Source organism: Mycobacterium sp. NGS16, from assembly GCF_059813225.1.
On record NZ_JCALEE010000012.1, the window covers coordinates 57,464 to 113,889 of the forward strand.

A 56,426-nucleotide genomic window follows, 5' to 3' on the forward strand; every position below is an offset into this window, starting at 1 on the left:
TCGCCGGAGACGCGGCCGTCGCCGCGACCGCAACACCCACCGCCAGCATCCGCCCAATGCGCCCGCGCACCGTCGACTCCGATCGTTGAGGGCCGGTTCCAGTCCGGCCGGGATTCGACCGCCGTGATCACCGGCGCAGCGCGACGGCCCGGCCCCGTGTGGGTTCCGGGCCGCCGCGTCGGCCGTCAGCGGCGATCAGGGGATCGTCAACTCCTGACCGGGGTGGATCAGGTCCGGGTTGGCGATACCGCTGGCCTCCGCGATCTGCGGGTACTTGTTGCCGTCACCGTAGAACCGCTCGGCGATGGCCCACAGGGTGTCACCGGAGACAACGGTGTACTTGCGTGCGGCCGGCGCTGCGGGAGCCGCAGGCGCCTCGGGTGCCTCGGGGGCCTGCGGGGCCTCGGCAGCTGCTTGCGCCGTGGGCTCCTCGGGAGGCGGCGGAGCGTCGGTCTCGGTCTTGGTGGACCACGCAGCACCGTCGGCGGCGTACAGCACCAGGTTGCGGTCGTCCTGGAGCACCAGCTTGACGTCCTTTTTGCCCTTGGTGTCGGTGTGCCAGACCGGCTTGTCCGCGGTGTAGAGCACGAAGTTGCCGTCGGACTGCACCTCGGCGCGCACCACGTCCTTGCCGTTGGTGCCGGAAGCCCAGATCGCCTTACCGCGTGAGGCCAGCACCAGGTTGCCGTCATCCTGCAAGGTCAGGGTGTAGGCCCCGTTCTTGGAGGTCAGCGACTCGCCTTTGACGAGCTTCTTTCCTGCGGTGAGCGTGTCTCCCAAGCTCTGTGCCACATTGTTCCCTTCTGATCGGGTCGCCGCGGCCGGACGCGCCGGGGCGTTCGTCGCCGTGATACGACGTCGCAAGCCTATGCGAACAGCACTCGGTGCGCTCCCCAATGCGTCATTGCCGCAGCGCCGCGGACGCGTCTGCGGCTCCCGACGGCATCGGCTGCCAGCCGGGCGGGCCGAACACATATCCGAGCCGGTCGCGCCAGCGGGTCGCGCCGCGCACATCGGCGACGATCGAGGCGTACTCGTGGATCTGCAGCGTCACGATGTTGAAGGTGTCGACCTGTTTGGTCAGCCCGTAGTGCGGACGAAACCGCTCGGGCGCAAAGGTGCCGAACATCCGGTCCCAGATGATGAGGATGCCGCCGTAGTTCTTGTCGAGATACTCCCGGTCCATCCCATGGTGCACCCGGTGGTGCGACGGAGTGTTGAAGACGAACTCGATGATCCGCGGCAGCTTGTCGATCCGTTCGGTGTGCACCCAGAACTGGTAGATCAGGTTGACCGAGAATGCAGCGAACACCATCCAAGGCGGAATTCCCATCAGCGGCAACGGAATCCATACCAGAATCTCGCCGCTGTTGTTCCACTTCTGCCGTAGCGCAGTGGCCAGGTTGTAGTACTGACTGGAATGGTGGGCCTGGTGGGTGGCCCAGATCAGCCGCACCCGGTGCGCGATCCGGTGGTAGGTGTAATACAGCAGATCCACGCCGAGGATCGCGATCACCCAGGTGTACCAGTCCTTCGGCGACAGGTGCCACGGCGCCAGATAGGTGTAGATGGCCGCATAGCCGAACAGCGCGAGCAACTTCCAGCCGGCGGTGGTGGCCACCGACACCAGTCCCATCGAGATACTCGTCCAGGCGTCCCTGGCGCGGTAGGACCCGCGTTCGAGATCTTCGAGCTTGCGCGCCGCAGTCCATTCCAGGGTCAGCAGCAGCAGGAAGAACGGAATGGCGAACAGCACCGGGTCGCGCATCGGCGCAGGCAACACCGACCACACCCCCGCGATCCAATCCATGATGCTCACCTCCGCCGACGCCAGCCTAGAGTGCTTCGCCCGTGATTATTCCGGCGACAGCGACGCCTGATCCTCGGAGTGCCAGTGCACCGCGTAGACGCCCGGCTGCAGCGACAATTCGCCGACGAGCCGCTCGAGGCGGTCCGGCGCCCGGCTGTCGGACAGCATGGACGCGGTGAGCGCGATGTTGTCCTCGGCGGCCCGGCCGGTGTGGATCCCGCGTAGCACCAAGTCGTTGCCGGCCGTGTGTTGCACGATCTGAGCGCGCAGGTACTTCTCGGATTTCGGCCGGCAGATCACCTGCACCTGGTAGGGCGACTGCGGTTCGTCCTCCTCGATGTGCTGATCGCGGTCGATCAGCCGGCCCAGCGGCCGCAGCAACAGGTGGGTGCCGACGATCGCGCCGGTACCAATCACCGCGAACAGCAGGTTCCCGGCCGCCGCCAGCACTCCGACGGCGGCCGAGCACCACAGGGTGGCCGCGGTGTTCAGGCCGCGGACGTTGAACCCTTCCCGCAGGATCACCCCGCCGCCGAGGAACCCCACCCCGGATACCACGTAGGACGCGACCCGAGTGGAGCTGGTGTCGCCGGCGGCGACCGCGTACAGCACGAACAGCGTTGCGCCGGCAGCCACCAGCGCGTTGGTGCGCAGCCCCGCCATCCGGGCCCGCCACTGTCGTTCCAGCCCGATCAGTGCACCGCAGCCCAATCCGACGGCCAGTCGCAGCGTGAACTCCGCGACGCTCAGCGTCTGCATGAGCTAACCCTGTCACACGGGCTAACCGGCGACCACCGGCCGACCCATCACCGTGGGCTTGAAGCCGTAGCGCGGGGCGGCGAAGCCGTAGTTGCGGCCCTGGCCGGCTCCGGCCAACGGCACCCCCGGCATCCCGGCCGCGCCCGGCTCGGGGGCGTGCGCGGCCACCGTCCAGCCGGTGGCCGCGACCGAGGTGCCCGGCGCTGCGGTAGCGGGAACCGCGGCTGCCCACGACTGCGGCACCGACAGCGCACCGACCGTGGAGGCTTGACCCATGGCCGCAGACGCCGTGCCGAGGCCGCCCAGCCCGCTGCCCAGGCCGTGCATCCCGTGGCCGAGCCCGCCGAGTCCGCCGAGCATCGGCGTGAACGGGTCGATGGCGCCCAGGCCCAGGGGGTCACCCGCGGCGATGGCCGCACCACGCACCACCGCCATGTCGGCGGCGAAATTGGAGATCCCGGCCGCTCCCATCGGGGAGAACGAGCTGCTCATCAGGTTGGTCATGGCGTTGGTCAGATCACCGGTACTGATCCCATCGCCTCCGGTGACCGGCGGCGTCGGCGGCTGCACCGGCGACGACAGGCTCTGCAGCGTCTGCGGGGTGTTGGTAAGCGCTTGGGACAGCGTGGATTGCGCGTTCGACGAGGCCGCGTTGCCGGCAGCCTGGGCGACTGCGGCCTGCTGGGCGCCCTGCGCCGACGGGTCGGCGACCTCGCGCGGTGGGGTGAACGGCGTCACCTTGGTGGCCGCTGCCGAAGCGGCCGCGTAGCCGTACATCGCGGCGGCGTCCTGAGCCCACATCTGGCCGTAGTGCGCCTCGGTGGCCGCAATCGCCGCGGCGTTCTGGCCCAGAATGTTGGTGGCCACCAACATCGCGAGCTGAGTGCGGTTGGCCACGATCAGTGGCGGCGGCACCGTCATCGCGTACGCCGCGTCAAACGCCGCGGCGGCCGCCTTCGCCTGTGCCGCAGCCTGCTCCACCTGAGCGGCGGTGGTGCCCATCCACGCGACGTAGGGCGCCGCCGCGGCGGCCATCGCGTTGGACGCCGGTCCCATCCAGCCTTCGCTGACGAGTCCGTTGATGACCGACTGGTAGGCGGCCTCGGCGGCGGCGAGCTCGGCGGCCATCTTGTCCCAGGCCCCGGCGGCGGCCATCATTGGTCCCGAGCCGGGTCCGGTGTAGATACGAGCGGAGTTGATCTCCGGCGGGAATGCTCCGAAGTCCATGGCATTGCTCCTTTTTGTTCGGTGGTTTTGATCGCTGGGCGGTCTTGGCGGTGTGCAGGCACGGTCGATGTCCCGATGCGTGTGCGGCCGTGTTTCAGACGGCAAGAAGGGTCGGGCGGCCGGTCATGGCGACATGCCGGAGCTGGGCATGTCGGAGAATCGCTGCGCGGCGAAAAGTCAAAGCTGGCAAGCGAATTCAAGACATGCCGAATCTGGCGCATTCCGCGAGCGGAAGGCACGCCAGTCGACGAGTTCAGCGCCGGTGAGAATCAGTTGGTGAAAGCGGTACCGAGATTGAAGGAGACGACCATCGATCTCGGATAGGAACTATCACTCGGACTCAATGTCGCTCTCACCTCCTCTCGGCCGGGGCACGCGCGGGTGCCTGCACGTCTGCACAAAGAGGTGAATCCGCCCGGCGGCACAGCCGGACTCCGCACCCCTCTCGTCAGAGCTTCGGCACTGCACGGCGTGTCCTGACCTGCGCAAACAATGCAGGTCCGGAAGCCACTTGGGCTCAACCCTTAATCCGGGAGGAGCTGTCCTGACCCGGGGCGTCTTTCGACGTTCGGGGTCAGTGGCCTGTATCCGTGCAGACGCCTCACCTAACGAGGTGCTTGCCACACCATAGTGCACCAGGTGGCTGGCAGGGTCAATCGGGCGCGGCGCGTCGCCGCCCACTTCTCGGTCACCGGTGCACGCCGGCCGCGAAAGACCTTGGCGGCGAAGCAGAATTGACGCCGACGTCAGCCCGGCTGCCGATCGGGCCCGGCGGTGTTCTGCCCGTCGCGGTTGACGTGTACGGCGTGCACACCGGGCTGCTCGGCGAGTTCCTCCAGCAGACTGTCCAGCCGGCTGGGATCGACGTGCCAGTGCTGCACGTCGGTGGTGCCGGCCAGCTCGGTGACCAGGCGCTCCAGCCGGGTCTGCGCATGGCCGTTCATCGCCGCGGCGGGTCGACTCCGGGGCGCGGCGCCGGTCAGCGCCCGGCCCGCCAGGCTCGCCATGGCCAAGTCGCCGAACACCCCGGTGGGGATCTGCGCGGCGGCCGGCGCCGCCGCCAGCCCGGCACCCGGCAGCGCAGCGGCAGCCATCTTGGCCACCGGCGCAGCCGCCACCCAGTTCGGCGGAACGCTGAGCCTGCCGATCGTGCCCGCGTTGCCCACACCGGCCGAGATTGGCGCGGCGGCGGCCGGTAGGGACGCTTCAGCGGCCAGCGCTGTTGCGCCGGAACCGAATCCGGCCTCACCACCGGTGGCCGCGGCGATGTCGAGGTCGATGTTGAGATTGCGGGAGTACTGGATCATGCCGTACAGGACGGTCTTGATCGCGTCGTTGAACGGCACAATGCTCTTCGGCAGGATCAGCAGGTAGGAAACCAGCTGCGACAGGGTCGGTGGGGTCGCTTGCGCCGATGCCGTCACCGCTGCCGGAGCAAGCCCATTCAGTGCCTGCGGTATGGCGGAGATCAACGGCGACAGCTGGGCGGGCCCGCTGCCGGCCGCGGCGACGGCCGCCGCCTGCCCGCCCAGCCCCGAGGGGTCGGTGGTGGCCGGCGGTTCGGTGAACGGGGCCAGTGCGGTCGCGGCCGCCGACTGGGCCGCGTAGCCGTACATCGCGACCGCGTCTTGCACCCACAGCTGGGCGTACTCGGCGTCGAGTGCGGCGATCGCGGCGCTGTTCTGCCCGAGTATGTTCGTCGCGACGAGCGTCGCCTGCGCGCTACGGTTCGCGGCGATCACCGGTGGCGGTGCAACGGCCGCGTGGGCCTGATCGAAGGCGCTGGCCGCCGCGATGGCTCGGGCGGCGGTCTGCTCGGCCAGTGCCGCGGTGGCGTGGAGCCACGCGACGTACGGTGTCACGGCGGCAGCCATCGACTCCGAGGCCGGTCCCAGCCACCCCTCGTCGGTCAGGCCCGTCAGCACCGACTGGTACGCCCTGGCGGCCGAACCGGTTTCGGCGGCCAGCCGCGCCCAGGCCGTCGCAGCGGCCAGCAGCGGCCCGGACCCCGGGCCGGCATACAGACGCCCGGAATTGACCTCCGGCGGCAGCGCAGCGAAATCCATGGCGATCACCTCCCGTCCGGCCGCGGTCCGGTGCCCGGCGGTTCAGCCAGACCCGACGGAGGAGAGGCGCAGCCGGGACCGCCGGATGAACCCGGTGGCACCTGTTCGCCGGTGTCGAAGTAGACCTCGTGGACACCGGGTTGCCCGGCCACCTCACTCAGCAGGCTCTTGAGCCCGCCGCGCTCGACATGCCAGTGCCGTACTTGGCTGGCGCCGGTGAGCCGGCCGGCGATCCGCTCGCTGGGCGCCGGCGCCCGACCGCCACGTTGCCGCCGGCCGGTCCGCCCGGCGGCCAGACCTGCTGCCGCCATTCCAGCACCGTGTCCCGCGGGTGCCGCCGCGGCGGCGGGGCCCGGTGCGGTGGGAGCCGCGGTCGCGGTGGTCGCGGTCTCGGGTACCGATTCGGCCCAGGCCGGCGGCACCGCGAGCTTGCCGACCGCGCCGGCGTTCCCGCTGCTGGCGGCCACCAGCGGCTGGGCGCCGGCGGCCGTGGCCGTCGCTGGGAAACCACTGGATATCGTTGCGCCGGAACCGAACCCGGCTCGGCCGCCGGTGGCCTGGGAGATGTCGAGGTCGGTGTTGAGGTTGCGGGCGTACTGGCCCATGCCGTACAGCGTGGAGATGTTGGCGTCGTTGGCGGGCAGGATCGTGCGGGCCAGCGTCTCGAGATAGGAGGCGGCCTGAGACACCGGATCGGTGCTCTGCGCCGAGCCCAGCGCACCGACCGGCGCGGCTTGCGCGCTGCCGGAGCCGGAGAGCCCGCGCAGTGCCTGCGGTATGGCGTTCAGCAGTTGCGAGAGCTGGTTACCGGTGCCGCCGGCAGGGGCCTGGGCGAGCGGGGCGCCGCGTCCGCCCGATCCATCGGTGACCGGGGGCGGCGCGCTGAACGGCGTCACCGCCGTCGCGGCTGCCGAGCGGGCCGCGTAGCCATACATCGCCATCGCGTCCTGTAACCACATCTGGTGGTACTCGGCCTCGGTCGCCGCGATCGCGGCCGTGTTCTGCCCCACCACGTTGGCGGCGACCAGCCCTGCCAACAGGCTGCGGTTGGCGGCGATCGCCGGGGGCGGCACCGTCGCGGCGAGCGCCTGCTCGAAATCGCTTACTGCCAGCATCATTCGGCTCGCGGTGTGCTCCGCGGCCGCCGCGGTGGCGCCGAGCCAGTTCGCGTACGGTGTCGCTGCAGCCGCCATGGCCTGCGACGCCGGGCCTAACCAGCTCTGCCCGGCGAGCTCGTCGATCACCGCCTGGTAGGACGACGCGACCGCGTTGAGTTCGCCGGCCAGTCCGCGCCAGGCGCTGGCCGCGGCCAGCAAGGAGCCGGTGCCGGGGCCGGCGTACATGCGCGCGGAGTTCAGCTCTGGTGGCAGTGCTGCGAAGTCCAGGCCGAACACCGCTCAGTCCTCCGCTGACGGCGGGATCACGATGATGGTTGCCTTGCTGGGCTTGCTGGGTTTGCTCGCCGCCGCCAGGCCGGTGGCCCCGCCGACCCCGCGGTCGGCGGCTCCCCCGGTGACGCTCATCGCGCGTCCGGCCAGGCTGCCCAGCGCCAGCTCGCCGGCCAGCCCGCTTTCGCTCTCCGCGGCAACCGCGGCGACAGCCCCCGGTCCGGCCTCCGGGAAGACCGCAGCGACCGCCTTCGCGGTGGGGGTCTGGGCGATCCAGCCCTGCGGCACCGACATCCGCCCGATCGAAGCGCCGGTGCCCAGCCCCGCCGACACCCCCGGAACGCCGGCCACCCGGTTGCTCGCCAGCGCGCCGGCCGGAAGCGCCTTCGGCGCGTCGAGCCAGGGTTTGGGCCCCATCGCCCGGTTGACCGCCGAGACCACGTTCGCCCCGTTCATCGGCAGCAGCACGCATTGGATCGCCAGCAGATACGGGATGCCGCCGATCCCGAACAGCGAAATCGGCGACAGCGGTCCGGCGAGGAAATCCAGGATCGACGTCGGTTCGGCCTGGGCCGCCCCCGCTACTGCCATGCTCTGCAGCGTCTGCGGCACCATCGAGATCAGCTGGGTCAACGACGATTGCGCCTGGGCGCCGGCGCCGGCCGCCGCCTGGGTGGCTGCCGCGGACTGGGCCTGCAATCCGGCCGGGTTGGTGGTCGCCGGCGGCGTGGCGAACGGGGACAGCGCGGTGGCACTGGCTGATGCACCGGCATAGCCGTACATGGCCCCGGCGTCCTGGGCCCACATCTCGGCGTACTCCAGCTCCGCGGCAGCGATCGCCGCGGTGTTCTGGCCCAAGATGTTGGTGGCGATCAGCGACAGCAGCAGACTGCGGTTCGCTTCGATCACCGGCGGCGGCACCGTCGCCGCGAACGCCGCGTCGTAGGCGGCGGCAGCGGCCCGGGCTTGAGCGGCCGACTGCTGGGCCTGGGTAGCGGTGCTGCCCATCCACCCCGCGTAGGGCTGTGCGGCCGCCGACATGGTGGCCGCGGTCGGACCGGACCACGCCTGGGTGAGGCTGGTGACCACCGAGTTGTACGACGACGCGGTCGCACTCAACTCAGCGGCCAGCGCGTCCCACGCCGCGGCAGCGGCCAGCAACGGCCCCGAACCGGGACCGGAATACATTCGCCCCGAGTTGATCTCCGGTGGCAACGCTCCGAAATCCATGCCCTCCACCTCTGATCGATCGGCCGCCGCGTGGATCTCCGATCAGCCGGTGACGGTGCAATGCCCCGGTGGACGCGGGTCGGTCAGGCCCAGCTGGAGCCGACCGAGGCGTCGGTGTTGGCCATGTTGTTGCCGGCGGTCTGCACCTTCTGACCGTGGGCGTTGGCCTGCTCGTAGATGACCTGGAAGTTGCGGCCGAGCTGGGCCACGAACTCCTGGCAGGCCACCGAACCCGCGCCACCCCAGAAGTCCCCGGCAGCCAGTACATCATGCACGATCGCCTGGTGCTCGGCCTCCAACGAAGCGGCCTGGGCGCGGATCAACGCACCGTGGGCATCCACATCACCGAACTGGTAGTTAATGCTCATCTGTGGGTCTCCTTCTAGCTCGACAGGATCTGCTGGGAAGCAGCTTCCTGCTGCTCGTAGTGGTTCGCGTCGCGAATCAGACCATCGCGCACCCCGTGCAGCATGTTGACGATGTTGCGAAACGCCGTCTGCATCTGACCCATCGTGTCGTAAGACGTCCGCTCGGCCAGACCACCCCAGCCCGCACCGGAGATGTTGGTCGACGACGCCCACATCCGCCGGGCCTCATCCTCGACCGTCTGGGCGTGCACATCAAAACGCCCCGCCATCGCCCGCATCGCATCCGGATCGGTCATAAAACGTGTTGCCATGAAAATTTCTCCTCGGTTCGTACGGCTTGTGAGAACTGGTGTGCCGCAGCTGAATCGGAACTAGCCAGCCGATGCGGCGTTGGCCGCTTCGGTGGCTGCATAGGAATTGGCACTGGTGTTCAGCGTGGCGACGAAGGCTTGGTGGATGGCCTCCGCCTGAGCGCTGATGGACTGATACATGCTGGCGTGCGCCGCGAACTGGGCCGCGGTCAGCGCCGAAACCTCGTCCGCTGCAGCCGGAACCACACCGGTGGTCGGTGCTGCCGCGGCGGCGTTCTGTGCGCTCAGCGCAGAGCCGATGGCGGCCAGGTTGCCCGCAGCGGCGGTCAGCGCCTCGGGTTGGGTGTTCACAAATGTCATGGGCCCCTCCTCCAAAGGTGCCGGCCGATCAACGGCCGACGATCACCGGGCGCGTCGAGCAGGTGGCCGGTTACAACGCCAAGGCGTTCATGCCGGAGCGCGCTCAACACAACGCATTTTAGAAAGCAGAAACGGCGCCGAAGCCGGATCGGAACGAAACACTCACCGATCTCGGGCGATAGGCACAATCACCGGGACACAAGTCTCGTCGTCACCTCCTCGCGCCACCGCGCACCGGTGGGGCTGGAGTGAAGCACCGGCCCCCTACCTGCGCAATGGTGACACCGGTATCAGCGAGCGTCAACCCGGGCACGCGGTGGTGGCACTGTGAATCGGCTGGCGGGAAGCTGTCGGGTCAGGACGGCTTCTTCTCGGCGACCGCCGCGCTGAGTCCTTCGATGAGATCCTCGCGGGTCAATTCCTTGAACTTGTGCAACCATTCGTGGCTGAATTCGGTGACGTCGCCCGCAAGCACCGCGTCGAGTTCGGAGTCGTCGAGCCGGAAGCTGCGGTGGTCGCGCGCCTTCTCCACCACGTTGCGGACGAATCCGGCGTTGCCCAGCACGTCGATACCGCGGATCAGGTCGCCGTCTTCGGAGTAGTTCTCGTCGGCGTAGAACTTGGTGTAGGACGGCAGCAGCGCCTCGACTGCTTCGTCGCTGACCACGTCCTCGTTCTCCGCCCCCATCATCTTGGTCAGCTCCAACAGCTCCGGCGGGGTATAGCTGTAGAACTCGATCACCGTCGAGAACCGCCGCCGCAGGCCTTGGTTCACCTCCAGCATCTTGTCCATGGCGTTGGCGTAGCCGGCACCGAACACCACCAGTTCGTCGCGGTGGTTCTCCATGTAGAGCAGCAACGTGTTGATGATCGCGTTGCCGTACGCGTCGCCCTGGCTGTAGCCGCGCTCATGCAGGGTGTGCATCTCGTCGAAGAACACTGCGCCGCCGAGCGCGCCCTCGAGCAGTTCCTCGGTGTTCTTCTCCGCGTCGGCCATGTAGCGGCCCAGCAGCTTGGACCGGTTGGTCTCCACCACCAGCGGTTTGCGCAGCACCGTCAGGCCGCACAACTGCTTGGTGAAGGCGCGCGCGACCGACGTCTTGCCGGTGCCGGGCGGGCCGAGCAACAGGGTGTGCCGCGAGGTGACCGGAACCGGCAGGCCCATCTTGGCGCGCGCCAGATTGACCTTGGTGGTCGCCTTGATCAGCTTGATCTCACGCTTGGCCTGCTCCATGCCAAGCATGGCGGCCAGCTCCGCGTCGCCTTCGGCCAGGTATCTGGCGGCCTCCTCGGCATGCCGGTGCGCTTCGGCCTGCTCTCGTGTCGGGGCACTGTCCGGGTCCCAGGGATCCGTGCGGGCCTCGATGGTTTCGGGATCGGTCAAAATCAGCCGGTAGTCCGGGTTGTCCAGCGCCTCACGGGCCGGTGCGAACTTCGCGTCGCGCGAATACACCCGGCGCAGCAACTCGACGGCTTCGTCCTCCCGGCCCAGGTGGCGCAGGCACATGCCCTGGGTGTAGAGCGCGACGTTGGTGGCGCCGGGCACCCGGTCGCCCTCGATCGCTTCCTGAGCCCGCCGCGTCGCCTCCTCGAACACCCCGAGCGAGGCCAGTGCCGTGGTGGCCATCGCCGAGGCCGCCGCCTTGAGCTCGGGCTGGCGCCAGGGCGCCGCCGCCGGGAACTGCTTCAGCACATCCGGCCAGCGGCCGGTCCGGAAGTACAGCAGGCCGCGTACGTAGCTGACCAACTCGGTCTCGAAGGGGTTTCGCGGCTCGATACCGTCGAGCAGCTTGGCCGCTTCCTCGTAGCGCTTGGCTTCGGCCAGCGCGGCGGCGTAGGCGGCGGCGAGCGACTCCACACTGGTCACCCGCAGCCGCAAAAACATCCCGTCGGAGACCTCGGGATGGAATTCCAAGTCCGACAAGCCAAGTCGCCGGGTTTCCCAACCGAACGTGCGGATCGTCGCCCACGCGTTGGCCAACACCTCGATGTCGGAGTCACCGGCGAGCACCCGGGCCAGCCAGGCATCACACATGCTCGGGTCGATCGTGGTGGCGGTGGTGAACATCTGCAACGCGACCTGCGGGTTATGGCTGGGTTGCAACCCGTTGACCGAGATCCCGGAGGCCAGCATGCCGGCGACCATCGCGTTGCGCGCGTCGGTCGTGGCGGACTGGGGCCCGGTCACGAGTGTGTCCCGGGCGCGTGGGCCGCGTACTCCGGCACGATGTCGACCGACACCGCCAGGTGCTCACCGTCCTGCAGGTCGCGGCCGGGCACCGCCATGCGCGGGTGCGCGGTAGGCGCCGGGAGGCTGGCGCACACCGCCTCCAGCTGACGCCGGCCCACAAACCGGTTCAGCGCGGCGCGCACGTTTCGCCCCAGCGGGCCGGCGCTGTGGTACCGCACCAGCACCGAGACGCCGGTCGTCCGGCCGCCGCCAGGGGCGAGGCGCACCGTCACCACTGTCGCATCGGTCTCCGGGTACCACAGCTGCTCGAGGTTCTCGGCGGAGATGTCGCCCGGCGATACCCAGAAGTTGGTGACCTGACCTTCCGGGCGGGGACGGAACAGCCGGTGCCGAAGCTGCCCGGCTTCCAGACCCGCCAGCACGGCGTCGTCAACGCCGTCGAACTCGTCGGCGCGCAGCGGCCGCGCGCTGATGTTGCGCCCGTCGATCTCCTCGGCCAGCCGCTCGGTGGCCGCCGCCAGGGTGGCGGCCAGTGAGTCGCGCGCCGCGACCGCATTGACGTTGTGCTGGGGGTCCATCCGCAGCACCAGCCAGGTCTGCCGGTGATCCGGCATCGACGCGGCGTCGTCGAAGTCGACCTCGTCGGCCTCGCGGGGAGCGCTGCGGGTTCCGACCGTGACGACGTCGATACTGTCCAGTCGCACGTCGAACTGGCGCAGTCCGGCGGCGAGGCGCTCCAGCGGCAGGGTCACCGGCTCCGCGCCGCGGCGGTGCCGGCCGCTCGCCTGCACCGCTCGGCCGCCCACGGCAATCACCGTCACCAGTCGGCCCTGGTGTTCGCGCATGCCGATCGGCTCCCGACCGAACCGCCGGTGATGATCAACCGCGGGGGTCCGGCCGCGGCTCAGCGCCGGTTCCGGGTCGGTGACCTGGTCACGCAGCCAGGCCGCCCACATCGTGCTGATCGGCACCCGCCGGTAGGTGACCAGCGCGATGGCCGCGACCAGCACCGCAATGCCGACACCCGACCACCATGCGTAGGTGGCGGCTTTCGCGTCGCCGGGCCACCGGCCGGCGAGGACCAGGATGCCGACGTCGATCAAAAAGACCGTGGTCACCCTCGTCCACGACAGGTTCAGACCTAATGCGTGCTGTGCCTTCATCGGTTCCTACGTGATCGTCGCAATGCTGCCACTCCCAGGGCCACGCCGGCCGCCGCGAGCGCCGTCAGCAGCCCGGCTCCGGCGACCCAGACCGGGGTCATGTCGCGTTCCGGCGGCATCGGCGGCACCTGCAGGGGCGCCGACAGCCGTTCCGGCGGTTGGGCCGGACCGTCGGGAACATCCCAGGTCAGCGCCGCCACCGGATCGACGATGCCGTAGCCGACCACATTGTCGACCCCGCGTGCTGGCGGACGGGCGGTGCGAATCAGCCGGTTGATCACCTGATGCGACGACAGTTCCGGGTATTTGGCCCGCACCAGGGCCGCTACCCCGGAGACGATCGCGGTCGAAAAGCTGGTTCCCGACGGCACCAGCAGCGAGTTCTCCGGTCCGTCCACGGCGTTCATCAGTCCGTCGTCGCGCGGTGAGAGACCTTCGATGTCAGTGCCGGGCGCGGCGATCGACACCCACGGACCGGCCACACTCGTCTTGCCCAGCGGCGCGCCCGCGGAGTCGACCGCACCGACCGTCAACACGTACTCGTCGTACCATGCCGGCGTCACCACGGTGTTGACCCCGTTCCAGTCGCGCGGGTCATCAGGACGCATCGCGTTGTAGGTCGGGTTCTGCTTGCAGTCCCGCCAGCTCGTGTCGCCGGCGGCGGCGACGATCACCACGTTCTTCTCGACCGCGGCGTAGCGCACCGCCGCGCCCAAATCGGCTTGATCGAGCAGGGTCCGCACGTTCATGCAGATGGCTTGGGAGATGTTGATGACCTGCGCACCCATGTTGGCGGCGTGCACGATCGCCCGCGCCATGGTGCGCAGCCCGTCGGTCTTCTCCCGCAACTGCGGATCCTGTCCGTCCCCGAACGGCTCCTTGGGACCGAAGGCCGCGCTGTACTGCCGGATCGAGATCAGCTGGACGTCGGGCGCGATCCCGCTGAAGGCGTCGGGTGCCGCCCCCGGTGGCGGGGGTGCGCTCGGGGCGCGGAAGTCGACCGGCACCACCCGTGCTCCACCGGAGAAACCCGCCGGTCTTGCCAGTGAGGGGGCCCCGTCGGTGGTGTGGGCCGACGCCGCCCCGTGAGCGGCACCGTTGCCGGGACCAGGCGCCGGGCCGGGCGCGGGACCGGGGACGGGCGCCGGGGCAGGGGCCGGCGCGGGGGCCGGCGCCGGTGCGGGCGCCTGCCCGGCACCGGGCGCCGGTTCCTCACCCTCGACGGGTGGCGGAGCCGGCGGCGGTGGGGGCGGCGGCATTACCACGATCGTGGTCTGCGGCGCCGGCGTCGGCGGCGGCGGTTCGTTGGTAGGAACCGACGGGGGCCGGCGGGTCTGGCGTGGCGGCGGCAGCGGGGTCACCCCGTTGTCGGGCATCGCGGCGATCAGCGATGCCACCAGGGTGCCGTGCGCGTCGCAGTCCGACAGCCCATCGCCGCCGCCCATCACGTAGTCGCCGCCGCCGATCAGGTTCGGCAACCGCGGGTGCGGCGTCACGCCGGTGTCGATGACCGCGACGGTCACCCCGCCCCCGCGACTGAATTTCCACGCCTCGGGCAGATTGAGCATGTCCATGTAGGCCGGCTGTACCCGGAAGTCCGTGTTCGGCAGGACGCCGACCTCGGTGCAGTACGAGGTCTGCCGCATCGTCTGCGGCGGTCCCGGCGTGCCGTCGGGCGGCAGCGCGGCCGGATCGATCCGCGGCGGATCGATTGCGCCGGCCACCGGCATCCCGGCCAGCGAGCCACTCGTCATCATGATCATCGCGGCGCCGGCGGCCGCGGTGCGCTGCAGCCGACGCACGCCCCTAGCGGTACCGGATGGCTTCATAGGTATTCATCAACCACAGTGCCAGCGGGAACAGCGGCATCAGGCACAGGTATTCGATCCATTCGACGAACTTGCGGAACAGCGGGCTGTAGATGGTGTTGGGCACGATCACCGCGGACAGCAGCCCGAACATCGGGACCAGCACCAGCAGCGCCGCACCGATCACCAGCGTCGTGGGCGTCCACTGCACCACCACGAAGCGCACCACCACCGCGGCGACGATGACCAGACCGGTCAGGGTCACCGTGACCGCCTGCCAGCGGTCCCGGAAGGAACGGCCGCGCAGCACCAGGAACCCGGCGGTCAGAGCCGCCAGCAGCACCGGCAGCCAGGACCGGTCCGAACGGGGGTCGCTCAAACCGGTGACGGTCACCGCGATCAGCACGCCCAGACCGGACAGCAGACCGGTCAGGAACGAGCGGGCCCGTTCGGCGCGCAGCACCACCTCGCGCACCGACTCCGGACCCTCCAGGGCCGGCGGGGCGCCGGGCGTGGTCACCACCGTGGTGGGCAGGTCGGGACGGGCCTCGAACACCCAGCGGCTGGTCGCCGACGGGAAGACCGGCAGTCGCAGGCCGGCGAGCCACCGCGACAACGACGGAGCGCCTTGGTAGGCCAGCACACAGGCCAGATACACACAGGCCATCAGGGTCACCGCGCCGGTCAGGAACAGCATCCGCAGCACCCCGGCGAACATGACCGCCACACTGATGACGGCGACGGCGGTGTAGGCGGCCAACTGCCGCCCGGTGAGCCGGATGACCGACAGCGCACCGATACCGGCGACACCGAAGCCCAGCGCCGCCTGGGCGGCTCCCACCGGGCCGGGCACCGCCGCGGCGGCAGCCACCACCAGTGGCGCCAGGCCGCTGGCCAGGAGAATGTCACCGACACGCCGGTCAGACGCATTGCGGGCCTGCAGCAGGATCAGCGCGGCAGCGATCAGCACCAGCAGGGCCAGCCCCGCGCTGAACCCGGCCGCCAGCCAGTCGTCGTGCCCGTAGCGCCAGGCGGCGAGCAGTCCGGTCGCCAGCAGCACCCCGATCGCCAGGGTCGATACCCCGACTCGCACGGCGGTTGCGGCATCGACCGGGGCGAACCGCTTGGACAGGTTCACCGCGACCGCGGTGGAGATGTGTTCGATGACCGGCGACCGCCGCTCCCCGTCCTCGATGAACCGCAGCCACAGCCGGTCACCGTCGTAGACGTCCTGCTCGGTCAGCGACTGGTTCGGCCGCAGCGCGGTGCCGTCGACCAGGCACAGCACCCAGCGACCGCGTCCCTGCGCCTGCAGGGTCGGCTCCTCGAGCTCGGCGAGCCGGCTGTTGATCACCTTCAGCAACGGGTCGAGCATCACCGACACCGGCGCGTCGGCGTCCAGCAGCGTCCCGATCTGGACGCCGTCGCCGGCCATGATCCCCACCACCACGGCCCGGGGCGCCGACGGCGCGACTTCACCGCCCGGCTGCGCCGACTCGATAGCCGTGGTCATGGTCGCACCACCTGATCGACGAACACTGACGCCATAGAACCCATGGGTGCCGCCTCGCAATTTGTCATTTCAAAGTCCGTCCAATTCTAAAGCCAATGCATGCAATTCGCACGATTCGCGTTTACCGGCAATTTCCCGGTGCGGCACACGACATTTCGGTGCGCGTCAACCCCCCGGTCGGCCGGCTAGACCCTCCGATGCGTTTTCCAGGCGCCGTAGGGCAGGGTGTCCAGAACCGTCTTTACACCAACCTGCACCAGCTGCGGGGTGGCCGGGCAGATCGCCAGCCACGCTTCGCCCGATCCCGCGGTGCGCGCCTGCTGATACAGCGCGATCCGGCCGCCGGACCCGTCCTTGAGCGACAGCACCGAGGCGCTGGGGCCCTTGGCGTCGTCACGGTATTGCCGCGCGTACACGGCGGCCTCCGCAGCCGGCTCCGACAACGCCTGCCCCAGCGCGGCCACGGTTGCGGCACTGATGCCCATCCGGCGCAGGTCTCCCCCGGTGAAGATGTTGAAGCCGGAGTCCTGCCAGCTCTGCGTCGCCTCCAGCATCTCCTCCATCGGCACGTTGACCGCGGTGATCTGCGCCGGATCGGCGTGGTGGATGGATTCCATGCCGTCGATCACCAGGGCGGCGATCGATGCGGCATCGGTCACGGCGACGTCGTCGACGGTGATGTCGGTGCCGACCCGCACCGCCGACACCCAGTGCTCGCCGCGCCGCGCCAGCAGCACCCGGAACTCGTTGTCGGGGATGTCGCGGGTGCCAGGTGGCTGGTCTTCGTCATCGATCACGCCGTAGCGCAATTTGCCCAGTGACAGCAGCGCGACCACCTCGAGGTCGGGCGCGGCCAGCACCCGCATCCGGGCCGCCACCACCTCGTTGACCTCGTCGTCGACGACGATGCCCTGCTCACGCATCACCGCCATGCCGGGGTGTTCCGACAGCCAGTCGTTCGAATCGGTGGAAACGTAAGGTCGGCAACGCAACTCGGGCGCGACGTGGCGAATATCCAGCAGCGCCTGCAGCATCCAGAAGCCCTCGACGTTGACGGTGATGTCGGTGCGGGTGCTCGGGTCCATCACTACCCTCCTCTACCTTGCCGATGTACTTTGGCTATTGGATCACGCAGCGGTCAGGTCACGCTTGCCACTACCCCACCCATTGCAGCACGCGGCAGCACACCGGTGGATCGGTGTGCTGCCGCGCTGCGAGTTGCGGTCGGTCAGGCCCAGCTGGACCCGACCGAGGCGTCGGTGTTGGCCATGTTGTTGCCGGCGGTCTGCACCTTCTGACCGTGGGCGTTGGCCTGCTCGTAGATGACCTGGAAGTTGCGGCCGAGCTGGGCCACGAACTCCTGGCAGGCCACCGAACCCGCGCCACCCCAGAAGTCCCCGGCAGCCAGCACGTCATGCACGATCGCCTGGTGCTCGGCCTCCAACGAAGCGGCCTGGGCGCGGATCAACGCACCGTGGGCATCCACATCACCGAACTGGTAGTTAATGCTCATCTGTAGTTCTCCTCCTAGCTCGACAGGATCTGCTGGGAAGCAGCTTCCTGCTGCTCGTAGTGGTTCGCGTCGCGAATCAGACCATCGCGCACCCCGTGCAACATGTTCACGATGTTGCGAAACGCCGTCTGCATCTGACCCATCGTGTCGTAAGACGTCCGCTCGGCCAGACCACCCCAGCCCGCACCGGAGATGTTGGTCGACGACGCCCACATCCGCCGGGCCTCATCCTCGACCGTCTGGGCGTGCACATCAAAACGCCCCGCCATCGCCCGCATCGCATCCGGATCGGTCATAAAACGTGTTGCCACTGGTGTCTCTCCTTGTCTTGAAGTTCGTTGGTTGTTGTTTCTGGTAGTTACCTGGTCACCGGATAGAGCCGCTGGTCATGTCCGGCTGTGCACAAAAGAACGGCTCTCCTCCCATCAGCCCGCCGAAGCCGCGTTGGCGGCCTCGGTGGCGGCGTAGGAAGTGGCACTGCTGTTGAGGGTGGCGACGAACATCTCGTGGATCGCCGCGGCCTGGGCGCTCACCTGCTGGTACATCGTCGCGTGGGCGGCGAACTGGGCGGCGGTCAACGCCGAGACCTCATCGGCAGCAGCCGGCACCACGCCGGTGGTCGGGGCGGCAGCAGCGGCGTTCTGCGCGTTCAACGCCGAACCGATTCCGCTCAGGTTTCCGGCAGCCGCGGCCAGCGCCTCCGGCTGCGCGTTGACGAACGACATTCGACTTTCCTCCTCGGATCGCCTTCAGCAATCTTTCTGCCACTGAGCGTAAGGGGTCCTGACGGCCGATACAGCCGATGACGCCCAGTGTTCATCTGGGGACAGCAACTGTTCACTTGGGGTAACAGCGGAGTAACCCGATGGCTGGTTCTGGGCCGTGGAAACCGGGCCAGCCTGCCGAAACACAGTTCTGTTATTCGCCGCTGCGGTGGCGGGCCGAAGTCCCCGCCGAGGCGGTCGCAACGGTGCCTGCGATTAAAATCTGGCCGCGGCGAAAGCTTCCCGCCCGCACCGGATGTGACACCCCCAGCAACCACGGCGCCGCTGTTAGGCGCATCACCGCGGCCGTTGGTGGAACAGGCTCAGCGGACCGGGGTGGCCGCGCGTTCGTTCGCCGGCGCGCGCCGCAGCTCCGTTGCGGCGACTTGCACGAACACGCCGGTGTCCTCGGCCATCAGCAGGCCACGGCCACGGGGCAGCGGACCGCCCTTCATCTTGCCGCGGATGAAGCCCTCGTCGGGGTCGGCGTCCATCACCAGCAGCGGCGCATTGGCCTGGTGCAGGGCCCGCAGCAAGGGATCGCTGCCGGCCGACGACCAGCCGCCGAAGGTCCGGGCGGCGATCACGTGCAAGCCGACGTCCGCCGAGCGGGTCACCCAGGGGGCGGCCTTCTGGAACGGCGAGTCGAAGCCGGGCGGGAACTGCTGGATGTCATCGATGATCAAGAAGATCTCCGGCCCGCTCCACCAGGTGCGCGAGAGCAGCTCCTCGGCCGACAGACCCGGCGGTGGCTCCCGGTTGGCCAGCGTGGCGGCCAACTCGTTGATCAGGGAGACGGCCCCGTCCATGTTGTAGGCGAACTTCTCCACGTAGTCCGAGCCCAACGTGGTCAACAGCTGCCGACGGGGGTCGATCAGCCACACCTGCGCCGACGGTTGCGTAGTCGGCGGCGCGGTGCTGGCACCGGGCGCGTACAGCCGCTCGATCTCGCTCATGATGGTGGCCAGCGTGGTGGTGCGGCCTGCTTCCCGGCGCCCGGTCACCATCAGGTGCCCGTTCTCGGCGAAGTTCAGATAGACCGGCTGCAGGTCGAGTTCGGAGATGGCCCAGGCGATGCCGCCGGCACCCACACCCTCGCGCTGGTCGTTGGCCGCGACCGCCCGCACCTCGTCCAGACCGAACCGCGCCGGCAGCCGCCGCACCGGGCGCACCCGGCCCACCGCGACCTGACTGACCGCGGCAGCGACGCTGTCGGACTCGAAGACCCGCTCGTTGGTGTCGCCCATCGCCGGGCGCGCGATCAGCGTGTGCAGGCCGGACTGCGGATCGCTGTCCAGCCGCACGTAGTTGACCGCGACCATGCCCCGGCCCGGCTTGACCGGGACGTCCTTGGCGAACCGGGACCGCACCAGCTTGGCGTCCTCCACCGCCGCCAGCCGCAACTCGACCCGGGAGCCGAAGCCGCTGCGGACCGGCGGGCGCAACTCCGACTCGCGGTCGGCGGTCACCACCACGTGCACGCCGAACGACGGGCCCTGGTTGATGATCTGGTTCACCTGCTCGACGAGCACCTCGTTGTCTTCCGAGAGCGCGCGGTAGTTGTCGATCACCAGGTAGACGTCGCCGAAGCCGTCGTTGGGGACATTTCCCGGGGCCCCGTCGAACTTGCGCCGCCGGAAGACCTCCATCGAGGCCACATCGTTCTCGAGGAAGCTGCGCTTGCGGGTCCGCACCAGCGCCAGCAGCTCGGCGACCGTGCGGCGCACGCCGTCGGGATCGGTCGGCCCGCAGACGCTGCCCACGTGCGGCAGGCTGGCCACCGTGGTCAGCGCGGTACCGCTGTAGGCCAGGCAGTAGAACTGGACCTGCTCGGGAGTGTGGGTCAACGCCGCCGAGCAGATCAGCGTCTGCAACGCCGTCGTCTTGCCGGCACCACCCGCGCCCAGGATCAGCACGTTAGCGCCCGGCCCGGAGGTGTCCACCGTCCACGGCGGCTGGTCATGCTTGAACGGGCGGTCGATGACCCCGATCGGGAACACCAGATCGCGCCGCGTGCCGTAGTCCTGTTGCCACGGGTGGCCCAGGTAGCGGTTCACCAGCTCGTCGATGGCCACCGGAACGTCCAGCGGCGGTTGCCACAGCCGATAGGGCTCGAAGTCGATCTGGCGCAGCTGGTCGATGATCACCGTGCCGACCTTGGGAATCCGGATCGCGTCCTCTTCCTCGACCGGGGGCTCCTCGGCCGGTGTGGCCGTGATGGCCGGCGTCTCCTCGGCCGCCTCGAGTTCGGTGCCGCTGACGCTTACCTCCAGCGGGGTGAACGCGGTGGTGAACAGCTGCGGCCGGATGTAGTCGATGGAGTGCACCTGCGGCAATTGCTCGTCGTCGAGAATCCCGCCGCGATGGTAGTCGCGCCACAGGAACTCGGCCTGGAAACGGATCACCTCTTCGCCGCTCTTGCGGAAGTAGCCCAAGCCGGCCTTGCCCGGCAGGTTCACCGCATTCGGCACGCCGGCGGCCTGGGCTGCGCCGGCGGTCTGCGCCTTGAGCACCAGCCGGTAGCCCATGTTCTCCATCAGCTTCTCGGCGCGGCTCTCGATGGTCTGCGACGCCATCATCAGGTGCACCCAGTAGGCGCGGCCCTGCCGGCCGATCGAGTCCAGCACTTCCACCGCGGTCGGCATGATCCGGAACCACTCGTAGAACTCGTCGATCACCACGACGAGCATCGGCAGCGGCGGCAGGCTGTGGTCACCGCGGGCGGCCATCCGGGACCGAATCTCGTTGTACTCCTTGGCGCCGTCGACACCGGCGCTGTCGCACATCGATTTGCGGCGGGCGATCTCGCCCCACATCGCCTCCAGGAAGCGTTCCATCAGCGCCTGGTCGTCTTCCAGGTCGGTGATGATTCGCGACACGTGCGGCACCCCGGCGAACGGCTTGACCGCCGATCCACCCTTGAGGTCGGCCAGCACGAACTGCAGTTCCTCGGGCGAGTGCCCCAGCAGCAGCGACTCGATCACCGTGCGCACCAGCGTCGACTTACCCGAACCCGTGGTGCCCGACATGACACCGTGCGGGCCGTCGCCGCCTTCGTCCAGCGACTTCATATCGAGGAACAGCAGCTCACCGTTGTCGGAGCGGTTGCCGAACGGCACCCGCAGCCGGGCCCGGCTGCCCTCCTTCTGCCGGCTCGTCCAGAGACTGTCGAAGTCGATCCGCCCGGCGTCCTCGATGCCGTAGTAGGAGAGGATGTCGCGGGCCCCGATGTGGTGGGTCACCCGCTGACCGATCTCCTCGTAGGCCTCGGCCAGCCGCCAGTGCGCCATCCGCTGCGCGAACTGCTCGGCGTCGGTCCGGCTGACCTGGTCGGCCAGCGCGAAGAACCACTCGTTGTCGTCGATGACCATCCAGGTGTCGCGGTCGCGTGGCAGGGCGTTGATGATGCCCTTGTCGTCGAAGCGCAGCACCCGTTGCGCGACACCGCGCCACTCGGCAGCGCCGGTCAGGTCGAAGAACGTCACCCCGTCGATGCCCTCGGTGGTGTTGACGTACTCCCACTGCGGGTCGATGCCGTCGACGATGATCAGGTGGTGCGGCGTGGGCGTCTCCGCCGAGGAGCTGGCGTGGCGCGGCATGAACGATCCGCGCCCGGAGAACAGATCGGCGTGTTCGGTGGCGAAGTCGCGCACCGAGCCGTACACCATGCGGGCGTTACCCGCGGCGTCCTGGCGGCGCGGGTCGCCGAAGTGCGGCAGCCACTTCACCCAGTCCCACTGCTCCAGATCGGAGGTGACGACCACCATGCGCAGGTGGTCGGGTCCGTGCGAGAACGCGAACTGGCAGATGATCGCGCGCATCAGCCCGAGCACCTGCTCGCGATCGCCGACCAGCGAATACCACGGCTCGACCAGCAGCGAGACCATCTTCGGCAGGTTGTAGACCACGCTCTGATAGCGCCCGAACTCCTGCAGCGCCTTGCCGGTCACCGGTTCGAGTTCGATGTCGGTGGGCATGTTCTGCGGCTCGCCCCAGGTGACTTCCGGGCGCGTCATACCGACCCCGACGCGGGCCAGCCCGAAGTTGAGGTCCTTACCGTTGGGCTGGCGCTCCCACATCCGAGACGATCCCACCGCGGCGGCCAGGGTGGACGGCGCCGGGTGGTACCACCGGTAGTTGGCGTCCATGCTGTCGGCGGACTCCGCGGCCGACTCCCGCAGCCGGTCCAGCATGAGCATGAACTGGGCGCGCATCGCGTCGAGCTTGGGCCGGCTCAGCTGCTGGGCGCCACCGCCGAAGCGGCCGCCGAACATCATCATCGCGATGCCACCGATCATGAAGATCGGGAAGATGGCACCGGCACCCAGGAACATCCGGGAGCCGTTGGCCACGGTCATCGCGACCATGCCGACCAGCAGGCCCACCACCAGCACGCCGACCACCACCAGCCACCACGGCTTGCCCTCCGGCGGAGGGACGCTCAGCGGCGTCGGCAATACGATGTTCTCCGGCTTGACCACCGGGGCGCGTTCCGGCGTCGGCCGGGCGTATCCACGTTTCACTTGGGCACCGCCAATTCTGCAGGGTTCATATCGGTTGGCAGGGTGTCGTGGCGTACCAGCGCATCCTGGCGCGACAGCGTCGGACCGTGCGCCAGCAAGCGCAACGCCACCGACGGCGCCAGCGCGGGCTCAGTGACCAGACCCAGCGCCTTGCGCTCGTCGTCGCCCGGCACGCCGTATCGCACGCCCGAGGCGGACAGCCACCACAACGATTCCCGGGTGGAGGCGTCCGGGTCGTTGCCGGTCACCGCGACGAAGTTGCCGTAGCCCGGTCCGAAGTAGACCCGGTCGGCCTGCGGCATGCTTTTGTCGTTGGTCTTCACCAGTGACACCACTCGGTTGATCTGCTTCTGCGGCACCGGGATCGTGGGACCGGACACCACCTGCACCCGGGCTCGGCTCTCGCCGTTAGAGCGCTCCCACCACCAGCAGGTGGACGGGTTCTCCTTCATGTCGACGACCTTGAGCGGCCCCTCCGGGTAGGCCGACAGGTCCAGCCCGGTGACCACCGGCATCTTCGCCAGCTCCGGCGGCGCCACCACGATCGGAGCACCGCCCGCGGTCGCCCCGGCATTCTGCAGAATACGCGCCACCACCGGCGACACGGTCTGCACGCCGTTCATCAGAACCACCGAATACTGTTGCGGCCCAGCCAATTGCGGTGTGGTGAAGACGGTCCCCACCGGGCCGGGCGCATTGGGGAAGGCCGGCGGACGGCCGGCATCGGGCACAAACGGCACCGCCAACTCCGGCCCGACCGGCACCGCGTCGAACAGTGCCTGACTCATCGGCCGGGCATGCTCGACCTGCTCGGGGGTGAGTCCCAGCGGCAACAGCACCGCCCGGTCGGCGGCGTCGATGCGCGAGCGCCGGCCCTGACGGATGACCCACGATTCGTCGTTGTAGCGCAGCACCACGGCGTCCGGGCCGTCGAGCACCCGGCGGCGCGAGCTGAGGTCCGGGCTGCCGTCGATCACCGTGACCGTCACCGGCGACGGCGCGCCGACACCCTGGACGTTGCCGACGGTGTCGCAGATCAACCACGACGACGACGTGGGCGACGTCGGCTGAATGTCCGACGGCGCCCCCGGGATGCCCACCAGCGGGCCGTGCGGCTGCTCGGCGATCTGCGCGGAGCGCACCTTGTGCGGATTGTCGGGGCGACCGGCAATCAGCCGGGCCGAGGCCAAATTCAGCGCCGGATATAACGTGTCGCCGACCCGGACGTACAGCGCCCCCGAATCGCGGTCGGCGATAATGGGCGATTCGTTCATCTGGCCCGAGGGGCTCAGAAACGACCACAGCAGCGCGCCGAGACAGATCACCGAAGCCGCCGAGACCGAGGCGACCACGGCCAGCGCCTGCCGCCGGCCCGGCTCGACTTCCATCCGCACCTGCCAGCGGGTCAACGCCATCGCGGTTCGACGCGCCAGGAATTGGTACCCGGTCATCTGGGTGCGCGTCGACAACCCCAGGCCGTAACCGGGCCCCCGGTTTTCGTCAGCCACGGTCCGTCCCAACCCCCGCCCGTTGCACTGCCCGGCTACGGGGCCGGTTCGGTGCGTTTTTGGTCGTCATCTACCCCTGCCTGATCGCAAGCTTCTCCACTGCGCATGCTAGCCGTGTTGCGCAGCCCCCGCCTGCCGCGCGGAGTGCAATCCGGCGGCGATGGCGAATTCGGTTCGCCGATTCTGCCTCGAATTATGGACGCATTAGGTAAACGGTCAGTTACGCGCGAGATTCGCCTGGGCGCGACGGGCTGCCCCCGGCTACCAACGGCGGTGTTCGCCCGGAAATAATCGCGTCGAGCCGAACACCTCCCCGGCCCGGCAGGACCCGATAGACCCATTCCGCACTCTCGGATGCATCTGCCGTTTTCATCCGCATCTGCAATACCTGAGCTTCCTGCCAGAACCCTGTGCATTTGGTGTCAGAGCGGCAGAGCGAGAGCCTCCCGGTTGTACTGTCGCGACGTGACAACGATCGACGGACAGGGTGCTGAAGGACAGCTCGACCCCCGGGGTCCTGCCACCTCACCAGCCACGGACGAGACAACCCACCAGGTCAAGTACTCCACCGACGTCGTCGACGTCGAATTGGAGCTGGAACAGGGCTACCGCACCGAGATTCATAAGAATCACGACGACACCGTCGACGTAGAGACCTATGGCGGTGGCTTCGACCTGTCCCGGCGTGCGGTCGCCCCGCACCTGCGCGTCGGGCGGGACAAGTGGTTCAACCTGCTGTGGCTGATCCCGATCGGCTTCGTCGGGCTGGTCGCGACGATCGCGATCGGCAAGGGCGTCCGCAACATCCCCGGCGTCGAGGACTTCATCGCCCAATACCCGGGGAGCAGCCCGTCGTCGGCGGTCGAAGGCGGTCTTCCCGCCTGGGCCGGCTGGACGCACTTCTTCAACCTGTTCATGATGATCTTCATCATCCGGGCCGGCATTCAGATCCTCTGTGACCACCCTCGGCTGTACTTCAGCCGCAACTCCACCCCTGGCAAAGATGAATGGCTGCGGGTCGGGCCGCCGGTTCCCGACGACCCGTACTGGACCGCCAACGCCGACACCGTTGCACTGCCGGCGCAGTTCGGCCTGCCCGGCTTCCGGCACTCGATCGGCCTGGCCCGTTGGTGGCACATGGGCACCGGGGTTCTCTGGCTGCTCAACGGCGCCATCTTCTACGTCCTGCTGTTCACCACCGGGCAGTGGCGGCGCATCGTGCCGACCAGCTGGGACGTCATCCCGCACGCGGCCTCAGTGATGATCCAGTACGCATCGCTGGACTGGCCGGACGACCACACCTGGGTCAATTACAACGCGCTGCAGCTGATCTCGTACTTCGTCACGGTGTTCATCGCCGCCCCGGCAGCGCTCATCACCGCGCTGGGCATGTCGCCGGCGCTGTCGCAGCGGCTCGGGCTGATCAGCAAGCACATGCGGCTGAACCTCCAGGTCGCCCGGTCCCTGCACTTCCTGGTGCTGTGCTACTTCCTGCTGTTCATCCTGGTGCACGTCACGATGGTGTTCGCCACGGATGCCTTCGACAACCTCAACCATATGTTCGCCGCCCGGGGTTGCGCGGAAGGCGCCGGACCCGAATGCCACAGCCCCGTCGGGTTCTATGTGTTCTGCGTGGCGGCGGTGATCTGCCTCGTCGGCTGGCTCGTTGCCACCCCGCTGACGCTCAAGTACCCGCGAGTGGTCCAGAAGGTCGGCTACGCCCTGATCGGGCCGTTCCAGCGGGCGCTGGAGAAGCTCAACCCCGAGCCGGGCACCTTCACCGAGGCGGACATCTCGCCGTTCCACTGGCGCAACGGCCGGCTGCCGGAGACCGTCGAGTACAAGGAGTTGGAGGCTGGCGACTTCAAGGACTGGCGGCTGAAGGTCTACGGGCTGGTCGAGAACCCGATGGAGTTCTCCCTGGAAGACCTCAAGGCGCTGCCCTACCACGACCAGATCACCCAGCACATGTGTGTGCAGGCCTGGTCCGGGGTGGCCAAGTGGGGTGGCGTGCAGATGTCGACGATCATGGACATCGTCAAACCGCTGCCACAGGCGAAGTGGGCCGTCTTCTACTCGATGGGCCTGGGCGCCACCGGCGGCATCTACTACAACGCCCACCCCGTCGACCAGATGTGGCACCACATGTCGATGCTCGCCTACAACATGAACGACCAACCGCTGCCCTACATGCACGGCCGGCCGCTGCGGCTGCGTAATGAGCTGCAGCACGGCTACAAGCTGGTCAAGTGGATCAAGGGCATCGAGTTCGTGGAGAGCTACAAGGAGATCGGCAGCGGCCATGGCGGCTACAGCGAAGACCACAAGTTCTTCGGCCGCCACCAGACCATCTGAGGCTCGTTGGACGCAGTGGGGGCCGGCCCGATAAGGCCGGCCCGCACTGCGTTTCGGCGACGAACCGCTCAGCTACCCAGCACCGCCGGGGCTGTACAACGAATTCGAAGCCGTTGAGCCACTTAACGTTTCCGGGCTGCGCGGCAGTGTGCTTCGGGCACCGACAGACGCCGTAGGCGCCGGCCGACCGGGCCGTCGTAGGGTAGATCCAACCAACCGAGCAACGGGGGAATCCATGCGCAGTCGCGGTATCGGAAAGTCGGTCCTGTCAATGGTGGTGACCGGACTCGCCGTCGGCGCGGTCGCGACGGCCTGCGGTGACTGCGAGGACGATGCCGACGAAGGTGTGGTCGGCGAGGCCACCGTTGCCCCGGCCGTCCCGCTGGCGCCGATTGCCCCCGGTGAAGCCGCCACTGTCCCGGATCTGACCGCCGTGCCGGATGCCCCGCTCACCAGTGCCGCACCGGCCGTCGAGCGCCCCGCTCAGCAAGGCCAGGCGACGTTGGCGCCGGCGCCGGCGGCACCCCGGGTTCCGTCGGCCCCGGCTGTCCCCGCCATTCCGGCGATCCCGGCGATTCCGGCCATTCCGGCCATCCCCGCGATTCCGGCCATCCCCGCGATCCCCTACCCGTAACCGCGATAGCCACCCGGCGGTGTTCATCGGGTGTGCGGTGTCGGGTTTTGGGTGTGCCGACGATCAGGTGCGTCGCCGGATCAGGGTCCGGTCCAGGCCGCGTCCAAGCGGTCGGCCACGTCGATGATCTGGGCCTGCTGAGACTGCGGGCTCTCAATCTCATCGGCGACGTAACTTGCTATGAACCGTCGGATCTCCCCATCCACGCCGGCGAAGATCCGCAGCAGCTCGCCACGAATGGACGTCGACGAGACCTCCACGGTGATGTCGGAGGGCCGCGGCTTGGGCACGTCGATGATCAGCAGCAACGGCGCAGCGGCCCGCGCGGTGGCCCGCAGCGCGATATCACCGGCGACGGTGAACCGCTGTTTGTCCAACCGCAGGTCGATGAGCAGGTCGATGACCAGCGGTATGTGGATGGCAAACGTGAGCAGGTCGCCCAGTCCGCGGGCCACCCGGGGCTGCTGGATCCGCACCCTGGCGCTGACCCGGGCGATGCCCCCGGGCCCCTGACGCATCGGCGGCATCTCGAACTCGTCGCCGGCGATCGCGGCGAACGCAGCTGCCACGCGCTCTTCGGTAACCGCGACCTCGAAGAACTTCCGCCCGAACTCTTCGTAAGTCAGGTAGTTGAGGTTCTGCATAGCTTGATACCGTCTCACGACCCGATCTGTAACGGCCGCTGATCAGCGTGCGCGTCGCCGCTATTTTCTCACTCGGGCCCCGCGGCGGAGCCGAGGCGTTCGGCTCTCGGCAACGAGCCGGCCAAGAGCGGCCTGGCCCAACCGGTCGCACCGGCCGCTCCCAGCCGCTTAGCCGAGCGCACCCGGCGACGTGGCACGGCCGCCGCGGACCCTGGTGTATCAGCGCGACTCGCGGTGCGCAGTGGATCGAAAATTGCGGCACTGCAACGAGAACCGTCGACACGGCCGCGCACCGAAATGACACCCCATGTGCAACTGGAGTTCTCGACGGTACGCCGGTGCCGTACACCCAATTATTCCGTTTGCCAGGAGATTTCGTATCAATTCGAAATAGAAGCCGTTTCAAGCACTCTCAAACGGGGCGTAGACAGCTTCTACCTGCACTTCAACCTATATCCACGGCCGAAAGGTGCTCAACGCAGGACATTTTCGTCCTCCTACCTGGTGTTTTCCGTTGCGACGTAATGCTTAACAACTTGAACTTCAAACGTGATGCCTGCCACAGATTTTGGTTGCCGCAGAAAGCCATTGTTAGTGTGCCTGGTCATGTTTGGTCTCGACGCGCTGATGGCGCTCATCCAGCAGGTATCCGGAACGCCGTACATCCCCGGCGGGGACAGCCCCGCCGGTACGGACTGCTCGGGCCTGGCCTCGTGGGTGTCCAATGTGGCCACTGGCCGGCCGGCCTTCGGCGACCGGTTCCACACCGCCAACGAGGAGTCGGCGCTGCTGGCCCGCGGCTTCCAGTACGGCACCGCCCCGGGCGCCCTGGTGGTGGGCTGGAACAGCCACCACACCGCCGTCACGCTGCCGGACGGCACTCCGGTGTCCAGTGGCGAGCCCGGTGGGGTGAGGATCGGCGGCGGCGGCGCTTACCAGCCCCAGTTCACCCACCACATGTACCTGCCGATGCCGGCCGACGCGCTCGATGCTCCGCCGATGGAGGCCCCGCTGCAGTTCGCCGCTATGGAGGAGCCGCCGGCACCCGAACCGCCCGCCGAGCCGATGGGCTTCGAGATGGCCCCGCCGCCGTTCGAGGCCCCGCCCCCGGCGCCGCCGTTCGAGGCCCCGATGGACTTCCCGCCCGGTGAGGCGCCGCCGATGGACGGCCCGGCGCCCGACCAGCCGCCGGCCGAGCCAGGACCGGAGCCGATCGACCGCGACGCACCGCCCCCGGCTTAACCTCGGGCCATCGGCGCGGCCGGGTCGACGCGGCGTCGCGCCAGCAGCCATGCCAGCCCCTGGCCTTCGCCGTCGGCGATAATCTCCAGGCCGGCGAACGCCGCGCGCAACTCACCGGGCTGGGCCCGAAACCGCCCGGCGCTACCGCCGACCTGGCTCAGCGCGGCGATGGCCAGCAGGCCGTTCGGGGCCAGCCGCCCGATCATCGCCACATCCAGCCGTCGGTCGCGGAACCGGGCGCAGTAGATAACGTCGGCGGGCGGCCCGCCGGGCAACCCGTGATCGAGATCGGCGACCTCGAAGTGGCACCGGTCGCCGACACCGCTGCGCGCCGCGAGCGAACGCGCCTGCTCGATCGCAACCGGGGATACGTCCAGTCCGCGGACCTGCAGCCCGCGCCGGGCCAACCAGACCGCGCCAGTCCCCTGTCCGCAGGCGATATCGAGGGCATGTCCCGCGGTCGGAAAGGCGTCGCGGTGGGCCGCGAACACCGCCGCCGGGCCGATCGCCTCCGGCGCCGGCCCGCCCCGTTCGGCGTATTTCTCGTCCCAGTGGGCGCGGTCGTCGGCACTCATCGGATGGACGATACTGCGGGGGTGAAACTACCGGTCACGCTCGGCGGATATCACGCCAAGCAGTGCGCCCGCGTCACCCATAACCTGTTCACCCCCGGTATCGCGGAGCCGGCCGTGCCCTCGCCTGAGCTGGCGGCGTTGCGCGAGGCCGGCGTCGCCTTCGAGGCGGCGATCCTCGACCAGTTCCGAGACCACTACGGCGATTCGGAGCAGCTGGTGGTGCTCGACGCCGGCAGCGGCCGCACCGAGCAGCGGCGGCGCACCCTCGCGGCGATGGATGCCGGGGTGCAGGTGATCGTCGGCGCGGTCCTACCGGAGGTCAATGGCCGCGCCGGGTTGCCCGATGTGCTGATCCGGTACCACAACGGCTATCTGTCCGTCGACATCAAAAACCACCGCACCTTGAGCACCGCAAAACGCTCCGAGGTCGCGGTGTCGAGGCTCTCTGCGCCCGGTGACCTGCTGACCTGTCCCGGCTACAGCGATCATGGGGCGCGCTGGCGTGACGATGTCATGCAGCTGGCGCATTACACCCGGATGCTGCAGGAGTTGGGATATCACCCCGGGGTGCATCTCGGCGGCATCATCGGCAGCTCCGACCTCGCCGGGCTCGTCGGCGAGCAGCACGGCATCACCTGGTATGACCTGCAAGCCGAGGTCATCACCACCTATTCCACCAGCGATCCCCGACACCGCAAGAAGCGCTCGGCCCTGCAGCGCTACGACCATGAGTTCGCCTTTCGCCTCGAAGTCGCGCACGCCGCGGCGTCCGGACGGGAACTGGTGCGGCCCTACCGGATCGGCGAATGCGACTCCTGCCTGTGGTTCGACCACTGCGCGACGGTGGCCGGCGACGATGACGCGTCCTTTGCCATCGAGACCGGCCATCTCAACGTCCGGGAGTGGCAGTACCTGTACCGGAACTGCGGCGACGGCATGACGTTGAGCGTCGCGCAGTTGGCCGAGGTCGATCCGGACGCTCACGTCGAGGCGTTTCGCATCCAGTCCGTGGGCACCCAGAAGCCCGCAGACCGGCTGGCGAACGTCGTCCGTCGCGCCCGAATGAGCTGCGCCCAGGCCGATTACGAGCGACGCGGACCGAATCCTCCGGCCGTTCCCTCCGCTGACATCGAAGTCGACTTCGACATCGAGTGGGATAGCGACAACCGGATCTACCAGTGGGGGCTGCGCATTCGCGATGGCCAGGACGACACCACCGCCTACTACGACCCGGTGGTCTCATTCGATCCGCTCGATGACGACGGCGAAGCCGCGCTGGCAGACGAATTCGCCTCCCGCATACGCCGTTTGCGCGGCCGGGCCGAACGGGAGGGCAAAACTCTGCGGGTCTTCCACTGGCATCATCCCGAGACGTCGAGCACCCGCAGATTCACCGCCGTCGCAGACGCGCTCGACGGACTGACCTGCGACCTGCGCCAGTGGTTCGACGCGGAGTATTTCGCCCGCACCTCGTCATCGATCAAATGTGTTGCCGGATACTTCGGTTTCCAGTGGGAGGTCGATGATGCCGGCGGCCTGGCATCCCAGCTGGCGATTGACGTCGCACGCGGACACGGGCCGGACGCCGACCTCGCCCGGCAGTGGTGCCTGCGGTACAACGAGTGCGACGTCGCGGCGCAGGCCGCGATCCGCGACGGATTGCGCTCCGACGGCCGGTGAGCCGGTTCAGCCCTGCTGCTGCACCGACGGACAGATGTTGGCGTGGGCCGCGTCGACCACCTGACCGGCGGTCGGCTTGGGGATCTGGAGGTAGACCGAGACCTGCTCGACGATCAGGCTGGTCGGATGCTTCGAAAACTCCAGGCAGGCCGTCCGTCCGGCGGCCAGCCGTGGCGCTTCGCTGCCGGGCGGGAATTGCGGCCGGATGGCGTTGAGGTAGGCCATCTCCTTCGCATTCGGATAGGTCGACTGCTGGCCGGCGCACACCAGAATGTCCGGGCTGTTGCCGCAGTAATCGGGATCCCGGGGATTGAGCGGGTCGGCGTGAGCCGATGACGCGGCACCGATCAGCCCGGCCAGCACACTCGCGGCCAGGGTTGTCGCCAGGGCGGTTGATTTCACGTCCAGCGCCTTTCTGTTCTCGCCGGTGACGCTAGCAGCTGTCCGGCCTGCCCCGAAGGAACTTGCCGCCGCCGAACACCGACCGGCCAACCTGCGCCGGACAGACGCGACGTAGCATCGCCGCTATGAGTTGGCTCGCCGGGTTCACCGCACCGCTGGCGGCCGCTGGCCTCGCGGCGGCGGCCGGGGCCGGGGCCCTGGTAGTCCCTGCGCCGGCTCACGCCGACGACGCCGGCTTTATGCGATACCTCGCCAGCCACGGCTACACCGCCCGTTACGCCGGAGACGAACCGATTCCGGAGCCCAGCGTGCGCGCGCTCGGGCACATGATCTGCGAGAACCTGCGCGTCGGCCGGGGCGTGGAAGTGCAACAGCCGCATTATCCGGCGTGGCCGCAGTTCCTACTCATCGCGGAGGCCGCACAGCACGAGCTGTGCCCCGGCGCCTAGGGTTCCTGCTGCACGGTGTGTCGGCCGGGTGCGCTGCGGGTAATTCCGTGCCATGAGGCTGCGCAGAAGCACGATCGGGGTCGGCGGGTTTCGCCGGGTCGGTCGGGGCCGCGGCTTCTCCTACACCGATGGGCGCCGGGCGATCGACGACCCGCAGGTGCTCGCCCGGATCAAGGAGCTGGCCATTCCCCCGGCCTGGCGCAACGTGTGGATCTGCCCCTACCCCAACGGGCACATCCAGGCCGTGGGCACCGACGCCGCCGGGCGTCGCCAGTATCTGTACCACCCGCAATGGCAGGTCGAGCGGTCCGAGGAGAAATACGACCGGGTGCTGACCCTGGCCGCAATGCTGCCGCAGTGGCGCACCGATGTCGTGACCGACCTGCGCGGCCGCGGGCTGAAGCGCGACCGGGTACTGGCCGTTGCCCAGCAGCTGATCGACCGGGGTTATTTCCGGGCCGGCGGCGAGGAATACGCCCAGGAGAACGGCAGCTTTGGCCTGGCGACCCTGTTGCGTGACCACGTCCGGATCCGCAGCGGCTGCGTGGACTTCGACTATCCGGCGAAAAGCGGAGTGCGACGGACGGTTTCGGTGGACGACCCGCTGGTCGTCCGGGCGGTGCGCTCCCTGTTGCGGGCGCCGACCGACATCCCCCGGCTACTGGTGTACCGCACTCCCGAGGGCTGGTGCGAGGTGCGGGCCGACGATCTCAACGAGCGGTTCCGCCAGCTGACCGATGAACAGTTCAGCGTCAAGGACCTGCGGACCTGGCATGGCACCGTGCTGGCCGCCGAGAGCTTCGCCGCCGCCCGCGAGCCGACCTCGAAAACTGTCCGGCGCCGTGAAATCGCCGCAGTAATGCGTTGTGTCGCGGAGGAATTGGGAAACACACCGGCGGTGGCCCGCAGTTCCTACGTGGATCCTCGGGTGGTGGAAGCCTACGAGCAGGGCTTCACCATCCGCTCGGCGCTGAACCGGGCGAAGTCGCTGGGGATGACGGCCGCGCGCCAGCACGCGGCAGAGCGTGCGACGGCTCGGATGATCAGGCGCGTCGACCGGGCACGGCGCTGAGCCGTGCCGCCTCCCCTGCCCGCCGGCCATTACGATTGCCCGATGCGCCACGCCGGCGTACACATCTACCGCGGCAACATCGTGTTCACCCCAACGCCGCAGGACTTCGTTGCGCTCGCCCGCGGCTATGTCGTCGTCGACGGCGCCGGAGTCATCACCGAGTGCCTCGCAGATCTGCCGGACCGCTATTGCACCGTACCGGTCATCGACCACGGGGATCGGCTGGTGCTGCCCGGTTTCACCGATGCCCACCTGCATGCTTCGCAACTGCCGATCACCGGATTGCAGTGCAACACCGAGCTGATCGACTGGCTGCACACGCTGGCCCTGCCGCAGGAGGCCGCCCTGGCCGACGCAGCCTATGCCGACGCGGTCTACACCCGGTTCGCCGAGGACCTGCTGCGCAACGGGATCACCGGTTCGATCGTCATGGGAACGATCCATGCCGAGAGCACCGCGGTTCTGGTCGACAAGCTGATTGCCGCCGGACTGAGATCCTGTGTGGCGAAAGTATCCCGGGACCAGAACGCACCTGCCGATGCATGCCAGGACACCGCCCGAGAGATCGCCGACGTCCGGCATTTTCTGACGCAGACGCTGGCCAGGTCGCCGTTGGTGACGCCGGCAGTCGGGCCCAGTACGGCCATGGTCTGCACCCGCAAGCTGATGAAGGGGCTGGCACAGCAGGCCGCCGAATTCGATATCCCGTGTCATACCCATCTGGCCGAGAACCGCGCCGAGGTCGAGTCGACCTTGCAGCAGCACCCGGACTGCGTCGACTTCCTTGATACCTACCAGCGTGCCGGTTTGCTCGGCACCGCCAATGCCGTTGTGGCCCATGCAATTCATCTCAACGATCGCGAGAAGAGGGCGATCCGTGACACCGGCATGCTGGTCGCGCACTGTCCGCACTCGAATCTGAACCTGCTCAGCGGTGTGATGCCGCTCGCGGAGTACCACGACATGGGCATCCGCGTCGGTCTCGGAAGTGACCTGGCGGCAGGGCACGCGCTCAACATGTTCGCCAACATGGTCGGCGCAATCCAATCCGGCGCAATGAGTTACCTGACCGGCCGGGCTTCCCGGCCGGTACCGCCCGCCGAGGCGTTCTATTGTGCGACCAAAGGCGGCGGCAGCTTCTTCGGCAAGACCGGCAGTTTCGAACCGGGATATGCGTTCGACGCGCTCGTCGTCGACGATTCGATGTGGACGCGGCACCAGCCGATGACGCTGCCGCAGCGCGTCGAAAAGCTCATCTACTGCGGCGATGATCGCAATATCGACCACGTCTACGTCGACGGCCGACGGTTGAGATGAGAGAGGTGAGGCGGTGACACATCAGCAACGCAGGGGGCAGGATCTGCTGTTCGATTCCTTGACCACCAAGGGCACCGCGTTCAGCCATGACGAGCGCTGCGAATACGGCTTGCTGGGCCTGCTGCCCGTCGCGGTGAAAACCATTGCCGAGCAAGCCGCTCACACCTACACCGAGTTCTCCACCCGCCGCGATGACCTGGACAAGCACATCTATCTGCGGGCGTTGCAGGACCGCAACGAGACGTTGTTCTACCGGCTGTTGAGTGAACACATCGAGGAGATGTTGCCGATCGTTTACACGCCGACGGTCGGTGAGGCCTGCCGACAGTTCAGCGAGATCTACCGGCGGCCGCGCGGGCTGTTTGTGTCGTATCCGGACCGGCAACGCTTGCGGGAGGTACTGCGTAATCGGCGTGAGCAGCAGGTGGACGTCATCGTTGTCACCGACGGGCAGCGCATTCTGGGCTTGGGCGACCAGGGTATCGGCGGCATGGGCATTCCGATCGGGAAGCTCTCGCTGTATACCCTGATCGGCGGGATCGCCCCGGCCCGCACCTTGCCGATCGTCCTCGACGTTGGAACCGACAACGTCGAGTTGCTCGCCGATCCGCAGTACCTGGGGTGGCGCCATCGGCGGATCAGTGACGAGGAGTATTACGCGTTCGTTGACGAGTTCGTCACCGTGGTGCAAGAGGAACTGCCTGACGTACTGCTGCAGTGGGAGGATTTCGCCACCGCCCATGCGCTGCCGTTGTTGGAGCGGTACCGCGGCCGGTTGCTGACGTTCAACGACGACATCCAGGGCACCGCGGCTGTCACCCTCGGCGCGTTGCACGGCGCCGTCCGGGTCGCGGGGCGCCCGCTGGCGCAGCAGCAGGTGGTGATGTTCGGCGCCGGTTCAGCCGGCATCGGCGTGCTGGAGATGATCCGCCAACAGATGGTGGCCGAAGGACTCACCGAAACCGAAGCAGCCGAACGGCTTTGGGCGATCGATGCAGACGGGCTGTTGACCGACGACCGGACCGACCTGTCGGACAGCCAGCGCCGCTTCGCTCAACCCGCATCCCGGGTAAGGGGCCGGGGACTGGCCGATGTGGTGCGCCACGTCGATGTCGGCATCCTGCTGGGCCTGTCGACGGCGGCGGGCGCCTTCACCGAGGACATCGTTCGCCACCTGGCGGCCAAGACCGATCGTCCGATCATCTTCCCGTTGTCCAACCCCACCAGCCGGGCCGAAGCGCACCCCGCCGAACTCGACGCATGGACCGAAAGGCGGGCGCTGATCGCCACCGGTTCACCGTTCGCCCCACTGCACCGCGGCGGGCGGACCCGCCACATCGCGCAGTGCAACAACGTCTACATCTTCCCGGCCATCGGGTTGGCGGTGACCGCCGCCCGCGCGACCCGCGTCACCGACGCCATGATGCGGGCCGCGGCCACCACCCTCGGCGATGCCTCCCCGGCGCTGTCCGATGCCGACCAGCCGCTGTTGCCGGCGTTTCAGGAGCTGCCGGAGATCACCACTCGCATCGCGACCGCGGTGGCGGTTCAGGCGGTGCGCGACGGGGTCGCGCCGGAGGCCTCCGAGGAGCAGCTGGCGGCCGCGATCCAGCGCTCACGCTGGACCCCGGAGTATGCGACGCGCTAGCTGACCTGGTCACCGTCCTGCGATATCCGAGGTCAATTCACTACAGTTCTCCTGGTGGACCGAGGGAAGCTCGCCAGGCGCTGCGGTCGCGGCCTCGCCATCGTGGCGTCGCTGGCGGTCTCCGCCGCCCTCATCCAGGCGCAGAGCACCCACGTCCCGGCGCCGGCCCCCAGCCAGACGTCCGACGCGGCGGCGCCGCCCGCACCGCCGCCCGCGGCCGGCGGGATACGCATCGCCGACCCCGCCGAGGCGGCCGCGCTGGCCGCCAACGTGCCGATGCCGACCGAAGGCCAACAGTTCGCCTTCCCGCTGCCGCCCGGGGTGGCGCCGGAGAACGGACTGCAGGTCAAGACCATTTGGGCGGCCCGCACCATCGGGGTGCTGTTTCAGGAGATCAAGACCATCTACGGATACCGCCAGGATCCCCTGCACTGGCATCCCGACGGGCTGGCCATCGACGTGATGATCCCCGATTACCACAGCGAGGCCGGCATCCTGCTCGGCGATCAGATCGCCGGCTACGCCCTGGCCAACGCCAAGCGCTGGGGTGTCAACCATGTGATCTGGCGGCAGAAGATCTACCCCGGCGTCGGCGGCGGCACCTGGACGTCCGATTACGGCAACGAGACCGCCAACCACTACGACCACGTGCACATCGCCACCAACGGCGGCGGCTACCCGACCGGTCACGAGACCTACTTCGTCACGTCGATGACCCCGGCGCCGCCAGACTGAGTCGGTCGTCGGCGGCGGGCTGTCACGAAGTTCGACCATGGGGTGTTGTGCCCGGCTCTGAGCGACAGCTGCCGCGGCGGGCTGGCATCTGGCCGGGGTTGTCGCGGGCCTCCCCACCGCCTCCGTCCACGCGCGTGGCGCTGAGCGCCATCACGTCGAACGTGTGTTCTAATAGGTGCCCAGGCCCGCCCCGCTCGTCGCGGGCGCCGATGAAAGGAGTTCGCCGCAACATGACTGCTGGCCTTTCCACCATGGAAGTCCCTACCGCCGCCCCCGCCGGTCTCCCCGAGGCCCAGGTCGCCGATGACGCCCCGCCGCAAAGCCCGCCGGCGCCCGACGCTGAACCTGTCATCCAGGAGACGACAGCTCCGGCCAAGAAGAAGACGGCCGGCAAGAAGGCCAAGACGTTCGAGTTGACTCTGACCGTGACCGGCAGCGCCGACGGCGAATGGCGCGCCGAGATCAAGCAGGGCAGCTCCTATCTGGTTCGCAACGTCGCGGTCGCGGCCGCCGCCGTGTCGCGTGCCGCCAAGGAACTGCACGAGGAGCTGTTCACGCCGATCGAGGCGTTGATGAACGAGGCCCGCGCGCAACAGGCCGCCCGGGTCGCCGTTCTCGAAGCCGAGCTCGAAGCAGCGCGCAAAGCCCTCGCGGACTTGGACTGAGGACTAGGTCACCCCACCGCGAAACGCCGCGGTGTAGGCATCGGCGAGGCTGGTCACGTACTGGTCGGTCAGCTGCTCATCATGCTGGCGTTTGATCCAGGACGGGTGCTCGGTGAACAACAACGCCGGGCCTGGGCGATCGGCTGGCCCGAGGCCGAGCGGCTGACACGGGCGCTGCAGTTTCTGCGCCTGCCGGCCGTACAACCGCTCCAGCGCCACCTTGGCGTCTTGACCCAGCCCGATGACCACCCGCGGCTGCACGATCTTCAGCTCCAGGCTCAGATAGGGGCTGCAATTGCTGACCCAACTGTTCAGTGATTCGCGGTTCTGCGGTGGGTGGCAGTGGACGACGTTGGTGATGAACACATCCCGCTTGGCGATCCCGGCCTGCTTGAAGCTCTCGTCGAGCAGGGCCCCGGAGCCGCCGGTGAACGGGATCTGCGATTCCATGCACAGCTTGCCGCACAGGCTCTGGCCGACCAGTGCCACCGGCGAGTCCACCGCCCCGTAGCCCGGGGCGGATTCCGTCTCGCCGGCGACGTTCAACCCCGGGCAGAGCCGGCATGCCTTGATGGTGGCGGCCAGCACGGCCATGTGCTCGCGTCGGTCGTCAACGGTGGGAGTGGTCACGCGGGCAGCCTATGGTGCAGGACCGACAGCTCGGGCGCATTCGGGTCGCACCATGGAGATCCGGTTTAGTGTGGCTCCATGGGGACGATCTCGCCGAAAACGCATCTGCCGGGTACGCAGCACCTGGCCGCGTTCCTCGTCTCCCTTGTCGTGGTCATCATCGTCGCGGCCCTGGGAGGAATCGCCTCCGCCGACGCCGCAGCCGAGTACGGAAAGCTCGCCCAGCCCGGCTGGGCACCTCCGAGCTATCTCTTCGGGCCGGTATGGAGTGGCCTCTACCTGCTCATGGCCGTGGCGGCGTGGCTGGTCTGGCGGGAGGGCCCGCGGTGGACGAACCCCGCGATCATCGCCTACGGCCTCCAGCTGGCCCTGAACCTGCTGTGGTCACCGCTGTTCTTCGGGCTCGGCTGGCGTGGCCTTGCCCTCGTCGACATCGTGCTGCTGGACGTCGCCGTGGCAGCCACCCTTGCGTTGTTCTGGAAGGTTCACCGCACCGCAGCGGTCATGTTGCTGCCGTACTTCGCGTGGATCCTGTTCGCTACCGCACTGAACTACTCGGTGTGGTCGCTGAACAGCTGAAGCCGCGTCGGCGGGCGTCGGCCGCCGGTTCAGTCCACGGTCGGGCAGTAGAAGTGCGGGCTGTTGCGGTACTCGACCGGCGGCAGGTTGCGCGCCGGGGTCTGCACCAGAGGCGCATCGACCGGAAGCCGTCCCGAGGCGCGATCCAGCGCCGAACGCTTGCGGGGATGCATCAACGCCCGCTTGGGGCCGTACTTGGAGACAAACGTGATCACCTTGCACAGATACCCGTGCCACCGCTCCTGGCGCGCAGACCAGGTGTAGCCCATGAGTTCACGCACCGGCGGGTCATACAGGGCCACCGTCATGAACGTCAGGAAGCGCTGCATGACCTTTAGATTGAGCGCCCAGAGCCAGTCTGGAATCCATTCCAGTGAAGGGTGTTTGGGCATGGTCGACAGGTCCATGACCTCACGGGCCGCCCAGGTGTTCTCCAAGACGTTGCGGCACATGTGATCCCAGTACGCCTGGAAGTCTTCCCAGGTCTTGGGCACGGGGCGCATGCTCATGCCGTACATGCGGTACCACGTGATGTGCTCGTCGAAGAGTTGACGCTTGTCGGCCTCGCTCAGTCCGCCGGCGAATTTCTCGGCGGCCAACAGGGTGGACTTGAAGAACGTGGCGTGCGCCCAGTAGAAGACGTCGGGGTTCAGCGCGCTGTAGCGGCGCCCCTGTTCGTCGACGCCGTTGAGCCCGATGTGGTAATCGCGGACTTCCGCGCCGGTCTGCGGCGCGCGGTAGCCGTCGAACACCACCCCACCGATCGGGTAGATCGACCGCATCAGCCGCGGGATGCGCTCCATGAAGAAGATCGAGTGATCTTTGACCGCGGCGCCCAGCTGCGGGTGCATGTTCTGCATCGAGCCCGCCCAAGTGCCCTGAAACAGGCCCGTCCATTGACCGAAGTATTTCCAGGTCAGCGAGTCGGGGCCAAGCGGAACCGGTGGCGCGTCGTAGCCCCCGGAGCTCACCGGACAGCCCGAAGCCATCTCCGCGTCGCTGGCCGCCGGGCAGCTATCCGACATCTCTTGAGTCACGCGCGCCCACTCCCAGTCACCGTTGTGCGTTTCGGACAACATGCGTTGTCAATATGGGGTCAGCTTAGGAGCAGTCGGGGTGGGGCGTCAACGGCGGGGCGCGCGGTGCACGGGCCTCCCGCCCTACGGCATCCACCACGGACTGCTCGGCACCAACGGCAACGGAGCCAACGGCGCCGAAGGCGTCATCGACAACGGGTCACCGCTCCCGCCGCCGGCACCGCCCGGCGGTTGCGGCCGCGCCGTCCAGCCATGACATCAGCCTTGTCGAGCGTCGCCTAGTCTGCTTATATAACGCTACTTACCGTAGTGTAATTGCATTGGAAGGCACGTGATGAATCGCGCTGCACCGCAGGTCGCCCACCATTCGAGCGCGGGGAACGCCGACGTTCAATTGAACGAACTGGGCTACTACGCGGTGACCAGGCACCCCGCCGACGCTCGCGTGGTCCTGCCCGAAGCCCGGGCGGCGGAGGCGCTCGGCCTGGGCTCCTGTCACATCGGTGAACGCTTCACCGTTAAAGACCCGGCGGTTCTCAGTGGCGCCGTAGCGGGCTGCAGCTCCAGTTTGGGTATCGCCCCGTCGACCAATCACCACACCCGGCACCCCACCGTGACCGCGACCGTGGGATCGACCATGCACGCGCTGACCGAGGGCCGCTTCGCCATGGCGTTCGGCCGCGGCATGGCCGGGTATTGGCCGGCGATCGGGCTGCCGGTGGTGACCGCGGCGCGGCTGCGTGACTTCTTCGGGATCCTGCGCCGGCTCTGGGCGGGCGAGATGATCCTCAACCACGACGGCCCGGCCGGGAAGTGGCCGATGCTGCGCCACGCGAACGGCTTGGCGGACGGCCCACCGATCGGCCTGGTGGGCGTCGGGCCCAAAACGATGGAACTCGCCGGTGAGATCGCCGATTTCGTCGTACTCCACACCTTCTTCTCCGACGAGGCGACAACGGCATCGGTCGCAGCCGTGCGGCGCGGAGCCGAACGCGCGGGCCGCGATCCGGACAGCATCCGAATCTGGGCTTGCCTGGCGACGGTCTGCGATTCGTTGTCGCCGGACGATCAACTGCGCCGCGGAGTCGGCCGACTCGCGACCTACTTGCAGGCCTATCCCGACGTGCTGGTCTCCGCCAACGGCTGGGATCGCGTCGCGTGGGAACAGATCCGCCAGTCCGAACTGTTTACCGACGCGGCCACCGCCGGGCCCATCGATGCCAGTGCCTCGTTTGAGACGTTGCAGCGGCTCGCCGACCTCATTCCCGCCGAATGGTTGACCTCGGTGGCATCAGGATCGGCTCGGGACTGCGCGAGCGCCATTGCCCGGCAGCTCCAGCTCGGCGTGCACTCGGTCATCATGCATGGGGCGAGTCCGCAGGAGCTCGAGCCCGTCGTAGATGCCTACCGGGCCAACCGACCTACGCTACGCAGAGCTGTCGCGGCGAACCCGGGATTATTCGCCTGAGGCTTCGCGGGCTCGACGAGGGGTACGGCACCGACCACTCTGCCGATGCTGCAGCCGCTTTCACCGAGGCGCTATAGGTAGTGCCCCACGGCTGGCTCGGCCCGATACCTACCGCTGCCGACTTCAGCCAGCAGCGCAGCAGTGGAGATCTCGTTGCCGTCCGCAGTGGAAAGTACTGCCCGCCGCACGATCTCGCGCAAATCACTGCCGCTTGTCATTTCCGGCAACCGCGCTGCCACGGCGGCGGTATCCACACCGCCCCCGCCGGGCAGGCCAGCGAGCAGCGCGGCGAGGATGCCGCCCGCAGCGGCACGATCGGGATAGGTCACCTCGACGATCGCGTCGAAGCGGCCGGTGCGGATCGCGGCAGCATCGAGCATCTGCGCATCATTGGTCGATGCGAGAGTCAGGATGCGGGCATCCGCGTTGGTGTCCATGGCCATGAGCAGCTCAGATAGGCCACCGGAGTCGCCGCCGCGGCGGTCCCGGCACCACAAGTCCACATCTTCGAGGATCAGTAGCACCGAGCCGCCAATATGCTGCGCTTCTTCCACGACCGCGCTCAACAGTGCGGCGCCGGCGCGAGCCTCCGCGTAGATGACCGTGAAAGCTCCGACGAGCTCGTTGGCGATCACCGCCGAAACCGCTGACTTCCCCGCTGCCAAGTTCCAACGGTTCTGTGCCGCGTTCCGGTCGACGCGAGCGGCCCCTGCGGCATGCGACGAGCGGGCGGCCGATCAGTGTGCGACCAGGCCACCGTCAGCCAGCAGCACCTGACCGGTGATGAAACTGCCGGCATCCGAGGTCAACAGCAATGCCGGCCCCACCATCTCGTCGGCGCCGGCAAGGCGTCGCATCAGCGCTGCGTTCTCCATACCCGCGATGAACTCGGGCGGGTTGTTGCGCACCATCCGGGTATCGACCGCCCCGGGTGCCAGCGCGTTGACACGGATTCCGCGGTCGGCATAGGCGGCAGCCATCGACCTGGTGAATGAGACCAGGGCGGCCTTGGCCGCCGAATAGATCGAGATGTTCGGCGAGAACATGAAGGCTCCCGCAGACGCCACGTTGAGCACCGCGGCGTGTGTGCTGCGCTCCAGGTACGGCAACGCCTGCTGCACCAGAAACACCGGGCCGCGCAGGTTGACCGCCATCGACTTGTCGAACGCTGCGGCGGTCATTGCGCCGAGTTCTTGAGCCAGCGGGTTGGCGGCGTTGTTGACGACGATATCGATGCCACTGAAGCGAGCGGCCGTGGTCTCCACCAGGTTGGCGACACTGTCCAAATCGCCCAGGTGGGTGGCGACCCCGATAGCGGTGCCGCCCATCGCGGCCAGGCGATGAGCCGCCCGCTCGCACGCATCGGCGTCGCGGCTGGCGACCACGACGCTCGCACCCGCCAACACGTAGCCCTCGGCGATGGCCAACCCGATGCCCCGGGTGCCACCGGTGACGATCGCGACGCGGCCGGTCAGGTCGAACAGGCGGCGAAAAGCGCTGTCATCCATCGAGCGTGTTCCTTAATGTGCGGGCCGTAACTTCATCGGCGGTCGTTTCGACGTCAGAACCGCCACAGGTACTGCGGGCATTGTCCGGTGACGACGGAGCGAATGTAGACGCGTGCATCGGCGCTGGTGGCATCCGGGCCGAGTACCTGGCGTACGGTCACGGAGTTTTCGAGCCCCGCGGGCGTGTTCCCGGCGGCGAGTAGGCGGCAGATCGCGTCGCCGGCCGGATCGGCGTGCGCGGTCGGGCCGACGATGAACGCCGAGGCCGCAAGCACGGCGAGGGTCAATCGCTTCACCGCCGCACCGTACCGCCGCCGACTGACAGCCGGGTGGGTTCACCCTGGCCGGTTGCGTCAGATTCGCACTCGGTCGCATGCTGGACCAGCCGGTGGGGTCTGAGAGTAGAGCCGATCACCGCCGCCCGGTCGATGTCGCTGCAACCACCTCAAAACGCAGAAAACGCGGCTCCGTACCTTCGAAACCGCCGCTGAACTGCTAAAACTCTGTCGGGCTGACAGGATTTGAACCTGACAGCGGCCCTTGGCGAGCAAACCTCTAACCAGCGTACTATGTCGTCTACCAGCATCATCGCCTGAGATCATGATGGCTCAGTTTGTGTCATGCTGAGTCACAGATAGGGCACGACAAGGGCAGTCCCCAGCACGCTTCTGGTCAATGCGGTGCGTGCAGCGACCAACCCGTCTAGATCGATGGCCGCGTCCATCAGGGTGATTGCGTGGTCTATGTCGTGTGTTGTCATGAGCCAGCACGCTACGCCTGGCGCTGGCAGGTGAAAAGTGCCGAGGCAGTGCATATTTCAGACATTGCGTGTGTAATGCACACAGCCTGTGTGGATTTAAAACAGAGTGTGCGGCAGCCTGGCATTAGCGTACCGGGTTGGTGCGGTGTCAGCCCTTCGGCCTAGCTGTGCCCTTTTTGGCCGCACTCTTACGCGGCGTCCGCCTGCGCAACATGGACACATTGACTTCCATGGGCGGCAGGTCTGTCTCCGTAAACGGTTGTAGCCCTTGAGCTACGCGGCCCTTATTCGCCATGTACATCAGTTGGCGGCGTGGCGGGAAATAGTATTGGCCCACGACCGAGTGCGCCCGCGTAATGCGGGGCATCGCTATGTGCAGCCATCCCAACATCAAGGCCAGCGGTGCATCAGCCCCCATGCCGATCCATCCCGGCACCGGCACGCCGCCGCTCAACTGGAACGCCGCGCCTCGGCCAGATTTCTGATTCAATGCGACCCCCTTGCCTAGGATGCAAACAGCATCAAGCGGGTGCTGGGGTGAATCGTTAGCAAGGCCCTTGCCGTCAGGCACCGGCACCAACGGCACGTCTAGCAGCTTGTTCAGCAAGGTGTCCATCGTCATTCGGGATTCATGTGCGATTACGAAAAATGGTGGCAACGCGGCAGTTTCGACGGTGTATTCGGAAAAGTTGGTGATCCGATCATTTGCGCCGATCATCTGACGCAGCCGCTTGTATCTCGTTGCTTTGTCGATGCAGTCCTGCAGTTCGCCTGAGGTTAGATTCGACTTGACCTCGCCGACCGCCGACACGCCCTCGATGGCGTATTCGCCTGACTCTTCCGACGGGAAAGTAAAAGGCTGCTCACCATTGGCGATGATGATGTCGGTCTGCCCGGTCTCGTCGCCGTAAGAGTCGTAGACGATGCCTTGCCCGATGTTCAGGTTCGACGGAAGGCGGTCACGGAGAACCTTGCGCGTGGCAACCTCGACCTTGCTGCCTTTGATGCCAGCATGATCGGCTTCGTCACGCGCTCGTTCTAAGGCGGTTGAAAGCTCTTTATCCATCGCCCCTAGAACGCGTTGGAACCGTGTGCTGATGGAGAAGGGCTGACCGGGCATACATACAACGCTAGAAAGCAGCCCGACAACGCGGTGCATTTTTGCCCGGCGTGTCGCGCCGTAGACCAGCGATCCGCATGTCGATATTCCCTTCCAATGGCGACGCCAGGGTAGGACGAGCCGCACCCTCAGGTGGCCGCCGAGCAACGTTCGGCTGCTGGCCGGTGCGATGGGATGGCCTATGCCCGATCTCAGTGTTTGATGCCTGGCGACATCTTCACTGAATAGCCTCGACCAACTCCTCGAGGTTTGTGAAGACTGTCTCCTGCCTCCCGATCGTTCGCTGGGCTTCGCGGAGTTGTGTTCCAGTGTGCAACTCCGCGCACACGTAATCGGCATACGCCGCCGCACTCGAAAGGTGGAGCATGTCGAGTAAATCGTTACTGCTCCACTTGGTTCGATGATCTATGAATCGGCGTACGAACAGTTCGGATAACAACCCGACCATCGGCGAAGATGAAAGTAACTCGTTCAATTCGCTGTCGCTAAACATCGGGAAGTCTGTAGCGCGCGTCAATCGTTGGTAAGCAGCCAAATAGAAGCCGATGTTCTCGTTCCAATAACGTCGCCTAGCGAGCCGACGACGCTGGTGCTTCGAAACCGTCTCCGCGTGCATCCGGGCCGTAATACGCAGGTGATGGTCGACCCACTTTGAAAGCTGATGCTTCGGAGCATGCTCGGGATCAATCAGTGAATCCAGAACGACACACGGCATCGTCAACATTGCCAGGAACTTATCTGCGTCAGGCATCTCGTCGCTGATACCTAGCGTTGTATCACTTCCGAAGAGCGCGCCAGGCTCGGTCGAAACGGGATGCACAGTGGGCGCACCCTCCAACAGCCCGAGATGACCCCTAATCGTCAGTTCAGCCTCGTGCTTCCAGATGTCAAGTGGATGCCGAATTTGCCACCCACCCGCTAGCCTGGCCATGGTCAGGCCCACCTCGTAGCGTCGCTCGCCGAAGAGGCCCCCCGTTTCCAACATGTGCCCCATGGACAACGGAAGAACGATGCGGCCATCACTGGCAAGGTAGATGAGTTCTTCGGCTGCGCGCCGTTCAGCGCCGTCCTTCACTCGGGTTGGATCATGCAGCACGTCAGAGACGGTTCGCCAGCGATTCTGATCAAGGTAGATCGAGGGTCGGCCATTGAATGGTGGCTGAGAGGTCGGATTGAACCCTTCGGTGATGATCAGGTCCCCCTTGGTGGTCATCGACAAAACCCACCATCTCTCCCAGTCGAAGGTGGAACTGGCGATCTGGGAGCCCATGGTCCTGAACCTAGATTCCAGTCCCTCTTCAACGATTCGACCATCCTGACAAACAATTCGGATGGTCTCGTTCTGGAAATCGACGTGCCAGTACTTGTACAAGTCAGCCGAGATAACCAGCGGTTCGTCCACCTGGTCAGGCTACTCAAGAAGTCACGACGCCCCATTCAGGGCAAGCTTTCGGAGGGGCCTAGGTTGTCAGCAAAACGTGAAACTCACGCGTCAGGACAGCGATGGGCGCCAGCAACGCCTAACGGCAAGGGCACGGCACCCGAAGCGACCCACAAAACATGCTCTGGCCTGATAAAACTCTGTCGGGCTGACAGGATTTGAACCTGCGACCACTTGACCCCCAGTCAAGTGCGCTACCAAACTGCGCCACAGCCCGCCACCGCCGAGCAAGCCCGGCAGCAGGTCGAAAGCCTACCGCAAGCCGCCGGGCGCGCCGAACCCGCGTGGACCGCGTCGGCCGCCCGAAGAGAAACGCGTAGGCTCGCCACCCGAGCCTGCCTCCCCCTCCGGCAGCGCCACAACACCAGGAACCGCGACTGATGCAGATCCCCTTTGTCGAAGCCCTGCTCGGCATGGTCGATCGCCGCCCGGAACCGATGCACATCCCCGGGACCACCGAGGACGCCGTCACCGACGACGTCGTCGATGCCGTGGACATCGGCGATGCCATGCTGTTGCTGCAGAAGATGGAGAACCGGCTGGTCCGGCACGCCTTGCGCCATCCGGACGCCTTGAGCAGTGAACAGCTGCGCCGGCTTCGTTACCTGCTCAATTTCGCCCGGCTCGACGACTTCGAGCCCGGCGCGGCGGGACCGGGCGGCACCCGCGGACGCGGAGACGTCTCCGTCGGCGCCGAGCTGGCCTCCTGGCGCACCAAGGTGGCCGACACGCTCTACGGCCCGCTGCGCGAGGAACGCGACCCGGTGATCGCGCTGACCGCGGCCCGCGACGCGCTGGGCGGCCTCGCCGCCGGCCAGGACGAGCAGCGCCGCCAGCTGGTCGAGCACCACGGCAATGACTTCTCCTCAGCCGAGCTGGACGCCGAGGTGGGCCACAAGAAGTTGGTCACCGTGCTCGGCGGTGGCGGCGGCGCGGGCTTCGTCTACATCGGCGGCATGAATGCGCTGTTGGAGGCCGGGCCGGTCCCCGACTACCTGATCGGATCGTCGTTCGGCTCGGTGCTGGGCTCGGTGGTCAGCCGGGCGCTGCCGGTACCCATCGAGGAATACGTCGCGTGGGCCAAGACGGTGTCCTATCGGGCCATCTTGGGGCCCGAGCGGCGCCGCCGCCGGCACGGCCTGACCGGGGTGTTCTCGCTGAAGTTTGACCAGTTCGCCGACGCCATGTTCCGCCGCGAGGACGGCGAGCCGATGCGGATGTCGGATCTGGCCATTCCGTTCGATGCGGTGGTGGCCGGGGTACGCCGGCAGCCGTTTGCGCACCTGCCGGCGCGGTATCGCAATCAACGGCTCGCCGCGCTGCAGCTGCGGTCCTTTCCGTACCTGTCGATCGGCTTCGGCGCGCAGGTGGCGACGCGAATGTGGCAGACCGCGGCGTTCATCGACCCGCGGGTGGTCACCCCACTCATCATCGGTGGCGACGATCCGGACTGCGACGTCAACGTCGTCGATGCGGCGTCGTTCTCCTCGGCGATCCCCGGGGTGCTGCACCATGAGACCAAGGACCCGGCGATGCAGCCGCTGTTCGACGCGCTGCTGGCCGACAACGACGTCGGTGCCCTGGTCGACGGGGGCGCGGCCAGCAATGTGCCGCTGGAGCTCGCCTGGAAACGCGTCCGCGACGGCCGGCTGGGCACCCGCAACGCCTGCTACCTCGCCTTCGACTGCTTCCATCCGCAGTGGGACCCCAAGCATCTGTGGCTGGTGCCGATCGCCCAGGCGATCCAGCTGCAGATGGTGCGCAATGCCCCCTACGCCGACCATCTGGTCCGGTTCTCCCCCACGCTGTCGCCGGTGAACCTGGCGCCCTCGGCCGCCACCATCGAACGGGCCTGCCAATGGGGCCGCAAGAGCGTCGAACGTGCGATTCCGGTGGTCTCGGCGCTGCTGGAACCCATCTGGTGGGACGGCGAAAAGCCGGCGGCGGCGCCCGCCGAGCCCCCCGCTTCGGTGCACTCGCACGCCGCGCCGATGAGTACGGTCATGTCCGCGTTCCGGACACCACGGAGCCGCTGGGAACGGTGGCGCAACCGCGACGCGATCTGACCCGCTCAGACCGCGATCAGCCGGTAGAGCCCGATCAGGCCGACCACGACGATCACCGCCCGCAGCGCGTTCGGCGACAGGCGGCGCCCGTAGTGCCCGCCCAGAAATCCGCCGATCAAAGAGCCGATCGCGATCAATCCCGCTGCCACCCAACTGATCCGGTCGAACGCCGTCACGATATACGCGCCCGCGGCGACGACATTGACGATCAGCACCAGCAGGTTCTTCGCGGCGTTCATCCGCTGCATGGACTCGGGCAGCAGCACTCCCATGACACCGATCAGCAGGATGCCTTGGGCCGCAGCGAAGTAGCCGCCGTACACGCCGACGGCGAAGGTCCCGATCACCAACGCCGCCAAGCGGCCACCGCTGAGCTGCTCGACCGAGCGGCCGGCGGCGGCCGCGCGGCGCTGCGCCAGCAACTGAATCCGCGGGCCGATCACCACCAGTGCCAGGGCACCGACCAACAACGCGGGGACGATTCGGTTGAACACGCGCTCGGGCAGATGCAACAGCAGGTAAGCCCCGAGCATGGCACCGAGCAGCGAACCCGGGATCTGCCAGCGCAACCTGTCCCACTGGCCGCCCAGTTCGCGGCGGTAGGCCCAGGTGCTGGAGATGCCGCCGGCCACCAGCCCGACCGAATTGGAGATGGTCGCGGTCAGCGGCGGAAACCCCAGCGTCACCAGCGTCGGGAACGTGATCAGGGTGCCCGAGCCGACGAGGGCGTTGATCGCTCCAGCGCCCACCCCGGCCAGGATGATCAACACCATCTGCGAGACCGGCACCTGCTGCACCCTACGCTGATCGTGCAGACGACTAGGACCAGCCGGGTTGAAAGGTGATGCGATGATCGGCACAACCGGAAAGCTGGCCGTCGGTGCTGCCTGCGGGTTGGTATTGGCCGGCGGGGCCGCGCCGACGGCCCAGGCCGACCCGGAGGTGCCGTCGGGCCAGTACGCCTTCAGCGCCCAGCACGGCCCGTCGCAGCGGTCAGCGACGTGGACCTTCACCCCGTGCGGGCCGACCTGCACCACCGTCGACGGGGAACGCTGGCTGCAGAACGCCGAATTTCATCTCAACGGTGGCCGCTGGGAGTACACCGGCCGGGGCAGCATGGACTGCCCGGTGGACCACACCCCGCTGCCCGTGTCGAAAACGGTCAGCTTCGACGCGGTGACTCTCACCGGCCAATGGACCACCGCCACGCTGGAGCAGTGTGGCCGAGGGCCGGCCGGCGGCGTGGTCGGGCAGTGGGATTTCCAGCTGACCAAGACCGGGTAACCCGAGGGGTTCACCGAGAACGCTTGGCGCCCCGCTTCTCCCGCACCCGCACATTGATCCGGATCGGGCTGCCCTCGAACCCGAACGTCTCCCGCAGCCGTCGTTCCAAAAACCGGCGGTACCCGGCCTCCAGAAATCCGGTAGAGAACAACACGAACGTCGGCGGACGCGACGCCGCCTGGGTGGCGAACAGGATGCGCGGCATCCGGCCGCCGCGGGCCGGCGGCGGTGTCGCGGCGACCACTTCCTTGAGCCAGGTGTTCAGCTGACCGGTCGATATCCGGGTGTCCCACGACGCCAGCGCGGTCTCCAGCGCGGGCACCAACTTCTGTACCGCGCGACCAGTTTTGGCCGAGATGTTGACCCGCGGCGCCCACGCCAGCCGGGCCATCTCCCGGTCGATCTCCTTGTCCAGCAGGTAACGCCGGTCCTCGTCGACCAAATCCCACTTGTTGTAGGCCAGCACCACCGCCCGGCCCGCGTCGATCACCATCGACAACACCCGCTGATCCTGCTCGGTCAGCGGCTGGGAGGCATCCACCAAGACGATCACCACCTCGGCGGCGTCGATCGCGCCGTGGGTGCGCACCGAGGCGTAGAACTCGTGGCCGCTGGCCTGCCCGACCTTGCGCCGCAGCCCGGCGGTGTCGACGAAACGCCAGATCTTGCCGTCCATCTCGATCAGTGAGTCGACCGGGTCGACGGTGGTTCCGGCGACGTCGTGCACCACCGAACGTTCATCGCCGGCCAGCCGGTTCAACAGCGAACTCTTGCCGACATTGGGCTTGCCGACCAGCGCCACCCGTCTGGGACCCCCTCCGCCACCGGCGGTTTCGGCGACCTCGGGCAGCTTGGCGATCACCTCGTCGAGCAGGTCGGCGACGCCACGCCCGTGCAGCGCGCTGACCGCATACGGCTCGCCCAGCCCCAGCGACCACAGCGCCGCTGCGTCGGCTTCGCCGCGTTCACCGTCAACCTTGTTGGCGGCCAGAAACACCGGCTTGCCGGAGCGGCGCAGAATCTTCGCGGCGGCCTCGTCGCCGGCGGTGGCGCCGACCACCGAATCGACCACCAGGATCACCGCATCGGCGGTGCGCATCGCCACCGACGCCTGCTCGGCCACCAACTGCTGCAAGCCTTTGGCGTCGGGTTCCCAGCCACCGGTGTCCTGCACCACGAAGCGCCGCCCGGTCCACAGCGCGTCGTAGGAGACCCGGTCGCGGGTCACCCCGGGCAGATCCTGCACCACCGCCTCGCGCCGGCCCAGAATACGGTTGACCAGAGTCGACTTGCCGACATTCGGCCGGCCCACCACGGCCACCACCGGCGGCGGCCCGGAGTCCTCGACGACTTCGTCGAAGCCGCCGTCTTCACCGATCTCCCAGTCAGTTTCGTCGACCCAGGTGCCGTCGGATTCACTCATCGGATCGCCCCGCAGCGCTGCTCGACCAATTCCCGCAGGTGGTCGACCACCTGCGCCTGTGTCATCTCCCCGGTGTCCACGATCACCGCATCGTCGGCGGGCCGCAGCGGCGACACCGCCCGGGTCGAATCCAGTTCGTCACGGCGCAGCACGTCGGCCAGCACCGCCGCATAGTCATCGCCCAGCCCGGCCGCCACGTTCTGGTCGTTGCGCCGCCGGGCGCGCGTCTCGGCAGAGGCGGTGAGGAAGATCTTCACGTCGGCGTCGGGCAGCACCACGGTGCCGATGTCACGGCCTTCGACCACCACCCCGCCGGCCTCGCCGGCCAGCTGCCGCTGAATGGCGACCAGCCGGGAGCGCACCGCCGGAATCGCCGACACGCCCGATACCGCCCGGGTCACCTCGTCACCGCGGATCTCACGCGAAACATCTTCTCCGCCAAGGTATGCACGGTCACCGTCCGGGTGGGAATCCACGGCGACCTCGACGCCTTCGGCGACCCGGGCAATGCCGTCGGCGTCATCCAGTGCGACACCAGATCGCAGCACCGCCAGCGTGACGACGCGGTACATCGCACCGGTGTCCAGATAGCGTTCCCCCAGGGCGCGCGCCAATCCGCGTGCCACCGTGGACTTTCCGGTTCCGGCTGGCCCGTCGATGGCCACCACGACGCCGCTATCCGTGCTCACAGTCCGACCGCCTTGTACAGTTCGCCGATCTCCTTGCGGCCCAATTTCCGGATGGTGCCGGGCCGCTGCCCGCCCAGCGCAACCGCGCCGATATCGGTGCGCACCAGCTCCTGCACCGGAAACCCGACCGCCGCCAGCATCCGGCGCACGATGCGCTTGCGTCCCTCATGCAGGGTCACCCGCACCAGCGTCTTGCCGGGCACGGCGTCGACCACCGCGAAGTCGTCGACCTTGGCCGGTCCGTCGTCGAGTTCCACGCCCTCGCGCAGCTTCTTGCCGAGACCGCGGGGCACCGTCCCGAGCACGGTGGCCACATAGGTTTTGGGCACCTGATAAGACGGGTGCATCAGCCGGTGCGCCAGCTCGCCATCGTTGGTCAACAGCATCAGACCCTCGGTGTCAGCGTCGAGGCGTCCAACGTGAAACAGCTTGGAATCGCCGCGAACCCGGTGCTCGACGTAGTCGCCGATGCAGGGCCGGCCGCGGTCGTCCGACATCGTCGAATGCACGCCGCGCGGTTTGTTCAGCGCCAGGTACACCCGGGTGTCATCGACGGTCACCCGAGCCCCGTCGACCCGGATCACCGCGGCACCGGGGTCCACTCGGGTGCCCAGCTCGGTGATCACCTGCCCGTCCACCTCGACCCGACCGTCGAGAATCATCCGCTCGGCGACGCGACGCGAGGCAACTCCGGCCTGCGACAACACTTTCTGCAGGCGCACGCCCTCTTCATCAGGCCAGGCCATCAGTCGTGGTCCACATCGAAAGTCAGCGGCTGATCAGCCGCCGGCGCACCGCCGAGTTTCATGAAACGCGGTTCGCTGTCCAGGGATTCGCTCAGATCATCGATCACGTCGACATCGGGCAGCAGCGGGGCGATGTCCGGCAGGTCCGATAACGATGACAGGCCCAGCCGCTCCAAGAACAGCTCCGTGGTCGCGAACGTCACCGCGCCGCTGTCGGCGTCGGTGCCGGCTTCGGTGATCAGACCACGGGCCAGCAGGGTACGCATCACCGCGTCGACGTTGACGCCGCGCACCGCACTGACCCGGGCGCGGGTCACCGGTTGCCGGTAGGCGACCACGGCCAGCGTCTCCAACGCGGCGCGGGTCAGTTTGGAGCGCGCACCGTCGAGCAGCAGGCGCTCCACATACGGGGCGAACCGGGCGCGGGTGTACAGGCGCCAGCCGCCGCCGGCCTCGCGCAGGTCGATGCCGCTGTCGCGTTCGGCGAATTCGTCGGCCATCGCGCGCAGCTTGGCCGCGATCCGATACACCGGCTGGTCGGTGGCGGCCGCCAACGCCTCGACGGTCGCCGGGGTGTCCACCACCAGCAGCAGCGCCTCGAGCACCGCGCCCAGCTCGGAGTCCTCGAGCTCGGGCGCGACAGCGACATCGATTCCCAGATTGGAGCCGTCGGCGGCAGCCGCGGAATCCTCCGACACCTCGGGCATGTGGTCAGTCATCAATTCGTCTCGCACTACTCGGCCGATTCTGCTTTCACCAGGTCTTCATTGGTCGGACGCTCACCGGTCCACGACACCTGGAGCACACCAAGTGGTTCTGACTGGTCGAATGCTACCGCCCGCGCCCGATACAGTTCGAGCAGCGCCAGGAAGCGGCCGACGATCTCGATCGGTGCCCGGCAGTCGGCGACCAGTTCGGAGAACGACGCCCACTGTCCGGTACCCCTCCGCTCCAGCAGCCTCAGCAGCACACCGGCCTGCTCGGGCACCGACACCATCACCTGATGCAGGTGCTCGGTGCCGACCGTCGGGGCCGGTCGCGGGGTGAAGGCGGCCGCCGCGATCTGGGCGAACGATTCGGCGTCGACGCCCAGCATCACCTCGGGCAGCAGGTTGGCGAAGCCGTCCTCCAGCGACACCGCGCGCGGATAGCTGCGCAGCGCGGCAGCTTCGAGCTCGGCGAACATCTGCGCGACGTGCTTGAAGGCCCGGTACTGCAGCAGCCGGGCGAACAGCAGGTCCCGGACCTCCAGCAGGGCCAGATCCTCTTCGTCGTCGACCTGGCCGGCGGGCAGCAGCCGGGCCGCCTTGAGGTCGAGCAAGGTGGCGGCGATGACCAGAAACGCCGTCGTCTCCTCCAGGCCCAGCTGCGGGCCGACGTCGCGGGTGTAGGCGATGAAATCATCGGTGACCTGGTGCAACGCCACCTCGGTGACGTCCAGGCGGTGCGCGAAGATCAGCTGCAGCAGAAGGTCGAAGGGGCCCTCGAAGTTGGTCAGTCGAACGCGAAAACCGGTGGCAGCCGTTTCGGTGTCGGTCTCGGTGTCGGTACTCACGCGCCGAATCGGTCGATGACTTCGCGGGCCAGCGCGCGGTAAGCCAGCGCACCGCCGGATTTGGGGGCCCAGGTGGTGATGGGCTCGCCCGCCACGGTGGTTTCGGGGAAACGGACGGTGCGGGTGATCACCGTGTCGAACACCAGGTCGCCGAAGCGCTCCACCACCCGCGCCATCACTTCCCGGGAGTTGACCGTACGCGGGTCATAGCGGGTCAGCAGGATGCCGCTGATCTCCAGCTTCGGGTTCAGCCGGTCACGGACCTTCTCGACGGTGTCGGTCAGCAACGCCAGGCCGCGCAGCGAGAAGTACTCGCATTCGGTCGGGATCACCACCCCGTCGGCGCACGCCAGCCCGTTGACGGTGAGCAGCCCCAGCGACGGCTGACAGTCCACCAGCAGATAGTCGTAGCGGTCGAGCACCGGGCGCAGCGCACGGGTCAGCGAATGCTCCCGGCCCACCTCGTTGACCAGCTGGATCTCGGCCGCCGACAAATCGATGTTGGAAGGCACCAGGTCCAGATTCTCCACCCGGGTCGCCATGAGCACGTCGTCGATGTCGACCCGCGGCTCCACCAGCAGGTTGTGGACGGTGTGCGCCAGCTCGTAGTGCGGCACCCCGAGGCCCGCCGACAGCGCGCCTTGGGGGTCCAGATCCACCAGCAGCACCTTGCGGCCGTATTCGGCCAGCGCCGCGCCGAGGTTGATGGTCGAGGTGGTCTTGCCGACGCCGCCCTTCTGGTTGCACATCGCGATGACCTTGGCGGGGCCGTGTGTCGAACGGGGCTGCGGCTCGGGGATGTTCCGCGGTGGACGCCCGGTCAAGCCGACGCCGGGGGTGTCGTCGTCGCTCATGGCCGGTTCGGCGAGGTGGTGGCGGACATCCGAAGAAGTCTAACGGGTGACCGACGCCCGCACCTGCTACATGAACACTCCTCAGGCGTGCCGAGCGCCATAAGATCCACCCATGAGCCTCAAACGACACATCCCCTTCCTGCGGTGGTCGTTCCTGCGGATGGCGACCGGCGCGCGCAACATCACCACGACGGGCCAGATCGGCGACGGCCGCGAAGAAGCCGCCGTCGACTACGTGCTGTCCAACGCCCGGGCCGGCGATATCGACGACGTGCTGGCTCACATCGACGAGTTCGCCTATGAGAAGTCGCTGCTGATCAACATCGGCGACGAGAAGGGCGCGCTGCTCGACGCCGCCGTGCAGCGGGCCAACCCGACGCTGGCCCTGGAGCTGGGCACCTACTGCGGGTACAGCGCCCTGCGCATCGCGCGCGCCGCACCGGCGGCCCGGATCTATTCGGTCGAGCTCGCCGAGGCCAACGCCGGCAACGCCCGGCAGATCTGGGCGCACGCCGGGGTGGCCGACCGGATCACCTGCGTGGTGGGCACCATCGGCGACGGCGGACGCACGCTGGACGCCCTGACCGCACGGCACGGCTTTGCCGCCGGCGGCCTGGACTTCTTGTTCCTCGACCATGACAAGGACGCCTACCTGCCCGACCTGCAGAGCATTCTGGACCGGGGCTGGCTGCACCCCGGATCGGTCGTGGTCGCCGACAACGTCAAGGTGCCGGGCGCGCCGCGCTACCGCGAATACATGCGCGCCCAGCAGGGGTCGCACTGGGACACCACCGAACACAAGACGCATGTGGAGTATCAGCGCCTGCTGCACGATCTGGTGCTGGAGTCGACGTTTCTGGGCTAGCGGGCCCGAGGGTGGGCGCCGGCCCACACCTCGCGCAGCGTGTTGACCGTGACCAGCGTGTAGATCTGCGTGGTCGACACCGAGGCGTGCCCGAGCAGCTCTTGCACCACCCGCACGTCGGCGCCGCCGTCGAGCAGATGGGTCGCAAACGAATGCCGCAAGGTGTGCGGTGACACCTTCGCGGTGATCCCGGCCCGTTCGGCGGCGTCCTGCAGCACCTGCCAGGCGCTCTGCCGCGACAGCCGGCCGCCGCGGGCGTTGAGGAACACCGCCGCCGTGCCGCGGCCCCGGCCCGCCAGGCCCGGGCGGCCCCGCACCAGGTAGGCGTCCAAGGCCGCCACCGCGGGCCGCCCCACCGGCACCAGCCGCTGTTTGCCGCCCTTGCCGCGCAACAGCACCGACCGGTCGCGCACGTCGATGTCGTCGAGATCCAGGCCGACGGCCTCCGAGATGCGGGATCCGGTGGAGTACAACAACTCCA

At 67.8% G+C, this 56,426-nt stretch carries 56 protein-coding genes, 1 tRNA gene and 1 riboswitch (2 of these 58 running past the window's edge); of the genes, 16 read left to right on the forward strand and 41 right to left on the reverse strand.

The genetic code is table 11. The features are described 5' to 3' along the window. The 21 genes from AC5Y4Q_RS20080 to eccB all read right to left on the reverse strand — a co-directional run. Positions 1 to 49, reverse strand: the 5' portion of a protein-coding gene (locus AC5Y4Q_RS20080) for an Rv1815 family serine proteinase (RefSeq protein ID WP_064919955.1). It extends 605 nt beyond the left edge of the window; the window shows 49 of its 654 coding nt (coding positions 1-49); it begins with the start codon at positions 47 to 49; its stop codon lies off the left edge, out of view. A gap of 146 nt (positions 50 to 195) precedes the next feature. After that, positions 196 to 780 (reverse strand): LysM peptidoglycan-binding domain-containing protein, encoded by a 585-nt coding sequence (locus AC5Y4Q_RS20085; protein ID WP_109535549.1) that lies wholly within the window; start codon positions 778 to 780, stop codon positions 196 to 198. Positions 781 to 901: 121 nt separating this feature from the next. Beyond that, positions 902 to 1,810 carry a sterol desaturase family protein gene (locus AC5Y4Q_RS20090; RefSeq protein WP_064919979.1) on the reverse strand — a complete coding sequence of 303 codons (909 nt, stop codon included), beginning with the start codon at positions 1,808 to 1,810 and terminating at the stop codon, positions 902 to 904. Between the two features lie 45 nt (positions 1,811 to 1,855). After that, positions 1,856 to 2,569 (reverse strand): MgtC/SapB family protein, encoded by a 714-nt coding sequence (locus tag AC5Y4Q_RS20095; protein ID WP_064919953.1) that lies wholly within the window; start codon positions 2,567 to 2,569, stop codon positions 1,856 to 1,858. A gap of 21 nt (positions 2,570 to 2,590) precedes the next feature. Next, positions 2,591 to 3,796, reverse strand: a complete 1,206-nt coding sequence (locus AC5Y4Q_RS20100; protein ID WP_064919952.1) for a PPE family protein — start codon at positions 3,794 to 3,796, stop codon at positions 2,591 to 2,593. Positions 3,797 to 4,229: 433 nt separating this feature from the next. Continuing rightward, positions 4,230 to 4,416: riboswitch (M-box (ykoK) riboswitch) on the reverse strand. A 126-nt stretch (positions 4,417 to 4,542) separates the two neighbouring features. Beyond that, complete coding sequence (locus AC5Y4Q_RS20105; protein ID WP_125224412.1) at positions 4,543 to 5,862, reverse strand: PPE family protein; 1,320 nt, start codon at positions 5,860 to 5,862, stop codon at positions 4,543 to 4,545. 5 nt (positions 5,863 to 5,867) lie between these two features. Then, entirely contained in the window at positions 5,868 to 7,256 is a 1,389-nt protein-coding gene (locus tag AC5Y4Q_RS20110; RefSeq protein ID WP_235663860.1) for a PPE family protein, read from the reverse strand. A 3-nt stretch (positions 7,257 to 7,259) separates the two neighbouring features. Continuing rightward, entirely contained in the window at positions 7,260 to 8,480 is a 1,221-nt protein-coding gene (locus tag AC5Y4Q_RS20115) for a PPE family protein (RefSeq protein WP_082952537.1), read from the reverse strand. Between the two features lie 83 nt (positions 8,481 to 8,563). After that, complete coding sequence (locus AC5Y4Q_RS20120) at positions 8,564 to 8,848, reverse strand: WXG100 family type VII secretion target (protein ID WP_064920337.1); 285 nt, start codon at positions 8,846 to 8,848, stop codon at positions 8,564 to 8,566. 14 nt (positions 8,849 to 8,862) lie between these two features. Continuing rightward, on the reverse strand, positions 8,863 to 9,159 hold the full coding sequence (locus tag AC5Y4Q_RS20125) for a WXG100 family type VII secretion target (RefSeq protein WP_064920336.1): 297 nt from the start codon (positions 9,157 to 9,159) through the stop codon (positions 8,863 to 8,865). Between the two features lie 60 nt (positions 9,160 to 9,219). Continuing rightward, on the reverse strand, positions 9,220 to 9,519 hold the full coding sequence (locus AC5Y4Q_RS20130) for a PE family protein (protein WP_064920964.1): 300 nt from the start codon (positions 9,517 to 9,519) through the stop codon (positions 9,220 to 9,222). Between the two features lie 355 nt (positions 9,520 to 9,874). Further along, on the reverse strand, positions 9,875 to 11,707 hold the full coding sequence (eccA, locus tag AC5Y4Q_RS20135; RefSeq protein WP_125224411.1) for a type VII secretion AAA-ATPase EccA: 1,833 nt from the start codon (positions 11,705 to 11,707) through the stop codon (positions 9,875 to 9,877). After that, positions 11,704 to 12,873, reverse strand: a complete 1,170-nt coding sequence (eccE, locus tag AC5Y4Q_RS20140; RefSeq protein ID WP_125224410.1) for a type VII secretion protein EccE — start codon at positions 12,871 to 12,873, stop codon at positions 11,704 to 11,706. Before eccE ends, eccA begins: the two co-directional genes overlap by 4 nt. Beyond that, positions 12,870 to 14,702: a type VII secretion-associated serine protease mycosin gene (mycP, locus tag AC5Y4Q_RS20145; protein ID WP_499960107.1), complete on the reverse strand. Its 1,833-nt coding sequence runs from the start codon at positions 14,700 to 14,702 to the stop codon at positions 12,870 to 12,872. The genes eccE and mycP overlap by 4 nt, the downstream gene beginning before the upstream one ends. Next, positions 14,680 to 16,194 carry a type VII secretion integral membrane protein EccD gene (gene eccD / locus AC5Y4Q_RS20150; protein WP_064920339.1) on the reverse strand — a complete coding sequence of 505 codons (1,515 nt, stop codon included), beginning with the start codon at positions 16,192 to 16,194 and terminating at the stop codon, positions 14,680 to 14,682. The genes mycP and eccD overlap by 23 nt, the downstream gene beginning before the upstream one ends. Positions 16,195 to 16,379: 185 nt before the next feature. Further along, entirely contained in the window at positions 16,380 to 17,279 is a 900-nt protein-coding gene (locus AC5Y4Q_RS20155; RefSeq protein ID WP_064920338.1) for an ESX secretion-associated protein EspG, read from the reverse strand. A gap of 143 nt (positions 17,280 to 17,422) precedes the next feature. Continuing rightward, complete coding sequence (locus tag AC5Y4Q_RS20160; RefSeq protein WP_064920337.1) at positions 17,423 to 17,707, reverse strand: WXG100 family type VII secretion target; 285 nt, start codon at positions 17,705 to 17,707, stop codon at positions 17,423 to 17,425. A gap of 14 nt (positions 17,708 to 17,721) precedes the next feature. Then, complete coding sequence (locus AC5Y4Q_RS20165; protein ID WP_064920336.1) at positions 17,722 to 18,018, reverse strand: WXG100 family type VII secretion target; 297 nt, start codon at positions 18,016 to 18,018, stop codon at positions 17,722 to 17,724. Between the two features lie 114 nt (positions 18,019 to 18,132). Then, the gene (locus tag AC5Y4Q_RS20170) at positions 18,133 to 18,432 is read right to left on the reverse strand and encodes a PE family protein (RefSeq protein WP_064920335.1); all 300 of its coding nucleotides are present in this window, start codon (positions 18,430 to 18,432) and stop codon (positions 18,133 to 18,135) included. A 362-nt stretch (positions 18,433 to 18,794) separates the two neighbouring features. Continuing rightward, the gene (eccCa, locus tag AC5Y4Q_RS20175) at positions 18,795 to 22,994 is read right to left on the reverse strand and encodes a type VII secretion protein EccCa (RefSeq protein ID WP_125225992.1); all 4,200 of its coding nucleotides are present in this window, start codon (positions 22,992 to 22,994) and stop codon (positions 18,795 to 18,797) included. Further along, a complete protein-coding gene (gene eccB / locus AC5Y4Q_RS20180) occupies positions 22,991 to 24,502 on the reverse strand; it encodes a type VII secretion protein EccB (protein WP_064920351.1) in 1,512 nt (503 codons plus the stop codon). The genes eccCa and eccB overlap by 4 nt, the downstream gene beginning before the upstream one ends. 588 nt (positions 24,503 to 25,090) lie before the next feature. Here eccB and AC5Y4Q_RS20185 point away from each other — a divergent pair. Continuing rightward, positions 25,091 to 26,857: a molybdopterin-dependent oxidoreductase gene (locus tag AC5Y4Q_RS20185; RefSeq protein WP_064920350.1), complete on the forward strand. Its 1,767-nt coding sequence runs from the start codon at positions 25,091 to 25,093 to the stop codon at positions 26,855 to 26,857. Between the two features lie 277 nt (positions 26,858 to 27,134). Then, positions 27,135 to 27,491 (forward strand): hypothetical protein, encoded by a 357-nt coding sequence (locus tag AC5Y4Q_RS20190; protein ID WP_125225991.1) that lies wholly within the window; start codon positions 27,135 to 27,137, stop codon positions 27,489 to 27,491. An 80-nt stretch (positions 27,492 to 27,571) separates the two neighbouring features. Here AC5Y4Q_RS20190 and AC5Y4Q_RS20195 read toward each other — a convergent pair whose 3' ends face one another. Beyond that, positions 27,572 to 28,135 carry a hypothetical protein gene (locus AC5Y4Q_RS20195; protein WP_064920332.1) on the reverse strand — a complete coding sequence of 188 codons (564 nt, stop codon included), beginning with the start codon at positions 28,133 to 28,135 and terminating at the stop codon, positions 27,572 to 27,574. A gap of 606 nt (positions 28,136 to 28,741) precedes the next feature. Between AC5Y4Q_RS20195 and AC5Y4Q_RS20200 the strand changes: the two genes are divergently transcribed. Beyond that, a complete protein-coding gene (locus tag AC5Y4Q_RS20200; protein WP_499960108.1) occupies positions 28,742 to 29,377 on the forward strand; it encodes a peptidoglycan endopeptidase in 636 nt (211 codons plus the stop codon). On the opposite strand, the gene AC5Y4Q_RS20205 is transcribed toward AC5Y4Q_RS20200, so the two are convergent. Next, the gene (locus AC5Y4Q_RS20205; protein ID WP_125225758.1) at positions 29,374 to 29,952 is read right to left on the reverse strand and encodes a class I SAM-dependent methyltransferase; all 579 of its coding nucleotides are present in this window, start codon (positions 29,950 to 29,952) and stop codon (positions 29,374 to 29,376) included. The genes AC5Y4Q_RS20200 and AC5Y4Q_RS20205 overlap by 4 nt on opposite strands. 21 nt (positions 29,953 to 29,973) lie before the next feature. Here AC5Y4Q_RS20205 and AC5Y4Q_RS20210 point away from each other — a divergent pair, with 21 nt between their 5' ends. Continuing rightward, complete coding sequence (locus AC5Y4Q_RS20210; protein WP_499960109.1) at positions 29,974 to 31,632, forward strand: ribonuclease H-like domain-containing protein; 1,659 nt, start codon at positions 29,974 to 29,976, stop codon at positions 31,630 to 31,632. A 6-nt stretch (positions 31,633 to 31,638) separates the two neighbouring features. Here the strand turns inward: AC5Y4Q_RS20210 and AC5Y4Q_RS20215 are convergent, their stop codons facing one another. After that, positions 31,639 to 32,034, reverse strand: coding sequence for a hypothetical protein (locus AC5Y4Q_RS20215; protein WP_064920331.1), 396 nt, complete (start codon positions 32,032 to 32,034; stop codon positions 31,639 to 31,641). A 125-nt stretch (positions 32,035 to 32,159) separates the two neighbouring features. Here AC5Y4Q_RS20215 and AC5Y4Q_RS20220 point away from each other — a divergent pair, with 125 nt between their 5' ends. From AC5Y4Q_RS20220 to AC5Y4Q_RS20245, 6 genes are all read left to right on the forward strand, one after another. Continuing rightward, positions 32,160 to 32,483, forward strand: a complete 324-nt coding sequence (locus tag AC5Y4Q_RS20220) for a DUF732 domain-containing protein (protein ID WP_064920330.1) — start codon at positions 32,160 to 32,162, stop codon at positions 32,481 to 32,483. A gap of 52 nt (positions 32,484 to 32,535) precedes the next feature. Further along, positions 32,536 to 33,555, forward strand: coding sequence for a DNA topoisomerase IB (locus AC5Y4Q_RS20225; RefSeq protein ID WP_064920329.1), 1,020 nt, complete (start codon positions 32,536 to 32,538; stop codon positions 33,553 to 33,555). 42 nt (positions 33,556 to 33,597) lie between these two features. Continuing rightward, positions 33,598 to 34,872, forward strand: coding sequence for an amidohydrolase family protein (locus AC5Y4Q_RS20230; protein ID WP_125225756.1), 1,275 nt, complete (start codon positions 33,598 to 33,600; stop codon positions 34,870 to 34,872). 13 nt (positions 34,873 to 34,885) lie between these two features. Continuing rightward, positions 34,886 to 36,520 carry an NAD-dependent malic enzyme gene (locus tag AC5Y4Q_RS20235; protein WP_082952475.1) on the forward strand — a complete coding sequence of 545 codons (1,635 nt, stop codon included), beginning with the start codon at positions 34,886 to 34,888 and terminating at the stop codon, positions 36,518 to 36,520. A 54-nt stretch (positions 36,521 to 36,574) separates the two neighbouring features. Continuing rightward, the gene (locus AC5Y4Q_RS20240) at positions 36,575 to 37,255 is read left to right on the forward strand and encodes a VldE C-terminal domain-containing protein (protein WP_064920327.1); all 681 of its coding nucleotides are present in this window, start codon (positions 36,575 to 36,577) and stop codon (positions 37,253 to 37,255) included. Positions 37,256 to 37,506: 251 nt separating this feature from the next. Further along, a complete protein-coding gene (locus AC5Y4Q_RS20245; RefSeq protein ID WP_221740355.1) occupies positions 37,507 to 37,920 on the forward strand; it encodes a DUF6319 family protein in 414 nt (137 codons plus the stop codon). A gap of 3 nt (positions 37,921 to 37,923) precedes the next feature. On the opposite strand, the gene AC5Y4Q_RS20250 is transcribed toward AC5Y4Q_RS20245, so the two are convergent. Then, a complete protein-coding gene (locus tag AC5Y4Q_RS20250; protein ID WP_235663981.1) occupies positions 37,924 to 38,550 on the reverse strand; it encodes a uracil-DNA glycosylase in 627 nt (208 codons plus the stop codon). Positions 38,551 to 38,628: 78 nt separating this feature from the next. On the opposite strand from AC5Y4Q_RS20250, the gene AC5Y4Q_RS20255 reads away from it, so the two are divergent. Beyond that, a complete protein-coding gene (locus AC5Y4Q_RS20255; RefSeq protein WP_125225755.1) occupies positions 38,629 to 39,129 on the forward strand; it encodes a TspO/MBR family protein in 501 nt (166 codons plus the stop codon). A 29-nt stretch (positions 39,130 to 39,158) separates the two neighbouring features. Here the strand turns inward: AC5Y4Q_RS20255 and AC5Y4Q_RS20260 are convergent, their stop codons facing one another. Beyond that, the gene (locus tag AC5Y4Q_RS20260; RefSeq protein ID WP_185746709.1) at positions 39,159 to 40,154 is read right to left on the reverse strand and encodes an oxygenase MpaB family protein; all 996 of its coding nucleotides are present in this window, start codon (positions 40,152 to 40,154) and stop codon (positions 39,159 to 39,161) included. A 91-nt stretch (positions 40,155 to 40,245) separates the two neighbouring features. Here AC5Y4Q_RS20260 and AC5Y4Q_RS20265 point away from each other — a divergent pair, with 91 nt between their 5' ends. Further along, on the forward strand, positions 40,246 to 40,422 hold the full coding sequence (locus tag AC5Y4Q_RS20265; RefSeq protein WP_165604350.1) for a hypothetical protein: 177 nt from the start codon (positions 40,246 to 40,248) through the stop codon (positions 40,420 to 40,422). Between the two features lie 78 nt (positions 40,423 to 40,500). Beyond that, a complete protein-coding gene (locus AC5Y4Q_RS20270) occupies positions 40,501 to 41,634 on the forward strand; it encodes a TIGR03857 family LLM class F420-dependent oxidoreductase (protein WP_125225754.1) in 1,134 nt (377 codons plus the stop codon). 71 nt (positions 41,635 to 41,705) lie between these two features. On the opposite strand, the gene AC5Y4Q_RS20275 is transcribed toward AC5Y4Q_RS20270, so the two are convergent. From AC5Y4Q_RS20275 to AC5Y4Q_RS20305, 7 genes are all read right to left on the reverse strand, one after another. Further along, on the reverse strand, positions 41,706 to 42,299 hold the full coding sequence (locus AC5Y4Q_RS20275) for an AAA family ATPase (RefSeq protein ID WP_125225753.1): 594 nt from the start codon (positions 42,297 to 42,299) through the stop codon (positions 41,706 to 41,708). Positions 42,300 to 42,371: 72 nt separating this feature from the next. Continuing rightward, the gene (locus tag AC5Y4Q_RS20280; RefSeq protein ID WP_064920323.1) at positions 42,372 to 43,142 is read right to left on the reverse strand and encodes an SDR family NAD(P)-dependent oxidoreductase; all 771 of its coding nucleotides are present in this window, start codon (positions 43,140 to 43,142) and stop codon (positions 42,372 to 42,374) included. Between the two features lie 53 nt (positions 43,143 to 43,195). After that, positions 43,196 to 43,438: a DUF732 domain-containing protein gene (locus AC5Y4Q_RS20285; RefSeq protein WP_064920322.1), complete on the reverse strand. Its 243-nt coding sequence runs from the start codon at positions 43,436 to 43,438 to the stop codon at positions 43,196 to 43,198. Positions 43,439 to 43,770: 332 nt separating this feature from the next. Continuing rightward, entirely contained in the window at positions 43,771 to 43,902 is a 132-nt protein-coding gene (locus AC5Y4Q_RS20290) for a hypothetical protein (RefSeq protein WP_499960110.1), read from the reverse strand. 148 nt (positions 43,903 to 44,050) lie between these two features. Further along, positions 44,051 to 45,022, reverse strand: a complete 972-nt coding sequence (locus AC5Y4Q_RS20295; protein ID WP_499960111.1) for a DUF6602 domain-containing protein — start codon at positions 45,020 to 45,022, stop codon at positions 44,051 to 44,053. 217 nt (positions 45,023 to 45,239) lie between these two features. Next, complete coding sequence (locus AC5Y4Q_RS20300) at positions 45,240 to 46,424, reverse strand: hypothetical protein (protein WP_499960112.1); 1,185 nt, start codon at positions 46,422 to 46,424, stop codon at positions 45,240 to 45,242. 182 nt (positions 46,425 to 46,606) lie between these two features. Next, positions 46,607 to 46,680 (reverse strand) — tRNA-Pro (locus AC5Y4Q_RS20305). A 163-nt stretch (positions 46,681 to 46,843) separates the two neighbouring features. Between AC5Y4Q_RS20305 and AC5Y4Q_RS20310 the strand changes: the two genes are divergently transcribed. Then, positions 46,844 to 48,529, forward strand: a complete 1,686-nt coding sequence (locus AC5Y4Q_RS20310) for a patatin-like phospholipase family protein (RefSeq protein ID WP_064920320.1) — start codon at positions 46,844 to 46,846, stop codon at positions 48,527 to 48,529. A 5-nt stretch (positions 48,530 to 48,534) separates the two neighbouring features. Here AC5Y4Q_RS20310 and AC5Y4Q_RS20315 read toward each other — a convergent pair whose 3' ends face one another. Then, positions 48,535 to 49,317: a sulfite exporter TauE/SafE family protein gene (locus tag AC5Y4Q_RS20315; RefSeq protein WP_234786485.1), complete on the reverse strand. Its 783-nt coding sequence runs from the start codon at positions 49,315 to 49,317 to the stop codon at positions 48,535 to 48,537. Positions 49,318 to 49,378: 61 nt separating this feature from the next. Here AC5Y4Q_RS20315 and AC5Y4Q_RS20320 point away from each other — a divergent pair, with 61 nt between their 5' ends. Further along, positions 49,379 to 49,813 carry a hypothetical protein gene (locus tag AC5Y4Q_RS20320; RefSeq protein WP_064920319.1) on the forward strand — a complete coding sequence of 145 codons (435 nt, stop codon included), beginning with the start codon at positions 49,379 to 49,381 and terminating at the stop codon, positions 49,811 to 49,813. Between the two features lie 10 nt (positions 49,814 to 49,823). Here AC5Y4Q_RS20320 and der read toward each other — a convergent pair whose 3' ends face one another. From der to AC5Y4Q_RS20350, 6 genes are read right to left on the reverse strand one after another with little or no spacing between them, the layout of a single operon-like run. Next, a complete protein-coding gene (gene der / locus AC5Y4Q_RS20325) occupies positions 49,824 to 51,236 on the reverse strand; it encodes a ribosome biogenesis GTPase Der (RefSeq protein ID WP_064920318.1) in 1,413 nt (470 codons plus the stop codon). Next, on the reverse strand, positions 51,233 to 51,925 hold the full coding sequence (cmk, locus tag AC5Y4Q_RS20330; protein ID WP_064920316.1) for a (d)CMP kinase: 693 nt from the start codon (positions 51,923 to 51,925) through the stop codon (positions 51,233 to 51,235). The genes der and cmk overlap by 4 nt, the downstream gene beginning before the upstream one ends. Next, positions 51,922 to 52,671: a pseudouridine synthase gene (locus AC5Y4Q_RS20335; RefSeq protein WP_064920315.1), complete on the reverse strand. Its 750-nt coding sequence runs from the start codon at positions 52,669 to 52,671 to the stop codon at positions 51,922 to 51,924. The genes cmk and AC5Y4Q_RS20335 overlap by 4 nt, the downstream gene beginning before the upstream one ends. Next, positions 52,671 to 53,390, reverse strand: a complete 720-nt coding sequence (gene scpB / locus AC5Y4Q_RS20340) for an SMC-Scp complex subunit ScpB (protein ID WP_064920343.1) — start codon at positions 53,388 to 53,390, stop codon at positions 52,671 to 52,673. The genes AC5Y4Q_RS20335 and scpB overlap by 1 nt, the downstream gene beginning before the upstream one ends. A 14-nt stretch (positions 53,391 to 53,404) precedes the next feature. Then, on the reverse strand, positions 53,405 to 54,235 hold the full coding sequence (locus AC5Y4Q_RS20345) for a segregation/condensation protein A (RefSeq protein ID WP_499960115.1): 831 nt from the start codon (positions 54,233 to 54,235) through the stop codon (positions 53,405 to 53,407). Next, positions 54,223 to 55,080: a ParA family protein gene (locus AC5Y4Q_RS20350; protein ID WP_064920313.1), complete on the reverse strand. Its 858-nt coding sequence runs from the start codon at positions 55,078 to 55,080 to the stop codon at positions 54,223 to 54,225. The genes AC5Y4Q_RS20345 and AC5Y4Q_RS20350 overlap by 13 nt, the downstream gene beginning before the upstream one ends. Before the next feature lie 112 nt (positions 55,081 to 55,192). On the opposite strand from AC5Y4Q_RS20350, the gene AC5Y4Q_RS20355 reads away from it, so the two are divergent. Continuing rightward, complete coding sequence (locus tag AC5Y4Q_RS20355; protein ID WP_064920312.1) at positions 55,193 to 55,945, forward strand: O-methyltransferase; 753 nt, start codon at positions 55,193 to 55,195, stop codon at positions 55,943 to 55,945. On the opposite strand, the gene xerD is transcribed toward AC5Y4Q_RS20355, so the two are convergent. Further along, positions 55,942 to 56,426: the 3' portion of a site-specific tyrosine recombinase XerD gene (gene xerD, locus AC5Y4Q_RS20360; protein ID WP_064920310.1), read on the reverse strand. 472 nt of this gene lie beyond the right edge of the window; only the last 485 of its 957 coding nucleotides appear in the window; the start codon falls outside the window, past its right edge — the gene reads right to left on this strand; it ends in the stop codon at positions 55,942 to 55,944. The two genes, AC5Y4Q_RS20355 and xerD, sit on opposite strands and share 4 nt — an antisense overlap.

What these genes read in the sequence shown, in the direction of transcription:
- AC5Y4Q_RS20090 (WP_064919979.1), bottom strand. Translation starts at nt 1,810, where the DNA reads ATGGATTGGATCGCGGGGGTGTGGTCGGTGTTGCCTGCGCCGATGCGC.
- AC5Y4Q_RS20205 (WP_125225758.1), bottom strand. Translation starts at nt 29,952, where the DNA reads ATGAGTGCCGACGACCGCGCCCACTGGGACGAGAAATACGCCGAACGG.
- AC5Y4Q_RS20200 (WP_499960108.1), top strand. Translation starts at nt 28,742, where the DNA reads ATGTTTGGTCTCGACGCGCTGATGGCGCTCATCCAGCAGGTATCCGGA.
- AC5Y4Q_RS20125 (WP_064920336.1), bottom strand. Translation starts at nt 9,159, where the DNA reads ATGGCAACACGTTTTATGACCGATCCGGATGCGATGCGGGCGATGGCG.
- AC5Y4Q_RS20245 (WP_221740355.1), top strand. Translation starts at nt 37,507, where the DNA reads ATGGAAGTCCCTACCGCCGCCCCCGCCGGTCTCCCCGAGGCCCAGGTC.
- AC5Y4Q_RS20195 (WP_064920332.1), bottom strand. Translation starts at nt 28,135, where the DNA reads ATGCAGAACCTCAACTACCTGACTTACGAAGAGTTCGGGCGGAAGTTC.
- AC5Y4Q_RS20095 (WP_064919953.1), bottom strand. Translation starts at nt 2,569, where the DNA reads ATGCAGACGCTGAGCGTCGCGGAGTTCACGCTGCGACTGGCCGTCGGA.
- AC5Y4Q_RS20255 (WP_125225755.1), top strand. Translation starts at nt 38,629, where the DNA reads ATGGGGACGATCTCGCCGAAAACGCATCTGCCGGGTACGCAGCACCTG.
- AC5Y4Q_RS20155 (WP_064920338.1), bottom strand. Translation starts at nt 17,279, where the DNA reads ATGGACCCGAGCACCCGCACCGACATCACCGTCAACGTCGAGGGCTTC.
- AC5Y4Q_RS20295 (WP_499960111.1), bottom strand. Translation starts at nt 45,022, where the DNA reads ATGCCCGGTCAGCCCTTCTCCATCAGCACACGGTTCCAACGCGTTCTA.
- AC5Y4Q_RS20335 (WP_064920315.1), bottom strand. Translation starts at nt 52,671, where the DNA reads ATGGCCTGGCCTGATGAAGAGGGCGTGCGCCTGCAGAAAGTGTTGTCG.
- AC5Y4Q_RS20320 (WP_064920319.1), top strand. Translation starts at nt 49,379, where the DNA reads ATGATCGGCACAACCGGAAAGCTGGCCGTCGGTGCTGCCTGCGGGTTG.
- AC5Y4Q_RS20120 (WP_064920337.1), bottom strand. Translation starts at nt 8,848, where the DNA reads ATGAGCATTAACTACCAGTTCGGTGATGTGGATGCCCACGGTGCGTTG.
- AC5Y4Q_RS20170 (WP_064920335.1), bottom strand. Translation starts at nt 18,432, where the DNA reads ATGTCGTTCGTCAACGCGCAGCCGGAGGCGCTGGCCGCGGCTGCCGGA.
- eccE (WP_125224410.1), bottom strand. Translation starts at nt 12,873, where the DNA reads ATGAAGGCACAGCACGCATTAGGTCTGAACCTGTCGTGGACGAGGGTG.
- AC5Y4Q_RS20225 (WP_064920329.1), top strand. Translation starts at nt 32,536, where the DNA reads ATGAGGCTGCGCAGAAGCACGATCGGGGTCGGCGGGTTTCGCCGGGTC.
- AC5Y4Q_RS20230 (WP_125225756.1), top strand. Translation starts at nt 33,598, where the DNA reads ATGCGCCACGCCGGCGTACACATCTACCGCGGCAACATCGTGTTCACC.
- AC5Y4Q_RS20130 (WP_064920964.1), bottom strand. Translation starts at nt 9,519, where the DNA reads ATGACATTTGTGAACACCCAACCCGAGGCGCTGACCGCCGCTGCGGGC.
- AC5Y4Q_RS20290 (WP_499960110.1), bottom strand. Translation starts at nt 43,902, where the DNA reads ATGACAACACACGACATAGACCACGCAATCACCCTGATGGACGCGGCC.
- AC5Y4Q_RS20100 (WP_064919952.1), bottom strand. Translation starts at nt 3,796, where the DNA reads ATGGACTTCGGAGCATTCCCGCCGGAGATCAACTCCGCTCGTATCTAC.
- AC5Y4Q_RS20260 (WP_185746709.1), bottom strand. Translation starts at nt 40,154, where the DNA reads ATGTCGGATAGCTGCCCGGCGGCCAGCGACGCGGAGATGGCTTCGGGC.
- AC5Y4Q_RS20115 (WP_082952537.1), bottom strand. Translation starts at nt 8,480, where the DNA reads ATGGATTTCGGAGCGTTGCCACCGGAGATCAACTCGGGGCGAATGTAT.
- AC5Y4Q_RS20350 (WP_064920313.1), bottom strand. Translation starts at nt 55,080, where the DNA reads ATGAGCGACGACGACACCCCCGGCGTCGGCTTGACCGGGCGTCCACCG.
- AC5Y4Q_RS20270 (WP_125225754.1), top strand. Translation starts at nt 40,501, where the DNA reads ATGAATCGCGCTGCACCGCAGGTCGCCCACCATTCGAGCGCGGGGAAC.
- AC5Y4Q_RS20280 (WP_064920323.1), bottom strand. Translation starts at nt 43,142, where the DNA reads ATGGATGACAGCGCTTTTCGCCGCCTGTTCGACCTGACCGGCCGCGTC.
- eccD (WP_064920339.1), bottom strand. Translation starts at nt 16,194, where the DNA reads ATGACCACGGCTATCGAGTCGGCGCAGCCGGGCGGTGAAGTCGCGCCG.
- AC5Y4Q_RS20160 (WP_064920337.1), bottom strand. Translation starts at nt 17,707, where the DNA reads ATGAGCATTAACTACCAGTTCGGTGATGTGGATGCCCACGGTGCGTTG.
- der (WP_064920318.1), bottom strand. Translation starts at nt 51,236, where the DNA reads ATGAGTGAATCCGACGGCACCTGGGTCGACGAAACTGACTGGGAGATC.
- AC5Y4Q_RS20220 (WP_064920330.1), top strand. Translation starts at nt 32,160, where the DNA reads ATGAGTTGGCTCGCCGGGTTCACCGCACCGCTGGCGGCCGCTGGCCTC.
- AC5Y4Q_RS20310 (WP_064920320.1), top strand. Translation starts at nt 46,844, where the DNA reads ATGCAGATCCCCTTTGTCGAAGCCCTGCTCGGCATGGTCGATCGCCGC.
- scpB (WP_064920343.1), bottom strand. Translation starts at nt 53,390, where the DNA reads ATGACTGACCACATGCCCGAGGTGTCGGAGGATTCCGCGGCTGCCGCC.
- AC5Y4Q_RS20105 (WP_125224412.1), bottom strand. Translation starts at nt 5,862, where the DNA reads ATGGATTTCGCTGCGCTGCCGCCGGAGGTCAATTCCGGGCGTCTGTAT.
- mycP (WP_499960107.1), bottom strand. Translation starts at nt 14,702, where the DNA reads ATGAAGCCATCCGGTACCGCTAGGGGCGTGCGTCGGCTGCAGCGCACC.
- AC5Y4Q_RS20355 (WP_064920312.1), top strand. Translation starts at nt 55,193, where the DNA reads ATGAGCCTCAAACGACACATCCCCTTCCTGCGGTGGTCGTTCCTGCGG.